Source organism: Flagellimonas lutaonensis (genome assembly GCF_000963865.1).
Classification (GTDB): Bacteria; Bacteroidota; Bacteroidia; order Flavobacteriales; family Flavobacteriaceae; genus Flagellimonas_A; species Flagellimonas_A lutaonensis.
The window spans coordinates 2,530,001-2,587,671 of the sequence record NZ_CP011071.1; the positions used below are offsets into that span (position 1 = coordinate 2,530,001).

54 protein-coding genes and 1 tRNA gene (2 of these 55 running past the window's edge) are annotated in these 57,671 nt (G+C 43.7%); 32 read left to right on the top strand and 23 right to left on the bottom strand.

The features are described from left to right. Positions 1 to 494: the end of a THUMP domain-containing class I SAM-dependent RNA methyltransferase gene (locus tag VC82_RS11845; protein ID WP_045802555.1), read on the top strand. 664 nt of this gene lie to the left of the window's left edge; 494 of the gene's 1,158 nt are visible here — the last part of the coding sequence; its start codon lies off the left edge, out of view; it ends in the stop codon at positions 492 to 494. Between the two features lie 142 nt (positions 495 to 636). Here the strand turns inward: VC82_RS11845 and VC82_RS11850 are convergent, their stop codons facing one another. The 3 genes from VC82_RS11850 to mnmA form a co-directional block, all read right to left on the bottom strand. Continuing rightward, a complete protein-coding gene (locus VC82_RS11850; protein WP_045802556.1) occupies positions 637 to 1,833 on the bottom strand; it encodes an IS256 family transposase in 1,197 nt (398 codons plus the stop codon). Positions 1,834 to 1,975: 142 nt separating this feature from the next. Next, positions 1,976 to 2,917: an NAD(P)H-dependent flavin oxidoreductase gene (locus tag VC82_RS11855; protein WP_045802557.1), complete on the bottom strand. Its 942-nt coding sequence runs from the start codon at positions 2,915 to 2,917 to the stop codon at positions 1,976 to 1,978. 4 nt (positions 2,918 to 2,921) lie between these two features. After that, positions 2,922 to 4,112, bottom strand: coding sequence for a tRNA 2-thiouridine(34) synthase MnmA (mnmA, locus tag VC82_RS11860; RefSeq protein WP_045802558.1), 1,191 nt, complete (start codon positions 4,110 to 4,112; stop codon positions 2,922 to 2,924). 249 nt (positions 4,113 to 4,361) lie between these two features. On the opposite strand from mnmA, the gene VC82_RS11865 reads away from it, so the two are divergent. Further along, entirely contained in the window at positions 4,362 to 5,750 is a 1,389-nt protein-coding gene (locus tag VC82_RS11865) for a fasciclin domain-containing protein (protein ID WP_045802559.1), read from the top strand. 284 nt (positions 5,751 to 6,034) lie between these two features. Here VC82_RS11865 and yidC read toward each other — a convergent pair whose 3' ends face one another. The 3 genes from yidC to VC82_RS11880 all read right to left on the bottom strand — a co-directional run bounded on the left by yidC (position 6,035) and on the right by VC82_RS11880 (position 9,890). Continuing rightward, a complete protein-coding gene (gene yidC, locus VC82_RS11870; RefSeq protein ID WP_045802560.1) occupies positions 6,035 to 7,897 on the bottom strand; it encodes a membrane protein insertase YidC in 1,863 nt (620 codons plus the stop codon). A 63-nt stretch (positions 7,898 to 7,960) separates the two neighbouring features. After that, positions 7,961 to 9,598, bottom strand: a complete 1,638-nt coding sequence (locus VC82_RS11875; RefSeq protein WP_045802561.1) for a CTP synthase — start codon at positions 9,596 to 9,598, stop codon at positions 7,961 to 7,963. A 55-nt stretch (positions 9,599 to 9,653) separates the two neighbouring features. Then, entirely contained in the window at positions 9,654 to 9,890 is a 237-nt protein-coding gene (locus tag VC82_RS11880; RefSeq protein WP_045802562.1) for a DUF3820 family protein, read from the bottom strand. 44 nt (positions 9,891 to 9,934) lie between these two features. Here VC82_RS11880 and VC82_RS11885 point away from each other — a divergent pair, with 44 nt between their 5' ends. The 3 genes from VC82_RS11885 (at position 9,935) to VC82_RS11895 (ending at position 12,255) form a co-directional block, all read left to right on the top strand. Next, entirely contained in the window at positions 9,935 to 10,798 is an 864-nt protein-coding gene (locus VC82_RS11885) for a hydroxypyruvate isomerase family protein (RefSeq protein WP_045802563.1), read from the top strand. Between the two features lie 24 nt (positions 10,799 to 10,822). Then, complete coding sequence (locus VC82_RS11890; RefSeq protein WP_045802564.1) at positions 10,823 to 11,626, top strand: helix-turn-helix domain-containing protein; 804 nt, start codon at positions 10,823 to 10,825, stop codon at positions 11,624 to 11,626. Positions 11,627 to 11,709: 83 nt separating this feature from the next. Further along, positions 11,710 to 12,255 carry a cupin domain-containing protein gene (locus VC82_RS11895; protein WP_045802565.1) on the top strand — a complete coding sequence of 182 codons (546 nt, stop codon included), beginning with the start codon at positions 11,710 to 11,712 and terminating at the stop codon, positions 12,253 to 12,255. Positions 12,256 to 12,361: 106 nt separating this feature from the next. Here VC82_RS11895 and VC82_RS11900 read toward each other — a convergent pair whose 3' ends face one another. The 5 genes from VC82_RS11900 to guaA all read right to left on the bottom strand — a co-directional run bounded on the left by VC82_RS11900 (position 12,362) and on the right by guaA (position 18,648). Beyond that, entirely contained in the window at positions 12,362 to 13,876 is a 1,515-nt protein-coding gene (locus tag VC82_RS11900) for an NADP-dependent isocitrate dehydrogenase (RefSeq protein WP_045802566.1), read from the bottom strand. Between the two features lie 164 nt (positions 13,877 to 14,040). Further along, positions 14,041 to 14,583: a DUF922 domain-containing protein gene (locus VC82_RS11905; RefSeq protein ID WP_045802567.1), complete on the bottom strand. Its 543-nt coding sequence runs from the start codon at positions 14,581 to 14,583 to the stop codon at positions 14,041 to 14,043. Next, complete coding sequence (locus tag VC82_RS11910) at positions 14,571 to 14,975, bottom strand: OsmC family protein (RefSeq protein ID WP_045802568.1); 405 nt, start codon at positions 14,973 to 14,975, stop codon at positions 14,571 to 14,573. Before VC82_RS11910 ends, VC82_RS11905 begins: the two co-directional genes overlap by 13 nt. Beyond that, the gene (locus tag VC82_RS11915) at positions 14,972 to 17,119 is read right to left on the bottom strand and encodes an amino acid ABC transporter substrate-binding protein (protein WP_157518073.1); all 2,148 of its coding nucleotides are present in this window, start codon (positions 17,117 to 17,119) and stop codon (positions 14,972 to 14,974) included. Before VC82_RS11915 ends, VC82_RS11910 begins: the two co-directional genes overlap by 4 nt. Then, complete coding sequence (gene guaA / locus VC82_RS11920) at positions 17,116 to 18,648, bottom strand: glutamine-hydrolyzing GMP synthase (RefSeq protein ID WP_045802570.1); 1,533 nt, start codon at positions 18,646 to 18,648, stop codon at positions 17,116 to 17,118. Before guaA ends, VC82_RS11915 begins: the two co-directional genes overlap by 4 nt. Positions 18,649 to 18,725: 77 nt before the next feature. Between guaA and VC82_RS11925 the strand changes: the two genes are divergently transcribed. The 5 genes from VC82_RS11925 (at position 18,726) to VC82_RS11950 (ending at position 25,047) form a co-directional block, all read left to right on the top strand. Further along, positions 18,726 to 19,451 carry an SIMPL domain-containing protein gene (locus VC82_RS11925; RefSeq protein WP_045802571.1) on the top strand — a complete coding sequence of 242 codons (726 nt, stop codon included), beginning with the start codon at positions 18,726 to 18,728 and terminating at the stop codon, positions 19,449 to 19,451. A gap of 53 nt (positions 19,452 to 19,504) precedes the next feature. Then, a complete protein-coding gene (gene pgmB / locus VC82_RS11930) occupies positions 19,505 to 20,167 on the top strand; it encodes a beta-phosphoglucomutase (protein ID WP_045802572.1) in 663 nt (220 codons plus the stop codon). A gap of 56 nt (positions 20,168 to 20,223) precedes the next feature. Then, positions 20,224 to 22,089, top strand: coding sequence for a tetratricopeptide repeat protein (locus VC82_RS11935; RefSeq protein ID WP_157518076.1), 1,866 nt, complete (start codon positions 20,224 to 20,226; stop codon positions 22,087 to 22,089). A 221-nt stretch (positions 22,090 to 22,310) separates the two neighbouring features. Next, complete coding sequence (locus tag VC82_RS11945) at positions 22,311 to 24,281, top strand: thiol-activated cytolysin family protein (RefSeq protein ID WP_084598223.1); 1,971 nt, start codon at positions 22,311 to 22,313, stop codon at positions 24,279 to 24,281. Between the two features lie 220 nt (positions 24,282 to 24,501). Continuing rightward, positions 24,502 to 25,047, top strand: a complete 546-nt coding sequence (locus tag VC82_RS11950; protein WP_045802576.1) for a pyridoxamine 5'-phosphate oxidase family protein — start codon at positions 24,502 to 24,504, stop codon at positions 25,045 to 25,047. A 21-nt stretch (positions 25,048 to 25,068) separates the two neighbouring features. Here the strand turns inward: VC82_RS11950 and bshC are convergent, their stop codons facing one another. Beyond that, the gene (bshC, locus tag VC82_RS11955; RefSeq protein WP_045802577.1) at positions 25,069 to 26,670 is read right to left on the bottom strand and encodes a bacillithiol biosynthesis cysteine-adding enzyme BshC; all 1,602 of its coding nucleotides are present in this window, start codon (positions 26,668 to 26,670) and stop codon (positions 25,069 to 25,071) included. Positions 26,671 to 26,822: 152 nt separating this feature from the next. Between bshC and VC82_RS11960 the strand changes: the two genes are divergently transcribed. The 4 genes from VC82_RS11960 to VC82_RS11975 all read left to right on the top strand — a co-directional run bounded on the left by VC82_RS11960 (position 26,823) and on the right by VC82_RS11975 (position 32,715). After that, positions 26,823 to 29,273: a M14 family metallopeptidase gene (locus VC82_RS11960; RefSeq protein WP_045803424.1), complete on the top strand. Its 2,451-nt coding sequence runs from the start codon at positions 26,823 to 26,825 to the stop codon at positions 29,271 to 29,273. A gap of 114 nt (positions 29,274 to 29,387) precedes the next feature. Continuing rightward, a complete protein-coding gene (locus VC82_RS11965) occupies positions 29,388 to 30,494 on the top strand; it encodes a helix-turn-helix domain-containing protein (protein WP_045802578.1) in 1,107 nt (368 codons plus the stop codon). A gap of 166 nt (positions 30,495 to 30,660) precedes the next feature. Then, the gene (locus VC82_RS11970) at positions 30,661 to 31,971 is read left to right on the top strand and encodes a carboxypeptidase-like regulatory domain-containing protein (RefSeq protein WP_045802579.1); all 1,311 of its coding nucleotides are present in this window, start codon (positions 30,661 to 30,663) and stop codon (positions 31,969 to 31,971) included. Between the two features lie 123 nt (positions 31,972 to 32,094). Beyond that, positions 32,095 to 32,715 (top strand): M23 family metallopeptidase, encoded by a 621-nt coding sequence (locus tag VC82_RS11975; RefSeq protein ID WP_157518079.1) that lies wholly within the window; start codon positions 32,095 to 32,097, stop codon positions 32,713 to 32,715. A gap of 4 nt (positions 32,716 to 32,719) precedes the next feature. Here the strand turns inward: VC82_RS11975 and rocD are convergent, their stop codons facing one another. Continuing rightward, positions 32,720 to 33,997 (bottom strand): ornithine--oxo-acid transaminase, encoded by a 1,278-nt coding sequence (gene rocD, locus VC82_RS11980; protein WP_045802580.1) that lies wholly within the window; start codon positions 33,995 to 33,997, stop codon positions 32,720 to 32,722. A 192-nt stretch (positions 33,998 to 34,189) separates the two neighbouring features. Here rocD and rlmD point away from each other — a divergent pair, with 192 nt between their 5' ends. From rlmD to VC82_RS11995, 3 genes are read left to right on the top strand one after another with little or no spacing between them, the layout of a single operon-like run. Continuing rightward, positions 34,190 to 35,599 carry a 23S rRNA (uracil(1939)-C(5))-methyltransferase RlmD gene (rlmD, locus tag VC82_RS11985; RefSeq protein ID WP_045802581.1) on the top strand — a complete coding sequence of 470 codons (1,410 nt, stop codon included), beginning with the start codon at positions 34,190 to 34,192 and terminating at the stop codon, positions 35,597 to 35,599. 4 nt (positions 35,600 to 35,603) lie between these two features. Next, positions 35,604 to 36,110 carry a DUF6452 family protein gene (locus tag VC82_RS11990; protein WP_045802582.1) on the top strand — a complete coding sequence of 169 codons (507 nt, stop codon included), beginning with the start codon at positions 35,604 to 35,606 and terminating at the stop codon, positions 36,108 to 36,110. Continuing rightward, on the top strand, positions 36,091 to 36,846 hold the full coding sequence (locus tag VC82_RS11995; RefSeq protein WP_045802583.1) for a DUF6048 family protein: 756 nt from the start codon (positions 36,091 to 36,093) through the stop codon (positions 36,844 to 36,846). The genes VC82_RS11990 and VC82_RS11995 overlap by 20 nt, the downstream gene beginning before the upstream one ends. On the opposite strand, the gene VC82_RS12000 is transcribed toward VC82_RS11995, so the two are convergent. Beyond that, entirely contained in the window at positions 36,838 to 37,905 is a 1,068-nt protein-coding gene (locus tag VC82_RS12000) for a tyrosine-type recombinase/integrase (protein ID WP_045802584.1), read from the bottom strand. The two genes, VC82_RS11995 and VC82_RS12000, sit on opposite strands and share 9 nt — an antisense overlap. A 179-nt stretch (positions 37,906 to 38,084) precedes the next feature. Here VC82_RS12000 and VC82_RS12005 point away from each other — a divergent pair, with 179 nt between their 5' ends. The 6 genes from VC82_RS12005 (at position 38,085) to VC82_RS15585 (ending at position 41,060) form a co-directional block, all read left to right on the top strand. Further along, entirely contained in the window at positions 38,085 to 38,423 is a 339-nt protein-coding gene (locus tag VC82_RS12005) for a hypothetical protein (protein ID WP_245615898.1), read from the top strand. A 9-nt stretch (positions 38,424 to 38,432) separates the two neighbouring features. Further along, positions 38,433 to 38,654 carry a hypothetical protein gene (locus tag VC82_RS15580; protein WP_157518082.1) on the top strand — a complete coding sequence of 74 codons (222 nt, stop codon included), beginning with the start codon at positions 38,433 to 38,435 and terminating at the stop codon, positions 38,652 to 38,654. Positions 38,655 to 38,805: 151 nt separating this feature from the next. Next, complete coding sequence (locus tag VC82_RS12010; protein WP_045802585.1) at positions 38,806 to 39,315, top strand: hypothetical protein; 510 nt, start codon at positions 38,806 to 38,808, stop codon at positions 39,313 to 39,315. Positions 39,316 to 39,471: 156 nt separating this feature from the next. After that, on the top strand, positions 39,472 to 40,017 hold the full coding sequence (locus VC82_RS12015; RefSeq protein WP_045803427.1) for a TPM domain-containing protein: 546 nt from the start codon (positions 39,472 to 39,474) through the stop codon (positions 40,015 to 40,017). A 178-nt stretch (positions 40,018 to 40,195) separates the two neighbouring features. Continuing rightward, a complete protein-coding gene (locus VC82_RS12020) occupies positions 40,196 to 40,492 on the top strand; it encodes a hypothetical protein (protein WP_045802586.1) in 297 nt (98 codons plus the stop codon). A gap of 4 nt (positions 40,493 to 40,496) precedes the next feature. Beyond that, positions 40,497 to 41,060, top strand: a complete 564-nt coding sequence (locus VC82_RS15585) for a hypothetical protein (protein WP_045802587.1) — start codon at positions 40,497 to 40,499, stop codon at positions 41,058 to 41,060. Positions 41,061 to 41,204: 144 nt separating this feature from the next. Here VC82_RS15585 and VC82_RS12030 read toward each other — a convergent pair whose 3' ends face one another. Together VC82_RS12030 and VC82_RS12035 are read right to left on the bottom strand one after the other, a co-directional pair. Continuing rightward, positions 41,205 to 41,621, bottom strand: coding sequence for a hypothetical protein (locus VC82_RS12030; protein WP_045802588.1), 417 nt, complete (start codon positions 41,619 to 41,621; stop codon positions 41,205 to 41,207). A 36-nt stretch (positions 41,622 to 41,657) separates the two neighbouring features. Continuing rightward, a tRNA-Ile gene (locus VC82_RS12035) sits at positions 41,658 to 41,729 on the bottom strand. A gap of 272 nt (positions 41,730 to 42,001) precedes the next feature. Between VC82_RS12035 and VC82_RS12040 the strand changes: the two genes are divergently transcribed. From VC82_RS12040 to VC82_RS12060, 5 genes are all read left to right on the top strand, one after another. After that, positions 42,002 to 42,616, top strand: a complete 615-nt coding sequence (locus VC82_RS12040) for a hypothetical protein (RefSeq protein ID WP_045802589.1) — start codon at positions 42,002 to 42,004, stop codon at positions 42,614 to 42,616. 125 nt (positions 42,617 to 42,741) lie between these two features. Then, a complete protein-coding gene (locus tag VC82_RS12045) occupies positions 42,742 to 43,764 on the top strand; it encodes a hypothetical protein (protein ID WP_157518085.1) in 1,023 nt (340 codons plus the stop codon). Between the two features lie 149 nt (positions 43,765 to 43,913). Further along, positions 43,914 to 44,408, top strand: coding sequence for a DMP19 family protein (locus VC82_RS15300; RefSeq protein WP_170218323.1), 495 nt, complete (start codon positions 43,914 to 43,916; stop codon positions 44,406 to 44,408). A gap of 159 nt (positions 44,409 to 44,567) precedes the next feature. Next, positions 44,568 to 45,311, top strand: coding sequence for a hypothetical protein (locus tag VC82_RS12055; RefSeq protein ID WP_045802591.1), 744 nt, complete (start codon positions 44,568 to 44,570; stop codon positions 45,309 to 45,311). A 73-nt stretch (positions 45,312 to 45,384) separates the two neighbouring features. Continuing rightward, positions 45,385 to 46,581 carry an IS256 family transposase gene (locus VC82_RS12060; RefSeq protein ID WP_045802154.1) on the top strand — a complete coding sequence of 399 codons (1,197 nt, stop codon included), beginning with the start codon at positions 45,385 to 45,387 and terminating at the stop codon, positions 46,579 to 46,581. 348 nt (positions 46,582 to 46,929) lie between these two features. Here the strand turns inward: VC82_RS12060 and VC82_RS12065 are convergent, their stop codons facing one another. The 7 genes from VC82_RS12065 to VC82_RS12095 form a co-directional block, all read right to left on the bottom strand. Next, positions 46,930 to 47,985, bottom strand: coding sequence for an IS110 family RNA-guided transposase (locus VC82_RS12065; RefSeq protein ID WP_045800694.1), 1,056 nt, complete (start codon positions 47,983 to 47,985; stop codon positions 46,930 to 46,932). 384 nt (positions 47,986 to 48,369) lie between these two features. Further along, complete coding sequence (gene istB, locus VC82_RS12070) at positions 48,370 to 49,107, bottom strand: IS21-like element helper ATPase IstB (protein ID WP_045802592.1); 738 nt, start codon at positions 49,105 to 49,107, stop codon at positions 48,370 to 48,372. Positions 49,108 to 49,131: 24 nt separating this feature from the next. Beyond that, on the bottom strand, positions 49,132 to 50,676 hold the full coding sequence (istA, locus tag VC82_RS12075) for an IS21 family transposase (protein WP_045800687.1): 1,545 nt from the start codon (positions 50,674 to 50,676) through the stop codon (positions 49,132 to 49,134). 114 nt (positions 50,677 to 50,790) lie between these two features. Then, entirely contained in the window at positions 50,791 to 51,768 is a 978-nt protein-coding gene (locus VC82_RS12080; protein WP_045802593.1) for a relaxase/mobilization nuclease domain-containing protein, read from the bottom strand. Next, the gene (locus VC82_RS12085) at positions 51,765 to 52,151 is read right to left on the bottom strand and encodes a plasmid mobilization protein (RefSeq protein WP_045802594.1); all 387 of its coding nucleotides are present in this window, start codon (positions 52,149 to 52,151) and stop codon (positions 51,765 to 51,767) included. The genes VC82_RS12080 and VC82_RS12085 overlap by 4 nt, the downstream gene beginning before the upstream one ends. Positions 52,152 to 52,816: 665 nt before the next feature. Further along, the gene (locus tag VC82_RS12090; RefSeq protein ID WP_045802595.1) at positions 52,817 to 53,077 is read right to left on the bottom strand and encodes a hypothetical protein; all 261 of its coding nucleotides are present in this window, start codon (positions 53,075 to 53,077) and stop codon (positions 52,817 to 52,819) included. A gap of 2 nt (positions 53,078 to 53,079) precedes the next feature. Beyond that, positions 53,080 to 53,349, bottom strand: coding sequence for a helix-turn-helix domain-containing protein (locus VC82_RS12095; protein ID WP_045802596.1), 270 nt, complete (start codon positions 53,347 to 53,349; stop codon positions 53,080 to 53,082). A 390-nt stretch (positions 53,350 to 53,739) separates the two neighbouring features. On the opposite strand from VC82_RS12095, the gene VC82_RS12100 reads away from it, so the two are divergent. The 4 genes from VC82_RS12100 to VC82_RS12115 all read left to right on the top strand — a co-directional run. Then, positions 53,740 to 54,438, top strand: a complete 699-nt coding sequence (locus VC82_RS12100; protein WP_313777698.1) for a type IV toxin-antitoxin system AbiEi family antitoxin domain-containing protein — start codon at positions 53,740 to 53,742, stop codon at positions 54,436 to 54,438. Beyond that, positions 54,435 to 55,223, top strand: a complete 789-nt coding sequence (locus VC82_RS12105) for a nucleotidyl transferase AbiEii/AbiGii toxin family protein (protein WP_045802598.1) — start codon at positions 54,435 to 54,437, stop codon at positions 55,221 to 55,223. The genes VC82_RS12100 and VC82_RS12105 overlap by 4 nt, the downstream gene beginning before the upstream one ends. A gap of 142 nt (positions 55,224 to 55,365) precedes the next feature. Then, entirely contained in the window at positions 55,366 to 56,622 is a 1,257-nt protein-coding gene (locus VC82_RS12110; RefSeq protein ID WP_045802599.1) for a DNA double-strand break repair nuclease NurA, read from the top strand. Positions 56,623 to 56,635: 13 nt separating this feature from the next. Then, positions 56,636 to 57,671, top strand: partial view of an ATP-binding protein gene (locus tag VC82_RS12115; protein ID WP_045802600.1) — the 5' portion only. The gene runs 749 nt beyond the window's last position; only the first 1,036 of its 1,785 coding nucleotides appear in the window; its start codon is at positions 56,636 to 56,638; its stop codon lies beyond the right edge, outside the window.

A 57,671-nucleotide genomic window follows, 5' to 3' on the forward strand; every position in this document is an offset into this window, starting at 1 on the left:
ACCGACAAGAATATTCCTTTCAACACTGGCTCGATTATGATGACTCCTTGTTCAACAAAATTGGCGATGCCAGTCTTGGTAAAACCCGCGAGTTTCACCACAAGATATTGGGTTATGACAAAGCCCCCTCTGCTGTGCGAAAGGCCCAAGAAAACATTGCAAATGCCAACCTAACGGAGTATATCACGGTAGAGCGGAAAGACTTTTTTACAACCGAAAAACCGGTAGCGGGCAAATTGCAGATGGTCTTTAACCCACCTTATGGCGAACGTCTTAACATAGAAATGGAGAAATTCTACCAAAAAATCGGTGATACCCTTAAACAGGGATATTCAGGTACCGATGCTTGGTTGATCACTTCCAATTTGGAAGCCCTGAAATACGTGGGCCTAAGACCTTCACGAAAGATAAAGGTCTTTAATGGCCCGCTTGAATCACGACTGGTGCGGTACGAGATGTATGAAGGAAGCAAAAAGATAAAGAAACAAAAGTAGGGTTAAGGCAAAAAGAAAATATTGCTTGACTTTAGGAAACTGGACTATGACTTTTCATAGGAGACGTTGTTGTAAAACGTTTTTATTTTTGACACTATCCCAATAAGTGTGTAAGTTTAAATTAGCAGGGGTTTGACTTTATTTAAAGTCTGACCCTTTTTTCATAGATCGTAAGGAACTGGTTCAGGATTATGCCCCAGTTCCTGATGGGCATAGACCATTTTTTGGTGGCCTCCCTTACGGCCAAATATACGGATTTCATCACGGCGTCGTCGGTCGGGAAGGACAGCTTGTTCTTGGTGTACTTGCGTATCTTCCCGTTCAGGTTCTCGATAAGGTTGGTGGTATAGATGATCTTGCGTATCTCCACAGGGAACTCGTAGAACACGGTCAGTTCGTCCCAGTTGTCCCTCCAGCTCCTTATGGCATAGGAGTACTTGCCCTCCCATTTCTGCGCGAAGTCCTCCAGGGCGGCCTTGGCGGCCTTCTCGTTGGGGGCGTTGTAGATGCCCTTCATGTCCGAGGTAAAGGCCTTTTTGTCCTTCCAGACCACGTAGCGGCATGCGTTGCGGATCTGGTGCACCACGCATATCTGGGTCTTGGATTCGGGGAAGACGTTCTTGGTGGTATCGGTAAAGCCGTTCAGGTTGTCGGTGGCCGTGATCAGGATGTCCTCGGTGCCACGGGCCTTCATGTCGGTAAGGACGGACATCCAGAAAGCGGCGGACTCGTTCTTGCCCAGCCACAGGCCGAGTACCTCCTTTTTCCCGTCCCTTCGCAAGCCTACGGCCACGTACACGGTCTTGTTGACGACCTTGGAGGATTCCCTGACCTTGAAGACGATGCCGTCCATCCATACGATCAGATAGACCGGTTCCAGGGGACGGTTCTGCCATGCCGTGATGTCGGCGGCCACCTTTTCGGTGATACGCGATATGGTGGAGGTGGAGACATCGAACCCGTAGGCCTCCCGTATCTGCTCCTCTATGTCACTGACCGACATGCCCTTGGCATAGAGCGATACAATTATATTTTCAAGCCCGTCGATCATGTTGCCCCGCTTGGGGACTATCATCGGGTTGAAACTGGCATCCCTATCCCTGGGAACGGCTATCTCGGATTCCCCGAAGGAAGTCCTTACCTTCTTCTTGGAATGCCCGTTGCGCTTGTTGGCATTGGACGAACGCTGGTGCCTTTGATAGTCCAGGTGGCCGTCGAGCTCGCCCTCGAGCATCTTCTCGATGCCGCGTTTTTGGAGTTCCTTCAGAAAACCGTTGGGCTCGTCCCCGGTCTTGAACTGTTTCAGAAAATCGTCGTTGAACAATTCTTCTTTCTTCATGATGTGCAAAATATTTAAAATTAGACAAAAAATTAGCGGGGGCATGCCCCCGCTAATTTTCTATTTACACACTTTATGAGATAGTCCTTATCCCATGAAAAGCCCTAGTCCTTCACAATTTTTAGGGTGCCAAGCCTTTACGCTACCAACTGCCTATTTCCTTTTTTGCGTTTTCGAATTCTGTCCACATTTCTTGCAGTAGCTGTACCGCAGGTTTTATATCGTGAATGAGTGCCGAAACTTGCCCTATCTCAAGCTCTCCTTCCTCCAAATCGCCCTCGAACATACCTTTTTTGGCCCTTGCCCTGCCCAGTAGTTTTTTTAGATCTTCAACCGATGCACAATCGGCATACGCTTGTTGAATGTCTTGGTAAAATTTATTCTTGATCAACCGTACCGGGGCCAATTCTTTCAACGTCAATTGGGTATCGCCCTCTTGGGCCCTGACCACCTCATTTTTGAAAGCAGGGTGCGAAGAGGCCTCTTCACTGGCCACAAAACGGCTGCCGACCTGTACCCCATCGGCACCCAAGACCATGGCGGCCAACATTTGGCGGCCTGTGGCAATGCCACCGGCAGCAATCAATGGAATATCGATTTTTTCTTTCACTGCAGGGATCAAGACCAATGTGGTCGTCTCGTCCCGCCCATTGTGCCCCCCTGCTTCAAAGCCTTCGGCCACCACGGCATCTACCCCTGCTTCTTGGGCTTTCAGTGCAAACTTGACGCTGCTGACCACATGTACCACTGTAATGCCCTTTTCCTTTAGATAGGACGTCCATGTCTTGGGATTGCCGGCAGAGGTGAACACAATCTTTACACCATTATCCACAATGATCTGCATCAGCTTGTCAATATCAGGATACAACATCGGAACGTTCACCCCAAAGGGCTTGTCTGTGGCCTTTTGGCATTTTTGGATATGTTCGAGCAAGACCTCTGGGTACATGCTGCCCGCGCCCAAAAGCCCCAATCCGCCGGCATTTGAGACGGCAGAGGCCAAACGCCAACCACTGGCCCAGACCATTCCGGCCTGGATGATGGGATATTCGATTCCGAATAGTTTGGTAATACTGTTTTGCATGCCCCTAAGATATGACTCCTGAGCCAATCAATTCATCCCCGATGTACCAGGCCACGAACTGCCCTTCGGTTATGGCCGATTGGGGCTCGTTAAAATCGACGTACAGCCCCCCATCCACTTTGTAGAGCGTAGCGTATTGCAAGGGTTGACGGTAACGTATACGGGCCCTTACCTTCATAGTGCCGTCGATTGACAACGACAGGTCGGGCCGTACCCAATGAAGTTCATCGTCCTCTACAAAAAGTGTGGATCGGTACAGTCCGGGGTGCGACTTGCCCTGCCCGGTATAGATAATATTTTGGTCCACATCCGTCTCGATTACGAACAGCGGCTCTTGGGTACCGCCCACATTAAGGCCCTTGCGTTGGCCAATGGTAAAATAATGGGCTCCTTGGTGCTCGCCAACCACCTTGCCATCATCGATGGAATAGGCGGGTTTTTGGGCCTTATGGGCCAGTTCTTCAGCCTTTTTGCCAAAATGGTGTCTGTCATCGGCATAGTGGGCCGAGTCAGCCGGCACCTCGATAATCACCCCCTTCTTGGGCTTCAGTTTTTGTTGCAAGAACTCGGGCAACCTGACCTTCCCAATAAAACAAAGCCCTTGCGAATCTTTTTTATCGGCAGTGATCAACTTGTTCTCGGCGGCCAATTGCCGTACTTCCGGTTTTGTCAACGCCCCTATGGGAAAAAGGGTTTTGGCCAATTGCTCTTGTGACAACTGGCACAAAAAATACGACTGATCCTTATTGGCATCCACGCCCGCCAACAGGTGGTATGTTTCAGAACCGTCACTATTTTGGGTAACGTCCTTACGGCAGTAGTGACCGGTGGCCACGTAATCTGCCCCAAGTTGCAGGGCAATTTTCATGAAGACATCGAACTTGATCTCACGGTTGCAGAGTACATCAGGATTGGGGGTGCGCCCCCTTTCGTACTCGTTGAACATATAATCTACGATGCGCTCTTTGTATTCGGCACTGAGATCGACGGTTTGAAAGGGTATGCCCAACTTCTCAGCCACGATCAGCGCATCGTTGCTGTCTTCGAGCCACGGGCACTCATCGGAAATGGTCACGGAATCATCGTGCCAATTCTTCATAAAAAGGCCAATGACATCATAGCCCTGCTGCTTAAGTAAATAAGCCGCAACGCTAGAATCCACTCCTCCTGAAAGTCCGACTACCACTTTTTTCATTCGATACGCTTAAAGACTACAAAATTACAAAATAGCAAGGCCATTTCAACAACGACCCGATGGCCAATTACATCCATTTTTTTCGTGATACGGCACATAAAGCTTCATTGAAGGATTAAATTTTGTCTAATCTTTTTTAAAAAACGTTAAACTTATTATAAATGCCGTTAAACAAAAGCAACGTATTCAATTTTGTTTAATCTTTATAAAAAATTATTAAACAATAACTTCTTAAAAAAACAACGCACTATGAAAAGAGTATTCAAATTTCCCCAACTTTTCTTGACATTGTTTTTGTTGGTTTTCGTCGCATGTAGCGATGATGACGACAACGATGGCGGAGAAATGATGCAAGAAGACCCTACCATTGTCGATTTGGCAGCGGATAACAATGATTTGGGCATTTTGGTCGAAGCCCTTACCAGAGCCAATTTGGTAACCACTTTACAAGGTGATGGGCCATTCACGGTTTTTGCCCCCACTGATGAAGCTTTCACAGCATTTTTGAGTGCCAACAACTTTGCATCACTCGACGATGTTCCGGTCGATGTATTGACAGACATTTTGTTAAACCATGTGGTTGAAGGCAACAACCTGTCCACAAGCCTTTCTACGGGCTATGTTTCAAGCCTATCTACTGCTGGTGCAGATGGTAGGGCCTTGAGTTTGTTCATCAATACTGAAGGAGGCGTTACCATTAACGGAGTCTCGACCGTGACCACGGCAGACGTAACCGCCTCGAATGGAGTAGTACATATTGTAGATGCCGTTATCGGTTTGCCCAACATTGTTGACCATGCCGTTGCAAATCCTGATTTCTCATCATTGGTCGGTGCCCTTACAGACGGTGGCAACACTACTTTTACCGACCTACTATCTAGTACAGATACCGATTTTACCGTTTTTGCCCCGGTGAATGCAGCTTTTACGGTTTTTGATAATCCGAACAACAACGATTTGGCGAATATTCTTTCGTACCATGTTGTACCGGGCACAGCGGCGTTCTCTGATGAATTGATGAGCATGTATATAAGTACGGCAGGCACCAATGCAGATGGTGATGCTTTGAGCATATATATTCGTCCTGATGCCAATGGTGTGGAAATTAACGGTTCAACTTCGGTAATTGCCACTGACGTTGTGGCCACCAACGGGGTTGTGCATGCCGTAAACCAAGTAATCGACTTGCCAACGGTCGTGACCTTTGCCGTATCAAATCCGACTTTTTCAACATTGGTACAGGCCTTGACTGACCTTACCCCCAATACCGATTTCGTGAGTGTGCTCTCTGCACAAGATGGCAATGGCGACGACCCCTTTACCATTTTCGCCCCTACCAACGATGCTTTCGATGCCTTGGGAGACCTACCCGATGAAGCCGGATTGGTACCGGTACTTCAACACCATGTAGTTGCCGGAGCCAACGTTCGCTCAGGCGATTTGACCGATGGTATCTCTGCAACCACCCTAGAAGGTGATGCCATTACCATTAACCTGCCGGGCACTGGCGACAACATCGCAGACATAACCGATGGTGCTGGCAATACGGGCATCGGCATCATTGCCGTTGATGTACAGGCCTATAATGGCGTCATCCACGTAGTGAATACGGTATTGTTGCCTGATACGAGCAACTAGTTTCCAACAAGTCTTGAAAAGACCCCTATGCCGTTTGGTTATGGGGGTTTTTTATCGGTAGTATTTACCACTCATCGATCACACATCAAAAGGGCTACCTTTACCATACAAAAAAGCGCGCTTGACAACTATTAATTTTTTGCGAAGGATTTATGGCGCATCTTTGGAGTCCCGAATCTTTCCAAACTATACCTATTTTTGGTAGAGGCTTCCCCGTTCAGGCGGGGAAGTTTCATTTTAAAGGGTTGCCTCGTTTTAAAAGTTCCCCCGCCGTCTCTTTTCGTTTAACGCTTTCCAGCTTTTTTCTGTTGCTCCGCCTGCTCCATCATCTCGCGCATTTTACGCTGGAACCTGTTCTCTTTCTTCGGCTTCTTTTTGTTCTCTTGGATCTGGGCATGGATCTTATCCTCCTCCAGAATATAGTTCTTGATGGCCAGCATGATGAAGATGGTAATAAGGTTCGATACAAAGTAGTACAGACTCAAACCACTTGCGTAGTTGTTGAAGAACACCAACATGATTACCGGCGATAGGTACATGATAAACTTCATGTTGGGCATACCGGGCTGTTGTTGCATCTGCATGCTCTGCCCCGTGGTCATCATCATATATATAAAAATTGCCACCGAGGCCAATATCGGGAACAAGCTGACATGGTCTCCGTAAAACGGAATCGTGAATGGCAGTGTAAAGATGGAATCGTAAGACGAAAGGTCTTCGGCCCATAAAAACGATTTCTGCCGCAATGAAAATGAGGTTGGGAAAAACATGAACAGCGCATAGAAGATAGGAAGCTGCAACAATGCCGGTACACAGCCACTCATGGGGCTCACCCCTGCCTTGTTGTAGAGCTTCATGGTCTCTTGCTGCTTTTTCATGGCATTGTCTTTGTACTTCTCGTTGATCTCAGCAATCTCGGGCTTCAACACCTTCATTTTGGCCTGCGAGAGGTATGATTTATAGGTTACGGGCGACAATGCCAAACGAACCACGATGGTCATGATGATAATAGCGATACCGTGCGGCAAGAAACCGCTCAAGAAATTGAAGAACGGTGTAAAGATGAACCTATTGATCCACCCAAAAATACCCCAACCAAAGGGAATCGATTCTACCAACTCCAACTCCTTGTAATCATCGAGCACTTTGGCGTCTGTGGGGCCATAGTACCAATACAAATTATGGGCAAGCTCGCCCCCTTTTGGCTGCAGGGGCGCCTTGGTCAGGTATTCTTTGGTGTACAGTTGGTCTTTGCTTTCTTCCTTTACCAAATTTTTGGATACCAGCTCTGCAGTCTTAAACGGTTCATCGGTCGCCATAATGGCACTAAAAAAGTGTTGCCGATATGAAATCCATTTAACATTTTCTTCTATTTCTTCGTCCAGTTCGCTACTCTCAGAGAGCTTACTGATCTTACCATCGTCATGGTTATAGGTCAACCGTGTGTAACGGTTCTCGTACTGTACACTTTTGCTACGTCGGCGGGCCTTCATTTGCCACTCTAGCACAACGGGCTTCGAAGTGTTGATAATGCCATTTAGGCCCTGTGACCTAATGGTGAAATCCACTAGGTAATCGTTGGGCTTCATTTCGTATCGATACTCCAAGAACTGGTTTTCAGATACCTTGGCCCGCATCGAAAGCACCTGATTGTCGCCATTCTTGGTCAGCGAGGGTTCAAAATAAAGATCTGTGGTATTCAGCACCCTATTATCGTTTGTCGAAAAAGAAAGGCTGAATTTGGCGTTGTCGTCTTTGACCAAATAAACGGGCAGCGAGTCATAGTTTACAAAATTTTTCATCTTGGCCTCGACGATTTGCCCACCCTTGTTCGAGACCACCATACGAACTACCTCGTTCTCTAGCACCGTGGTACCTTCTTTGGCCTCGGTAAACCCAAAAGCCCCCACTGCACTTTTGTAGCTGGCCACCGCTGTTGAGTCAGTCAGGTTCACCGGGGCAGGCTCGGCTTCGGTAGGCTTTGGCTCTTCTTCGGCCTGTGCCTGAGCCTCAACCTGCTCTTGTTGTGCCTTTTGGGCCTCAAGTTCTTCAGGGGTTGGCTTGGTCAGGTAGAACCAAAAGATGAGGATTCCGAAAATAAGTACAAATCCTATAATGGAATTCAGGTCTAGTTTCTTTTCTTCCATGAATTGTAATTATGCTTGTGGTTAGGTTCGTTCAGCCTGCAAATATATGCCCAAAAAGGCAGTTTATGCCAAACTGGCATTCGTTTGTTGCTGCTTCTGTTTAAGTACCGCCTTTACAAAGCCCACGAACAGTGGATGCGGGTTTGCCACGGTACTCTTGTACTCAGGGTGGTACTGAACCCCTATGAACCAAGGGTGTGCCGGCAGTTCCACAATTTCCACCAGCCCGGTTTCTGCGTTGATTCCCGAGGCGATCAGGCCTTCTGCCTCAAAAGCGGCCTTGTAATCGTTGTTGAACTCAAAACGGTGCCGATGGCGCTCTGCAATATGGGTTTCGCCCCCGTATACTTGGTGTACCAAGCTTCCGGGCTTTAGTTCACAGTCCCAAGCACCAAGGCGCATGGTGCCGCCCTTATGGGTGATGGATTTTTGTTCTTCCATAAGGTTGATGACCGGATGTGGGGTATTTTCGTCCATTTCGGTCGAATTGGCATCTTTTAGGCCCAACACGTTTCTGGCAAATTCAATGACGGCCATCTGCATACCGAGACAAATGCCCAAAAAGGGCAGATTGTTATCTCGGGCGTAGCGCACCGCCAGTACCTTGCCCTCAATACCGCGCTCACCAAACCCAGGGGCCACAAGAATGCCATTGAGCCCCATCATCTTTTTGTCAATGTTGTTCTCGTTGATATACTCTGAATGGATACTGCGCACCTTTACCGCTACCTCATTGGCAGCACCGGCATGGATAAACGATTCAAGAATGGATTTATAGGAATCTTGCAGTTCTACATATTTCCCTATGAGTCCGATGGTAACCGTATGCTTCGGATTTTTATGTCGCTGCAGAAACTCTTTCCACTGGGTCAGGTCAGGTTCTTCTTCGTCTGATAGTGCCAGTTTTTCCAAAGCCACCTTATCCAATCCTTCTTCCTGCATCATCAAGGGAACATCGTAAATGGTCGATGCATCGATCGACTGGATGACGGCCTCTCGCTTTACGTTGCAGAACAGGGCAAGTTTTTCTTTGATATCATCGGAAATCTCGTGCTCGGTACGACAGACCAAAATATCGGCCTTGATACCGCTTTCCATCAGTGTTTTGACCGAGTGCTGTGTAGGCTTTGTCTTCAATTCGCCCGCTGCAGATAGGTAGGGCACCAAGGTAAGGTGCACAACTATACCATTGTTGTCGCCAAGTTCCCAGAGCAACTGCCGTACCGCCTCTATGTAGGGCAACGACTCAATGTCGCCCACGGTACCGCCAATCTCTGTTATGACAATATCATAATCACCGCTATTGCCCAATATTTGTATGCGCTCTTTGATCTCGTTGGTGATGTGGGGCACCACCTGCACGGTTTTTCCCAAAAACTCACCGCGCCGTTCTTTTTCGATGACGCTTTGGTAAATACGACCCGTGGTCACATTGTTCGCCTGAGAGGTGCGCACATTCAGAAAACGCTCATAATGGCCCAGATCAAGATCTGTTTCGGCACCATCATCGGTCACATAGCACTCGCCATGTTCATAAGGGTTCAAAGTACCCGGGTCTACATTGATGTATGGGTCTAATTTTTGAATGGTGGTGCGGTATCCCCTGGCCTGTAAGAGCTTGGCCAATGAAGCTGCTATAATTCCTTTTCCTAATGAAGATGTTACTCCGCCCGTAACGAAAATGTACTTGATCTGTGACATGGTAAGAAGTGCTGTTACGGGGCGTAAAGATACAAATTGCTGATGGAAATAAGGGTTATTCCCATGGAAAATCTCGCTGCAATTTTCGTATCAAAGGTTCCAATCCGTTTGATTTGATATCAAGCATGGTCTGTAGGTGTTGTCCCAACTTACCGGCCGGGAAACCTTTTTGCCTGAACCACACCAAATAAGCTTCAGGCAGATCGACCAGATACCGGCCCTTGTACTTGCCAAACGGCATACGGTAATGGGCCAATTCCAACAATATTTGTTTATCGGGCTTAATTTCCATTTGTTTTTCGAAAATACTATCTTTTGAGTCGATAACGACCTATCATGAAAAGAAGAAATTTTGTTGCCACGGCCGTGGCAGGTACAGCGGGCATGATGGCCCACTCTGCAACCGCAAAAAAAAACGATTCCCAAAGAACGTTTTCACTCAAGAACAACATCAAGCACAGTGTCTGCCAATGGTGCTTTAACGATATTCCCTTGGAGGAATTTCTTAAAATTCTGAACCAACTGGGTGTCAAGGCCATTGACCTAATGGGTCCAAAAGACTGGCCATTGCTAAAAAAATACGACATTCATTGTTCAATGTGCAACGGTGCCGAAATAAGTCTTACAGAAGGGTGGAACGACCCAAAGTTCCACGAACAACTTATAAAAAACTACACAGAGATGATTCCCAAGGTGGCCGAAGCAGGCTACACCAACTTAATCTGTTTTAGTGGCAACCGCAGGGGCATGAACGATTATGTGGGGCTTCAGAACTGTGTGGATGGCCTTTCACAAATAATTCCGTTGGCCGAAAAGCATGGTGTGGTCATACAAATGGAACTTTTTAACCAAGTGAACCACCCCGATTATATGTGCGACAATAGCCTGTGGGGCGTTGAGCTTTGCAAGCACTTGGGCAGTGACAACTTTAAATTGTTATACGACATTTACCATATGCAGATACAAGAGGGCGATATCATTAGAAGCATACAAAACTACCACCCCTATTTTGGGCACTACCACACTGCAGGGGTGCCTGGGCGAAACGAAATTGACGAAACACAAGAGCTCTATTACCCAGCCATTATCAAGGCAATACATGAGACCGGCTTTGATGGTTATGTGGCACAAGAGTTCATTCCCACTTGGGATGACAAGATTGAAGCATTGAAAGACGCCCTGTTGCGATGCGATGTATAAATCAATGAATTTGTTGGAGTCAATATGAGTCATGAACCCGTCAATATTATTCGAATTACCAACGAGGTCACTGAAAAACCGATCGAAAACTTATTGTACGTTGTTTGGGTTCAAGAAGAAATAAAAGGAATTGAAATTGACGGAACTTTTCATGGGAATATGGCCAGTGCCATACTCTTCTTGAATGCAAAGCATTATTGGAAAATTCTAAAGGAAGACAACACCCCTTCTCCAGGTTATATTCTATCGATGAAGCCTGCGGTTCTGAACAATCCTATGCTCAGCAAACTGCAGATCAACGAACTTCAGCTTTTCAATTCGAAGGAAATACCAAAGATCAATTTGACGCCTGGTATTGCCAAACGTACCCAAGCGATTCTTGAAATGATCGACGAGCTGGTTGGATCTCACCTCAACCATAAAGAGGAAGCCATCATCTCACTGTTGAACACCTTTTTCGTTTATTGCGATGGCCAGTGCAACATTAAATCGGTGATTACCGAGCAAAACTCAAAAAATGCCATCGTTTACAGATTCAAAAAACTGGTAGACAAGCATTTGGCCGAATGTCATGAGGTTTCAGAATATGCCAAAATGCTCAATATATCACCGAAATACCTGACCGAATGTGTCAGAGAGGTGTTGAACTTTACGCCAAAGGGAATCATTGCCGAGCAACTATTGATGCGCTCTAGGTACAAGCTCAAGTTCACCGACCAAAGCATCAAAGAAATCAGTTATGACCTTGGGTTTTCTTCTCCCGATTATTTCACGTATTTCTTCAAGCATCAAACCGGCATGTCGCCTTCTACCCTCAGAAAAAGCTGATGGTTCTCATATTCTAGGGATATACTGCCATTTTCCATGACCCAACAATGGGTATATGAGTACCTTTTCAAAAACTTAGAAACATGGATAGAAAGTCATTCATTAAAAAATCCAGTATAGGACTGGGGTTGGCATTGGTGCCCAATTTGGCTACGACTCAAGGTAATCGGACCAAAAAAATGGTGCCCGCCGACATGAAACCTAAAATTGTTCGCGAAGCGGAGGGCAACGTTCTCAATGTAATCGGTGACATTCAAAAGCATAAATTGGTCGGTAGCGACACCAACGGACAAATTGCCGAATGGGTGAACGATGTGAAGCCCGGTGTGAGCATACCCCCGCATGTGCACACCAAAGAAGATGAAATATTCAGGGTGCTAAAAGGTCAAGTTGAAATTATGGTGGGCGATACCACCACTGTACTAAAACCGGGAGATACCGCTTTTGCCCCCAGAGACGTAGTACATTCTTGGAAAGTTGTCGGCACCGAAAATGCAAGTATGTGCACCACTGCCTTTCCGGCGGGAATAGAAGCTATGTTCGAAGAACTGGGCAAACTTCCCTCAGGTCCTCCAAATTTTGAAAAAGTTGCCGAAATCTGCGGGCGCTATGGTATAAACTTTGTGTAGCGATTTTTAACGTGATACACAGCCCATTGTTTGAGGCCAGTAAATTTTTCCTATAAAAAAAGATGCCGCCCAAAAGCGGCGTCTTTTCATCTCAATCCCATAGCAATTACTCTCCCTGACCTAAAGAAAAGCCTCTTGTACCATCGAACTCATAAAGGTTTTCGGTTTTTATGATATCAAAACCTACTTGGTACAATTTTGACTGTAGAGCCAATACATGCTCAAAACCAATGGCCTTGTATACGGGCTCTTTATGGTCTATCTCGGCATCCATGGCCACGAAACGGCAACGCCAATGATCCGTGCAGTAGGTCTCGTTGTGCCCTTTAGGATACACTTTTACACCCCGATTGGTTATCATCTTCAGTTTAATGTTGTACACCTCGATATCTGATAGCAAGTCACCAATTTCTTGGGCATCAGAACCGGGCCAGTCGATGAACACATCTACACCTACCAATTCTTTTTTCTGGCTTTTTCGTTCGTACTCCATTATTTGAACAGTACCCTTGCCCTTGGCCAATTCGCTTGGCTGCAGTGTCTCTGGCATTCTTCCGAGATTGGATATTACAGCATCCGCGAACGCTTGTGTGCCCACTTTTTGCTTGCTTACCCCTTCTTGGTAAATGTCGGCGGTATGGTACCCTTCTTCCAAGGTGACCAACCATGCATTTTTGATTTTGTCAGCGATATCGCTTTTTCCAACATGTGCCAACATCATAATGGCCGCGTTGATGAGTCCAGACGGGTTGGCAATGCCTTTTCCTGCAATATCAGGAGCGGAGCCGTGAATGGCCTCGAACATGGCCACATTTTTACCGATGTTGGCTGAACCGGCCATGCCGACCGAACCACCTATTTCAGCAGCGATGTCTGATATAATGTCGCCATACAGATTACTGGTGACCACAACATCGTAATTCTCAGGCTTAGCGGCCAAACGAGCAGAGCCGATGTCGATGATCTGCACCTCACTTTCAATTGTGGGATACTCAGCTGCCACTTCATCGAACACACGGTGAAAAAGGCCATCGGTCAACTTCATGATGTTGTCTTTAAGCATGCAGGTGACCTTTTTTCTGCCATACGCCTTGGCATATTCAAACGCGTAGCGAACAATACGCTCGCAACCGGGCCGGGTTATCAATTTTAAACATTGTACCACATCTTGCGTTTGCCGGTGCTCGATACCTGCATAGAGATCTTCTTCATTTTCTCGTATGATGACCACGTCCATTTCTGGAAAGTGTGTGTGCACGTAAGGGTGCAGCCCAGCCACAGGGCGAACGTTGGCGAAAAGGCCCAATGATTTTCTCAGGGTGACATTCAGGCTTTTGTAGCCTTTACCTTGTGGGGTAGTAATGGGCGCCTTAAGAATTATCTTATTTCTACTAATGGCTTCCCATGCAGATTGTTCTATACCAGCGGTATTGCCAGACAGGTAAACCTTTTCGCCCAACTCGATGAATTCAGGTTCAACACGGCTACCCGCAGCTTCGAGAATGCGCAATGTAGCGTCCATGATCTCCGGACCAATACCATCTCCCCTGGCCACTGCCACCTTTATCGCGATGTCAGAGTTTAGTTCTTGAACTTCTTTAATCAATGCCTTTTCACTCATTTTTTATTGTTTTTATGATATGTGCTTTTGCACTTAATCGTTTTCGGAGGCAAAAATGCTAAGAATGTTTTATAAATTATTATTTATTTATTTTAATAAACGAATAAATAATATTTATGGACAGGAATAAATTATGAGTGTGGCAAGAGGCTTATCATCATCGCTCAGCTGCCATTACTGCGTTCGAGCGCTTCTTTGATTCGGGCATTCCACCGCAGTTGAGCTTCACGGTTTCTTGAAAAATTGGTTTCCCAGTCGTAGCGGTCTTGCAGGGCTTCCAGTTCTTTAAGAGTTTCTTGGTAGATATCACGCACCTCTTGTTTTACATTCTCAGAAAAGGTGGTGTTGCGCAGCCGCCCCCTCATTTTACGTGCAAATAACTCTGAAATATCAAAGTGTAATTGCTCGTGTCCCAAAATAAAGGTATCGCAAACCGCTGGTTTGTACCACGATTCTTCGGGGTAGAAATAGGCGTTCACCTCAAAATCAAGCTCGACTTCGTGGTGCAAGAGATTGGCCGAATATTTGTAACTGATGCCACTGGCAGTTGTAGCGGCTGGCACGGCATCGGGGGGTACCTTCCCCCTAAAATCTGACCATTTCAATTTCTGGCCCTGTTGCCATGGTATGGTCTCGATTATTTCTTGGGAATAACCCAGGCTTCCCATTATTGTAAACCATACGAGTATGCAGGCTATTTTTCCCACCGAAACTTGATTACCTTTTCAATATCGGGATGCAAACTATAGTGTACGGGGCACGTATTGGCCGTACGCTCCAAAATCTTTCGGTTTTTCTCAGAAACATCGGCGGGCAGTTCTATCGAGACCTCAATCTTGGAAATTCTTCTTGGGTCTGAAGCCATGTGCTTGGTTACTTCTGCAGTGGCCCCTTTTATGTCTACGCCCAGATCGCGGGCCTTGATGCCCATCACGGTCAGCATACAACTGGCCAGCCCCGTGGCAACAGTATCGGTTGGCGAAAAAGCCTGGCCAAGCCCGTTGTTATCGATTGGCGCATCGGTATTGAACGTATCGCCAGAGCGCAGGTGCTCACAGGTGGTTCTCAGCTCGCCATGATATGTTACTTTAGAGGTCATTCTGGCTTAATTTCCTTGATGTACAAATCCTCATATCGCAAAAGATAGGTTCCTTGGTTATAAAAACCAGAAGACCGATCCTCGATATAGTTGAAGCGGTTGCCGCAATATTCCGTAAGGCCGGTAATCCTAGAGGTCTCGTACAGATTCTTCTTATGTGCCAATTTCAAGAGTAGGTCGAACGACAGGTCAAACCCGCGTATGGCATACCGGTCGGGCAAAAAACCTAATTTATTATAATAGGCCTTGGTAAAACCGTTGTTTCCGGTATCCTTATACGCGGAAGGGAAGGTAAAACTAAGGTTTGAGAGATGTGAGCTTGAGATAACATCATTCTCAAAGGCTGCATTATAATTGGTGGTAAACATCTTAACGACAATCTTGTCGCCCTCTTCGGTCCCTTGGTTCGAGGCGTTCAAAATGGAGGTGACCCCAGCGGCAAAATTCGGTTCTTTCGTCTCAACAAAGACCCAGTTCTCTTCGGTTTCTGAAAGCATTGCCTGAAAGTCAACCAAATGCAATGAACCGTCTTCGCTCATTTTTGCCACCCGTGCGGAGGGGAATACGGCCAAAATAGAATCTTTCGCTGCTTGGCCATATTGGTCGGCGATAATGATGATATTTTCATTTTTTCGTTTCTTGGCTACATAGTCAAGTATGCGTTTTCGCAACAATTCATCACTCGGTATCGAGAAAAAAACATTGTTCAGGCTCAGTTCATTCTTTGCGGCATAGGGCGCTACCACGGGCACCCCATACTGTGAGGCCTGCACCGCCACTTCTCCCAATAAGTCGGGCCCTACAGGACCTACGATGGCATCGACCTCGTGCAAAGGTTCTTGGTGTAATAGTTTTTTTACGGTTTGAAGGTTTAATTCTGTATCTAGAAATTCCACATCGACCGAAACCCCAAGTTTCTTGATCGAGTCAAGTGCCACCAATGCACCGGTATAAAGGCCCATCGCGTATTTTAAATCATTCCGGGACTTAATCTGGGCTTCGGTCTTTTCTCGATTCTCGAAATTGATTCGATCTAATCTAAAAGGCAGTAAATACAGCATTTTTAGCCGTAAGGTCACATCTATGCTGTCGATCAGGTTTACCTTATCCAGAACCAAAGAATTTTTAACTTCAAGCTCATCGGACTTGGTCTTTGGCAATTTCAGAACCATGCCTGCCTTCAAACCGTTTTCCAGTTCAGGGTTCAGGTCAAAAAGGGAGTCTCTAGAAATCTTGAGGTTTCGGGTAAGGCTGAAAACAGTCTGTTTGGGCTTTACTTCATAAAAAATGTAGTTGTCGGTATTGACCTGTTCATGTTTGGGTTTTCGTTTCGGAAGTCGCAATACCATGCCTTCTTTCAGGCCATTCTGCTCAACGATCTCTGGATTTAACTTTATGATGGAATCTGTTGAAATATCATATTCTTGACTGACCCTGAAAAGCCCGATCGATTTAGGAACGGTATACGATTCGAACAGTTCTACCTCTTGCTCCCCTAAGCTATCCCCTTTGGGTCGGGGCAGCTTGAGTTCTTGTCCAACGGCCAGATAACTTGTATTTTTTGGCAGATCAGGGTTTAGAACCTCAAGGCTATCGACCGTGATGCCGTATTTGTGTGCGATGCTCCAACGGGTTTCCTTAGGTTGCACCTTGTAAATCTCAAAATCGAGCTTGGCTTCCTCTTCTTGTGGCTCAGGATATTGCGGCACCTGCAGTACCATGCCCTTTTTCAACGGCTCTGAGTAGAGTTCTTTGTTATATTTCTTTAGCTGTTCTTCTGTGATCTGGTACCGTTGGGTTATGCTAAAGATGGTCTCTTTTCGGCGAACGCGATGGCGGGTAAAGCCGGTAGGCTCTATTTGCGCCGGCCCTTCTTGCTGTTCAACATTGGGGTCTGTGGGTCGCGGCGTGCCTTCCAACGGAATCACCAACAACATGTTTGCCTTTACATCTTGTGCACTTTTGACCTCTTTGTTGAGCCTTAAAATGGTATAGGGCGTTACGCGATATTGCTTCGCTATGCTTTGTAGGGTCTCCCCCTCTTTGACCTGGTGTGTGGTATAGCGTTGCTGGGCTGTGGCCTTGCAAGCGGCCATCAACACCACGATCAACAGCAAAAATGTTCTAAAAATCAATTTTTTCATTCCCATTCAATAGTCGCTGGCGGTTTTGAACTAATGTCATACACTACTCTATTAACGCCTTTGACCCTATTTATTATTTCATTGGACGTTTTTTGCAAGAATTCGTACGGTAAATTTACCCAATCTGCCGTCATTCCGTCGGTACTTTCCACCGCACGCAGTGCCACGCACTTTTCATAGGTGCGTTCATCGCCCATAACGCCTACACTCTGTACCGGCAAGAGCATGGCGCCTGCTTGCCAAACCTTATCGTAGAGGCCCCATTTTTTGAGTCCTTCGATGAAAATGGCGTCCACTTCTTGTAATATAGACACTTTTTCGGCGGTAATGTCACCCAAAATACGAATTCCCAATCCGGGACCGGGAAATGGATGCCGCCCTAAAATGGCTTCGGGCATGCCGATACTGCGCCCCACCCTGCGCACCTCATCTTTGAACAATAAATGCAGTGGTTCTACCACTTTCAATTTCATAAAATCGGGCAGTCCCCCGACATTGTGATGGCTCTTTATGGTCGCCGAGGGCCCTCCACTGGCCGATACCGATTCAATACGGTCGGGGTAAATGGTACCTTGCGCCAACCATTTTGCATTCTCTACCTGGTGTGCCTCATCATCGAACACCTCTATGAACACCCGGCCGATGATCTTGCGTTTTTTCTCGGGATCCGCCTCCCCCTTTAAGGCATCCAAAAAACGTGCCGAAGCATCAACACCCTTTACATTGAGGCCCATACCCTTGTACTGCTCGAGTACATCGTGGAATTCGTTCTTGCGCAACAGGCCATTGTTCACGAATATGCAGTGCAATTGGCTGCCAATGGCACGGTGCAACAGCATGGCGGCTACACTTGAATCGACACCGCCCGAAAGGCCCAATATGACCTTATCGCTTCCAATTTTTTGCTTCAGCTCGGCCACACTGGTCTCTACAAAGGCATCGGGGGTCCAATCTTGCTTCAATCCGGCGATCTTGACCAGAAAGTTTTCGAGTAGTTTCTTGCCCTCTGTGGTATGGTACACCTCAGGGTGAAACTGGATCCCGTAAGTGGTTTCCCCCTTCAATTTAAAGGCAGCGTTTTCAACATCTTCGGTACTCGCCAGGCGCACGGCCCCTTTGGGTAGTTCTTTGATGGTATCGCTATGGCTCATCCATACTTGGCTTCCTTCCGGGATACCGGAAAGAAAACCATCATCCGATTTGATGCCCGCCAAGTGGGCCCGGCCATACTCACGGGTGGCAGAAGGCGCCACATTGCCTCCATGAAAGTGAGCCAAATATTGTGCCCCATAGCAGATGCCCAGCAACGGTTTTTTTCCTTTTATCTGCGACAGGTCGGGATGCGGGGCATCCTCTGCCCTCACCGAAAAGGGTGAGCCAGAAAGAATTACCGCCTGAAAGGCAGACAGATCTTCCGGCAGTTTGTTATAGGGTTTTATCTCAGAATATATGTTCAGTTCGCGTACACGCCTTGCGATCAGCTGGGTGTACTGCGAACCAAAATCGAGGATCAGTACTTGGTTTTGCATGGGCAAAAATAGCAATTTGCTTGGGTTGCCGAAACATCTTTTTGGGTATATTTATCGTACATACAATAAACCACTTTATGAAGCACCTCACGGCCATTATTTTTAGTCTTGCCATTGTCATCGCGGCCTTTTTTCTGGGCAGTGCGTACGTTAAAAGGGCCAATCCGCCGCAAGTTATCTCGGTCACCGGGCTCGGCAATGAAAACTTTACTTCTGACCTGATTGTTTGGGAAGGAAGATTTTCATCATTCAGCCCCGTACTCACATCGGCCTTCGACCGTTTGAACGAACAAAAGGAAATTGTTCGTGAATACCTTATTTCAAAGGGTATCGACGAGAAGAACATTATCTTCAACTCGGTACAGACCATTGAACAACGGGACTACAGGTACGAAAACGGCAACTATGTGGGAAGTACCTTTAGAGGATACGAGCTATCGCAATCGGTACAAATCGAATCGACCGATGTTTCAAAGATAGAACAGGTGGCGCGTGAGATAACGGAGCTATTGAACAAAGGGGTGCAATTTAATTCTTCTCCTCCCAGGTATTACTACACCAAGTTGGCCGATTTAAAAATAGAAATGATCTCAAAAGCCACCGAAGATGCCCGTATTCGGGCAGAGAAAATAGCCGAAAATGCCGGTGGAAAACTGGGCGACCTTATTTCGGCACGAATGGGCGTATTTCAAATTACGGGGCAAAACTCTGGTGAAGACTATAGTTGGGGCGGTGCTTACAACACCTCATCAAAGAATAAGACGGCCTCTATAACCATGCGGTTGGAATATAAAGTGGAGTAGCTTTTTTCTGACCGAATTTTATCTTTTCTTTGCCAGCTCAAACCAATCGAACAATGATCAAGGGATTCATCTTTGATTTAGACGGCGTCATTACCGATAGCGCCGAACAACATTACCTGGCCTGGAAACGTCTTTCCGATGAAATGGGCTGGCAATTTGACCGTAAGATCAACGAACGGCTCAGGGGTATTTCTCGAATGGCCTCCTTAAAGATCATCACAGACCATAATAATATACAGGCCGATGAGGACACCATGCAGCAATGGGCGACCCAAAAAAACGACTATTATGTTGCTGCCTTGGATGATGTGGGCCCCGATGACTTTTTGCCCGGTGCCAAAGAACTGCTGACCCACATCAAGCGCGAAGGGTTCAAAGTGGCCTTGGGCAGCTCAAGTAAGAATGCCAATAAGGTGCTGCAGCAGCTAAAAGCCACGCATTTTTTCGATGCTGTGGCCGACGGACATAGCGTAAAAAACAGTAAACCGGCCCCCGACATTTTTTTACACGCCGCAAAAGCCTTGGAGGTCAAACCCAACCAATGCTTGGTTTTTGAAGATGCCAAAAGCGGCATCGATGCGGCAAAGGCAGGTGGTTTTTACACGGTGGGCATTGGCCCCAACGAACGCGTTGGGCACGCCGATGTACGATTTGATTCTATGAAAGAGGCCACCCTGTTTGAGGTCAAGTCACATTTTAAGGAACTGTTCAGCTAATCGTTTCTTTTTAAATGATCGGTTTTATGTATATTTTCAATACATAAAACCGAACCATGTCGAAACTTTGCCTGTCCTTTATCTGTCTGTTCCTATTTATTGGCATGCCGCTTCAAGGACAACAGAATTTAGATAGTTTACTAACTGCCTACAAACATCTTCCAGATAATGTCGAAAAAGTACAGATAGCCAATGCCATATTTGTTGCAACTAGAAAATTAAGGCCAGAGATTGCCCTTGAATACCTTCACAAGGGCTTACTACTTTCCAAAAAAATCAATTCTTTGGACAATGAGGCCACTGCCTATAAAAACCTTGGGCTATACCATAAAAAATACTATAATCCAGATTCTGTTCCATATTATTTTGAAAAGGCGCACAACCTTTTTAATAAATTAAACGACAGAAAACAACTATTCGCCACCCTTCACGAATGGACAAGGTTCGAAAATTTGGAAGGAAACTTTTCCAAGGCGATCGATCTTTCAGATAACTCTATTGCGCTGGCGAAACAAATGTCAAATGGAGAATTGTTAAGCGATGCCTTTATGAGGAGGGCGACTATCTATTTGGACAAGGCGGAGTACAAGAAGGCAATCGAAGAACTTTTGACATCATTAAGGATTTTGGACACGTTAAAACAAAAGAATCCTATAAGGGAGGCCATAGCAACCGTGGGCATTGGTCGCGCTGAAATACTGCTTGAAAACTACGAATCTTCTTTAAAGCCACTACAAACAGGATTGAAGATTTTTAAGGATAACAATCATGACAGATGGCAGGCAATTACCTATATGGAGCTTGGTTCAGCTTTTTATCATTTGAAGGAATACGACCAATCCCTAGAAAACTATAATAAGAGCTTGGAAATAAGTGAGAGAAACAATTGGTTGGATTTTGTTGCCGCCAATAAGGGGAATATAGGCGCTGTTTATATGGAGGGAAGAGACTATCAGAAAGCTTTGGAATATTTTTTAGAGGCTAACAAGATTTCTGCAAAAAGGGGATCTATCAACAATCAAATAATAGGTTTCAACGATATTGCATCTGCCTACTATTATTTAAAAGAATACCCGAAAGCACTAGGTTACTATACAAATGCCATCTCTTTGGCAGATTCTATAGGCTCAATTGATAATTTGGCAGATGCTTTAAAAGAAAGAGGTGACACCTATGAAAAATTGGGACTTGCAGCAAATGCGCTACACGATTTTAAAAGATTTCAAAGTCTTAGAGACTCAATCTTCAACGCAACAAAAGCCAAACAGATAGAAGAGCTCAAAACCAAATATGAAACCGAAAAAAAGGAGCAGCAGATTGCCCTACAAAAAAATGAGATAGCCCTGTTGGAACAAGAGGCCAGAATCAACAATTTGCAGCGAATGTTGTTGGCTGGTGGTTTGGGCCTGACCCTTTTGTTCTTTGGTGTCGGCTATTATGGCATTAGGCAAAAAATGAAGCGTGACAAACTCGAAAAAGAAAAGGTCGATGCCGAATTGGCCTTTAAAAAGAAACAGCTTACCACCCACGCCTTGCACTTGGCCAAAAAAAATGAATTACTGGAAAGCTTGAAACAAAAAGCAAAAGAGCTAAAAGAAAAGGAAACTTCCAAAAACGGATATCAGCAATTGATTAGAACCATCAACTTTAATCTTCAAGACGATAATAATTGGGAAAATTTCTCGAGATATTTCGAAGAAGTTCACAAAGACTTCAACAGCAATGTGAAAAAGAAATACCCTGAAGTGACCCCAAATGAGCTACGTCTTTTGGCACTTTTAAAGATGAACCTATCCTCAAAAGAGATTGCCAATATTCTCAATATTTCTCAGGAAGGCATTAAAAAAGCGCGTTACCGCCTTCGAAAAAAATTGGATATCACCACCGAAGACTCTCTGCAAGATTTGGTGTTGAGCCTTTAAAAATAAAGACCTCCAGAGTGTCCGCTCTTTGTCCTCGAACTATTTTTTGGGTGTCCACCTCTTGTCCACCCTCATTTTTTTATTCCTTAAAATCAACACTTTAGGTTTGTGCTGTCATTGATTTGGCAAAATCAGTTTTGTGGTCTTGCTCGGCTAAGGGCTGCAGACCGTTACCGGGCAGGTCGCACAAAACAAAAAGTTTAACCACAAAACAAGAAGTGATGAAAACAACCAGTAAATTATCAAAGAAGATTATAATCGTGACGCTATCGATGCTGGTACTTGCCTGCAGCAAAAATGGAGATTCCATGGAAGATGATGGCACCAACCCACCCCCGGTTGGCGAGACCTTGGCTGAAATAGTGGCCAGTGGCGATGCATTTGAAAATTTTCCGCCAAACACCACGGCAACAGAAATAGATGGTACAGAGGAAACCAAAATTGAGGATTACGACAGAAAAGAAAGTGCCGATGGGGATACCATTGAACAACGCTGGGTATGTACAGAAAAGGAAATCGATATTACCGGGGGCACACATAGTTTTCCCTTATACAACACCAATGCTTCGGTAATTTGGCCCGGCAATCTACTACAGGGTAAAACTCTCGATAATGCCACCCCTTCAGATATTGTAGTAAAAAGAGCCGGAGGAAAAATCACCTATAATCTGGTCACAGGAAATCCACAGGCCACAGTAGAAGTGGATGTAATCGATCAGGGTACGGTGCAGCAAGCCATGAACGATGTTATTGCCCAAAATGGTGACATCACTCCGGCCAACTTCACCTTGGACGTTGTGGCCATAAATTCCAAGGAGCAGCTTGCACTTGAAATGGGCTTAAAAGTCTCAACTTTGGCCTCTAAGGTCAGTGGTAGTTTTTCATTGAATACAAGTTCTGAGGTAAGTAGCGTTCTGGTGAAATTGACACAGGCATATTATACCATGAGTTATGTTAAGCCTACGAGCCTAGATGAAGTTTTTGACCCTGAGGTGACCCCCGAACAACTGGCAAGATTTATCCAACCTGATAACCCGGCCACCTTTATTTCATCGGTTACCTATGGAAGAATATTTTATATGCTTTATGAATCGACCGCATCTGCCGAAGACATGGAAGCAGCCCTCAAAGCGTCGTATAGCGCGGTTGCTGGAAAGGTGAGTGGCAACGTTAATATCGAATCATTGCGCGAGTACAACAACTTATCGGTAAAGGTGATTGCCTATGGCGGTGATACCGAAGGAACCTTAAATGCAGTCGGTGCCACGTTTGGTGGTGATGATGCCGTCGATAACCTTAAAGACATAGTCAATCGCTTGGCAGAGTCAAGTGATATTGCAGGAGGTCTGCCTTTGTCGTATGTGGTCAACAGTCTAGAAGACCCAAGTCAAGTGGTAAGCACCAATTTAGCAACCAGATATACCGTAAAGAGTTGTGAACTAAGGGGAGTTTTGCCTCCACAAACCTACAAATCACTAGTAGATCTCTATGCTGATGATGAAGATGGCGGTGGTATAGGTGCCATGGTTCAGGTCTCAAAAAGCAATATTTTGGTGTTCAATAAAATGGGCGACAAATACGCCTGGTATAACGGTGCTACTGGATCGGTAAAGGGTATTTTTGGGATTAAAGATGAAAATTCACCTTTAGGAGTAGTACCCTTTGACAGAATTGGTTCAGCCACCCAATTATCCGATACAAGAATTTACTTTTTTGACGACACTGGCTTAAGTGCGTTAAGGTTTAGCTACGACAAAGGGGATCCAGCGTTAGGAACTAGCGGTGATGCACCTACCATGCCCATTGGCACCTTTATAGATACAAAAGAGTCACCATTTGAAGTGATAACAGGATTTGGAGACAATGGAAATTTTCCGTTTGTGAATAGTGGCTTTGAAGCAGGTGTACGGGTAGGCTCAGTAACCATGGCCTTTTTCGGCAAACCTGGCGATGAATATGCACTCTACAACACCTCTAATGGCTCATGGCAAAGTCCGTTGGATTCAGAAACATGGTTTAACAACCAACCAAATGCAAGCGGAACATTGTTTGAAAGAGTGGGGGCAGCTGCATTCATAGAGTTTTCTGACAGCACTGGCAGGTGGTTAATGGTCAATGAAGAAGGCGATGAAGTCATGGAATACCAGAGCACACCAGTAAGAACTTTTGACGGCCCTTGGGTAATCAATTAAGTTGAATTTGAGTTAGTTTAAAAAGCGAAAGTCCGGGAACCACCCCGGACTTTCTGTTTGCAATAAAATCAAAACCAACCTAAACACATGAATTAACTAACTCAATTTAAAAAGGTCGTTAAAACCTTTTTCATAGCAATTTGTACTTATAACAACCCAAAAACAAAATACCCTACCTCATTTTTAATTTTTATTTTTAATATGTGAAAAACTAGGGGATATGGCCAACTCATTTTTCAGCGAACTGCGCACCGAACTCATGCACGGGGCCACCCAAAAAGGGCATCCGTTTCGGTATTTCACCTTGGGCACGGTGGGTCTTGACAAGGTGCCGCGGTTGCGCACCATTGTATTACGGGCGGTCGACGAAGAATTGACCTTGACATTTTATACCGATGCCCGCTCAAAAAAACTCATCCACCTTAAAGAGAACAATCGCGCAAGTGCCTTGTTTTACCATAATGAAAAACTGATGCAGCTACGGGTCGAGGGGACCGCCCATATGGAAACTGATGCAGAAAAAGTAAAAGCACTCTGGACAACGGTGACCCCAAACGCCAGAAAAGACTACACCACACAGGGGGCGCCCGGCAGTTCTTTAAAGACACCTGATTCTTTAGAGTACCTGAAAGACCAAAACCACTTTTGTGTGGTACATTTCAGGCCCGCAAAAATCGAATACCTGAGACTACAGCACCCCAACCATATTCGGGTACAGTTTTCAAAGAATGACCAAGGGTGGGAAAGTGAGTTTTTGGTGCCTTGATCATGGGTATGGCCTGCCAACTTACAGTTTGATTACCAGAAACTCCTGCTTTAAAGGGTCCAAAGCGTCGAACAAGTGATGTTTCAGCTGTTGCCCGTACTCTAAATATAGTTCAGAAAAGTTCAATTGCCGCTCTTGCAACGATTGGTTCGGAAAAAGTTGGTTCTGTAAATCGGTCAGCCGAACGACATGGTCTTTCAATTTTCTTTTCTGGGCCTTTAAAAGCCGTTTTTCAAGTTTGTCCAACCCCTTTTTCTGTTTGGCCTCTTGTGCCTTTACCGCCCCCAAAAACGATTTATCGGTCTGTTCGGCCAACCGGTATAGCTGTTCAAACTGCTCTTCCAACACTTTCTTTTGGGGTGAAAAATCAATGTCGATATTGGAAATCTGCCTAATTTTTTTGTTGATGAGCTGATTCTGCCTTAAAAACAGGTCTTGGATGCTTAGATTAAGCTTTTTTACCTTATCTGCTTGCTTCCGGCTTATGACAAGGGCCGAATTGCGCAGCAACAACATCGGAAAGACAACGCCCACCGCTTCAAAATAGCTTTTGAGTTCAAGCCAATAGGCCAACTCGCCTCCCCCACCGATATAACAGAGATTGGGCAACACCACTTCTTGATATAGGGGCCTTGCGATCACATTGGGCGAAAAGCGCTCTGGGTGGGCCTCCAACTCTTTCTCCAGTTCAGCAGCTGAAAATTCAAAATCGGTATCGTTTACAAAATAGCTTCCGTTCTTTTCAACAATGCGTTCACGCAGCCCGTCGGTCAAATAGAAATAATTGATTTCCCTTGGGTTGACCTGAATGGTATAGTCCGCTGACGTGCCTGTAAGTGCTTCTATTGTCTCGCCCACTTTTTGGTGCGGAAGCTTTTCAAAAACATCCTTTTTGACATAGGGTATCAGCAAGCGCTTTAAATCGGCATCATCGCCATCGACCGCTACAAGGCCTTCGTCACCAAAAAGGGCATTGGCCAAAAAACGTGTGGCCCCGGCCAGCGTGCTGTGCTGCAAATAGGCTTTTTCAAATAACAGCCTTAGTTCATTTGCATGGGGCGTACTGCCCAAAACAGCCGAAAAAACCTCAAACACTTCATGCAACCCCTCGTTTGGTAGTCGGCCAACTGCCCCTTTTGCATCGAAGTTCCATTGTATTTTTTTGCCGTTGAAGTTGAAGTAATTGATTTCATCAAAATCGTGGTCTTCAGTGGCCATCCAATAAATCGGCACAAAATTGTATTTCGGATATGACTCTTTGAGTCGCTTCGTCAAATTGATCGTTGAAACAATCTTGTACAAAAAATAAAGGGGCCCCGTAAACAAGTTCAACTGGTGGCCCGTGACCACGGTAAAAGTATTTTCGTGCTTTAACGAGTCGATGGCCGCCGCTGTGGCCTCTGACATGGAAACGGCACCATACTGTCGTTTTAGGCTTTGTACGAGTACCGTACGATTTTCTTGGGGAAAAGAGATCTGCTTTTCCGTTATCTGTGCGCCAAAGTTTTCGAGGTGGGGAAATCTGCCGTAGAACGGTTGCAATTCCTTTTTTTCATCCAAATAGTCGCATATCAGCGAAGAAAAATATCCGGTTTCACGAAAAGGCAGACAGTCAACTTCCATAGAAACGTTAAAAACGGCCCTAAAGATACATTACATCTTCGAGCGTAATCCTAAAAAATCGTTAATTGCCCAAATACAAAGCGGTGTACATCGAAAAACAAGGCGCAATAACCAATTTATTGCTAGATTTGATTTCAAACAAACCAAAATTTATGAACCGATTTTTATTCTCCCTCCTAATCATTTTTCCCTTTGTGGTAATAGGCCAACAGTTGAAGTCGCCCTCTGCTTTTTTGGGCTATGAACTGGGCACCCAATTTTCGCGCCATCACGAAGTGGTCGATTATTTTAAGCATGTGGCCCAAGCGGCCCCAAACAGGGTAAAATTGGTTCAATATGGTATGACCAACGAACGCAGGCCCTTGATCTTGGCCTACGTATCCTCGGCTGAAAACATTGCCAACCTAGAGAGCATTCGGCAAGAGCATTTGAAGTCTACCACGGGAGAGGGCAACCAAACCAAGGCCATCGTATGGTTGAGCTATAATGTACATGGCAACGAAAGTGTCAGCACTGAGGCATCGATGAAGACGATCTACGAACTGTTGACAAATAAAAGCGATTATCTAGAGAACACCGTGGTCATCATGGACCCCTGTATCAATCCTGATGGTCGCGACCGTTACAGCAACTGGTACAACCAATACAAGAACACCCCTCACCAGGTCGACCCCAATAGCAAAGAACACCACGAAGGCTGGTGGAGCGGACGTAGCAACCATTATATGTTCGATTTGAACCGTGATTGGGCATGGTTGACACAGGTCGAGAGCCAACAGCGGCTTAAGGTCTACAACCAATGGCTACCCCATGTACACGTAGATTTTCACGAGCAAGGGGTCGACAGTCCGTATTATTTTGCCCCGGCGGCAGAACCCTACCATGAAGTGATTACCAGTTTTCAACGCACGTTTCAAGAGACCATCGGCAAAAACCATGCAAAGTATTTTGATGCCAATGGCTGGTTTTACTTTACCAAAGAGGTCTTTGATCTGTTCTACCCAAGCTATGGCGACACCTACCCCATGTACAATGGGGCCATTGGCATGACCTATGAACAGGGCGGTAGTGGCAGGGCCGGTTTGGGCATCATAACCAGTATTGGCGATACGCTGACCTTGAAAGACCGAATTGCCCACCACTTTACCACAGGCCTTTCAACCATTGAGGTGGCCGTAAACAATGCCGACAAACTCAATGAAGAATTCAAAAAATTCTACAAAAATCGAAACTTCAAATACAAAAGCTATGTGCTGAACGGCAATGAAGACCACATTGCCGCTTTGGAAAACCTACTCGAAAAACACGGAATTTCGTACGGAAGGGCCAATACGGGCACTGTCAAAGGCTTTAGATATAAAACAGGCACTTCAGGAAGCCTAAAAACCTCAGACAACTCTTTGGTGGTATCGACCAATCAGCCCAAGGGCACCTTGGTAAAAGTACTTTTCGAGCCCGATGCGAAATTGAGCGATTCGCTTACGTATGACATCACAGCCTGGTCATTGCCCTACGCCTATGGCCTTGATGCCGTGGCATCGACCGCCATGGTGCCAGCTGCCGATGTGGGCAGTGTCAAGTCAGGGCCAGCGGTCGCAAAAGATGCCTATGCCTATATCACGGATTGGAACAGTTTGGAAGATGCCCGTTTCTTGGCCGATTTGCTCAAAAAGGGAATCCGGGTGAGAACATCGCACCATCCCTTTACCATCGAAGGAACATCATTTGAAAGGGGAAGTCTGATCATTACCAAGGGCGACAACCCTGAAGAAAAAAAGTGGTCGACGTTGCTTGAAATTCTTAAGAACTATCCCCATAAAACGATTACCGCCACCAATACGGGATTTGTAGATGCCGGCAAAGATTTTGGCTCGGGCTACGTTCAAATGATCAAACCGCCAAAAATTGCCGTATTGGCAGGGGAGCCCACCTCTACCCTACGGTTTGGTGAAGTCTGGCATTTCTTTGAGCAGCAGTTGCACTATCCGTTAACGGTTATTGATGCCGAGTATTTTGACCGGGTAGACCTAGATAAATACGATGTCTTGGTACTGCCAGATGGTTATGGCTACAGCAGTTTTCTGAATGAAAAGCGTTTGAAAAATGTGAAGTCGTGGGTGGCCAATGGTGGAAGATTGGTCGCCATGGGGGGCTCTATTCGCTCACTTGATGGTGAGAACGGCTTTGGCATCGAGAGACGAAAAGCAGAAAATGACACCACCGCCACCGACCCCGAGCCCCATGGCAACATACAGCGAGAACGTATGAAAGATGCCATTACTGGAGCCATCTTCAAGGTTAAGGTAGACAATACCCACCCCCTGGGCTATGGCTACGGCCCCGAATATTACACCCTAAAATTGGGCAATGCGGCTTACGACTACCTTAAAAATGGCACGGTGGCCTATCTGCAAAACAAAACGGCACCGGTTGCTGGCTTTGCCGGTAGTGAGGCCCAAAAGAAAATTGAAAGAACCCTGATCTTTGGAAGCGAATACCATGGTAACGGACAAGTAGTTTATATGGTCGACAATCCACTTTTTAGGGGGTTTTGGGAGAATGGCAAATTGTTTTTCGCCAATGCTCTTTTTATGGTCGATTGAACCTATGGCAATCCCCAGTGCGCTGCCCCAACAAACTAAATCGGGTGCATCTCCCTATAGAAAGAGACACACTACAACAGAGTAACGATATCTTTGAATAAGTAAGTTCACCACATGCCTTGGTACATCATTCTGTTCTATTTATTTGTATTTCTAGGCTCGGTACTAGGTCTTCTCTTTTTCTTTAAGAAGCAAGGGGACCGCCTTGCCAATATACTATTGGGCACCTTTGCCCTGCTCTTTTCTTACGAATTGCTGTACAATTGTTTTAAATGGTCTGGTTACTTAACGGATGAATCTTTTGCCCATCTTATTGCAACACAAGACCCTCTATGGGTTATCTACGGGTCATTGGTCTATATCTACGTTAGGCAAGTACTACGGGGAACTGGTTTTAAGAAGAACGACCTTTGGTTTTTGGTCCCGGTCATCATAATAGTAGTATTGGGGTTTCCTTTTTATGGCATGGGGGCCTCGGAAAAAGTTCAAGTAATACAAGAAGGCACCTATTATAAAAATGTGCACATGCCCAAGAACGGAATTTGGGCCATAATGCTTTTAATGTTCTTCTATGCTTGGTTGACCTATCATCGTTTTGGCCCAAGTAGAACCCCTGGATTCAGGGAAAATAGGTGGCTAAAATGGTTCATCGGATGCTACTTTGGTTATGTTCTGGCATTTTTCTTCTATGTTTTTATGGTTCGCTTTGAACTAATGGATTACCGTTACGATTACTTCGTTGACATTGTTATCGTATTTTTTATCGGGATGCTCTCGTTCTTCGGATTTGTACAGCCAGAGGTTTTCGAAGGAAAGGCGTTCAAAGAGGTTATTCCCTTTATTAAGTATCGTAAGACAGGAATGTCAGAAGCCCTATCAATAGAAATGAAGCACAAGCTTCTGGCCATCATGGACAAAGAAAAACCATATCTCGAAAATACGTTACGGCTTGACGATTTGGCCAAAAAGATGAACCTGTCGCGAAACCATACTTCGCAAATAATAAACCAGCACTTTAACCTATCTTTTTTCGACTTTGTGAACAGATATCGCATCGAAGAAGCCAAAAGATTATTGGCAGAAGCACAAGATGGTAAAACAACCATCACACAAATTGCCTATGACGTAGGTTTTAACAATCGGGCCTCGTTTTATAAAGCCTTCAAAAAGTTCGAGGGCCAAAGTCCAAGTCAATATCTAAAACCGCAGCACGCATCCTGATAAGAATTGCGTAAATGCCTACACCAAGAGGCAGTTTTTTTATTTTAATTCACCATCTTTCATCAGTTTGCACCATACCACAACAAAATCATAAATTTCGCAAATATGGGCATGCTGTTACTGAAAATCACTACCTTAGAATAGCCTTAATAGAAGATGGAAGGCCATGAAAAAGAAAATTATCATATCAATGCAAAAATGGGCGGGGCTCAACGCCATCCTGTTCATTATTGTTCTTGCCCCGCTGGCCATTTTGGCCCAAGAAAACCAAGAGGCTTTTCACACTTTCAGAGGTGAGGTGGTCGATAGCGATAACAACAGACCCTTGGTTTTTGCGACGCTTTCGGTAGAGGATACCAATATTAGTACGATTACCAACACCGAGGGCAGCTTTCAATTAAAGGTTCCCAAAGAGATTACTTCGGGCCATGTAATCGTGTCTTTTTTGGGCTATCAGACAAAAAGGGTGCCGCTAGACCAATTAAAGCGCAAAAACAATAAGATTGCCCTAGATGTTTCTGTAACCCAACTATCGGAAGTAGGTGTTGAAATACCCAAAAATGCCGCGGCCCTTGTAAGACAGACCTTGGCAAGAAAAGGTGAGAACTATTATAACGACCCGATGTTGATGACGGCATTTTACCGTGAGACCATCAAGAGGCGGCGGCGCAATGTATCGCTCTCTGAAGCGGTCGTAAACATTTATAAATCGCCCTATAATTCAGAACGAAGGGATGCCGTAGAGCTTTTTAAGGCCCGTAAGAGCACCGATTACAGTAGATTGGATACCATTGCCCTAAAACTACAGGGCGGCCCCTTTAACACGCTCTATGTCGATATCATGAAATACCCAGAGTATATTTTTGACAATGAGTCTTTTGAAAATTATAAGTTCAGTTTTGACCGCTCGACCCTTATCAACGACCGGTTGATCTATGTGATAGACTTTAAGCAGCACGAAACCATATTAGAGCCCCTTTATCAGGGCAAGCTCTTTATCGATATTGAAAACAAAACCCTTACCAGTGCCATTTATTCATTAAATATTACCGATAGGGAACGAGCCGCAAGGCTCTTTGTCAGAAGAAAGCCCCCCAAGGTCGATGTGTGGCCCACCGAGGTATCTTATCGTGTGGATTATAGGGAAAAAGATGGCAAATGGTACTACGGTTATAGCAATGCTGCACTTACGTTTAAGGTGGATTGGGAAGACAAGCTCTTTAACTCTGTCTACAGCATGACGGCCGAAATGGCCGTGACCGATTGGGAGCCCAACGTTTCTGGCGAATTGCCAAAGAACAGAAACCGTTTGAAAAAATCAATCATTTTGAGTGATGAGGCCATCGGATTTTCCGATCCTGATTTTTGGGGGGAGTACAATATTATAGAACCCGAAAAATCAATAGAGTCGGCCATCAAAAAAATACAACGCCAACTAAAGCGGGCTAGAAGAAACGGCGGAAATTCAATACCATAAACACCCATATTGTTTGGGGCCTTATAGAATATCCTACAATAAGAGACAGGTCTTAAAATCGGCGCTTTAACTTTACTCTACATTTTTAATCTGATCAAAGGAGTGGTGAAAAAAGTCATTTTCTTGCTAGTTTGTTTTGGTACCATATTTTCTTGTGAAAAAAATGAGGATTGGAAAGATGACCTCAATGGCACTGCTGAAGTTTTCGGTACCGATGGTGGCATCGGAAGCTGCGAAGATGCAGAATACGGCGATTGGAAAGAATCTGAGTACAATCTTCCCTATCCCGTGGACAAAGGGTATGTAGTTGGCCTCAGCCATTGCAGCGGCTCTTACCACAGTGCAGGGCTACCCGATCAGTTCGCGGTAGATTTCAATATGCCGATTGGCGAAAAAATAGTTGCCTCCCGTGGTGGTTCGGTCGTATATGTTGAAGAATCGGGTTTTGATGGCGGGTTTCCGAACAATGTGGTTGTCGTGCAGCACGTTGATGGCACCCATGCCATATATGCCCACCTGACCAACCAAGGAGCAGCCGTTAAAGTGGGCGACAGGGTAGCAAAAGGGGGCATCATCGGCTACAGTGGCAATACTGGCCTGGCCGGGTACCCCCATCTACATTTTGTGGTAACGGGCAACAAATTGGCCTATCCCTATAAATCACTGCCCGTAAACTTCAAGAATACCATTGCAAACGAACGGGGACCTGAATCGGGTGGGTTTTACGTGGCACTGCCCAACTGACGTATTACCGCTTGAATTCGAGAATGGTTTTTCGAATGATCGAAATACAATCCAACAGTTGTTCTTCGGTCATCACCAAAGGTGGTGCAAAACGTATAATGTTGCCATGGGTGGGTTTGGCCAAGAGACCGTTCTCTTTTAAGGCAACACAGATGTCCCATGCAGTTGAACTATCTTCCGTATCATTGATCACAATGGCGTTCAAGAGCCCCTTGCCCCTGACCAGTCGAATCAAATCGCTCTCTTCAATCAATTTTTTCATTTCACTACGGAACAGTTTTCCCAACCTGTCGGCATTTTCGGCAAGCTTTTCATCCCTTACCACCTCAAGTGCGGCCATGGCCACGGCACAGGCCAACGGATTGCCGCCAAAAGTAGACCCATGGTTGCCGGGCCTGATTACGTCCATAACATCATTGTTGGCCAACACTGCCGAAACGGGGAAAACCCCACCTGAAATGGCCTTGCCCAAAATCAAGATATCGGGTTTTACCTCAGGGGTGCCCGAGCAGTTCTTCTCAGGGCAACTGCAATTGCCGCATGAGGCCAACAAACGCCCGGTTCGCGCAATGCCCGTTTGAACCTCATCGGCCATAAAGAGCACGTTTTTAGATTTGCAGAGATCGTATGCCTCTTTAATGTAGTTTTCATCGGGCACGTAAACCCCTGCCTCGCCCTGTATGGGCTCTACCAAAAAGGCAGCCACGTTTTTATCTTTCAGGGCCTCGGCCAAGGCGTTCAGGTCGTTGTACCGAATAGAGACGATACCCGGGGTGAACGGCCCAAAATTTTCGGTGGCAATGGGATCGTTCGAAGCCGAAATAATGGTTATGGTACGCCCATGAAAATTGTTTTGGCAAACAATTATCTTTGCTTGGTTCGAGGGAATTCCCTTTTTTTCATAGCCCCATTTTCGGGCCAACTTGATGGCCGTTTCAACTGCCTCGGCCCCGGTGTTCATGGGCAATAGCTTATCAAAACCGAAGTATTCTGTGGCGAACTTTTCGTACCGGCCCAGCATGTCGTTGTAAAAGGCCCGTGAGGTCAGTGTCAATTTCTCGGCCTGGTTTTTAAGCGCACTGACAATCTTGGGGTGGCAGTGCCCCTGGTTTACGGCCGAATAGGCCGACAGAAAATCGTAGTACTTCTTTCCCTCTACATCCCACACATAAACGCCTTCTCCCCTACTGAGCACCACGGGAAGTGGGTGGTAATTTTGGGCTCCGTACTTTTCTTCCAATTCAATTGCTTGCTGTGATGTTAATCCTTGTAAAACAGCCATTTTAAAAATTTCAATCGTTGATAAAATAACTATTCCTTCTGTACCTTTTTCCTTTCGAGGTCCCGATAGCTATCGGGGCGAAAATTCAGCGTAGGAGAGAAATCATCCTTGTAGAACCCCAAAATTACTAAATATTGGCCAAAACCTAAACTTTTGCCCTTTTGAAGTACGCAAAAGAAAGTACATTTGCGCATGCGAAAAAAGCGTCGTCAAAAGCTGTTTGAAAATCTTGAGGTGATCGATGCCGGTGCCAAGGGCAAGGCCGTGGCAAAGGCACCCGACGGCCGGGTCATTTTCTTGTCGAATGCGGTGCCCGGCGATGTGGTCGATGTACTGACACTTAAAAAGCGAAAGGCCTATTTTGAGGGTGTGGCCACCAAATTGCACAAGCGCTCTGACAAGCGTACCGAGCCTGTTTGTGAACACTTTGGCACCTGCGGTGGCTGCAAATGGCAGCACATGGACTATCAACACCAGCTGTACTATAAGCAAAAAGAGGTCGAGAACAATTTGAGGCGCATTGGGGGCATTGACCTGCCCAAGGTATCGCCCATCATGGGGGCTGCCAAATCGTATTTTTATCGCAACAAAATTGAGTTTTCGTTTTCTGACAACCGTTGGCTTACCGATGCCGAAATTGCCTCGGGGGAAAAAATCGAGGACCGCAATGCACTGGGGTTCCATATTCCCGGGATGTGGGACAAGATACTCGACATAAAAAAATGCCATTTGCAGGAAGACCCCTCAAATACCATTCGACGCTCCATTAGACAGTTCGCCGTTGAGAACGGTCTTTCCTTTTTCAATGTGCGGCGGCAATCGGGCCTGCTCAGAACCTTGATGATACGAACGGCTTCCACCGGTGAAATCATGGTCTTGGTCCAGTTCTATGAAGACGACCAGGCCAAAAGAGCGCTACTGCTGAACCATTTAAAGGAAACCTTTACTGAAATAACCTCATTGCTGTATGTCATCAACCAAAAGGCAAACGACACCCTTTACGACCAAGAGGTACACTGCTTTGCCGGTCGAGACCATATTATGGAAGCCATGGAGGGGCTACGGTTCAAGATCAATGCCAAATCGTTCTACCAGACCAATTCTGAACAGGCATACGAGTTATATAAAGTTGCCCGCGCATATGCCGGCCTAACGGGAACAGAAACCGTTTACGACCTCTACACGGGCACGGGCACCATAGCCCAGTTCGTGGCCAAAAAGGCAAAGAAGGTCGTTGGTATTGAAGCAGTGCCCGAGGCCATCGAAGATGCCAAGCAGAATGCCGAACTCAACGGAATAGGGAACGCCGCCTTTTTTGTGGGCGATATGAAAACGGTGTTGAACCAAGGGTTTATAGAAGAACAGGGGGTGCCCGATGTGGTCATTACCGACCCCCCAAGAGATGGCATGCACAAAATGGTTGTTGAACAATTGTTAAATGTGTGTCCAGAAAAAATAGTTTATGTAAGTTGCAACAGTGCAACACAGGCCCGTGACCTGGCCCTGCTCAAAGAAAAATATAAAGTGGCCCGGGTTCAGCCGGTAGACATGTTTCCGCAGACCCACCATGTCGAGAACGTTGTACTATTAGAAAAGCTGTAATTTCATGAACAGATTGCAAATAGCACTCATTGTACTGATTTGCCTAACAGGCGCTGCTTCTTGTGAGAAAGACGATATCTGTGTTGATGGCGATACACCGCTGTTGGTGATCGGTTTTTTTGACAGTGATGATACCACCCAGACCAAGACCGTAACGGCATTGCGGATTCGGGCCATAGGCCAGGACGAAGATGTTACCACCTTTACAAATCTGTCTACCCTAGACTCTGTTGGCATACCCTTGCGCATAACGGAGACCAGCACGCAGTACCTATTTGTGAACGACTCAGACCAAGATGATGATGGCAATGAAACGGGCAATATTGATACGCTGACCTTCAATTACCAGGTCCGCGAAGAATTTGTGTCAAGGGCCTGTGGGTTTGTGGCCAATTTTGACGACCTATCCGTTGCCCTACAACCGGATTCTGACAACTGGATACAGCATATAGTCATTGTAGATACGACCATTGAAAAATCAACAGCCGTCCATGTCAAGATATTTCATTAGCCCTTTGTTCTTTTTCGCTACGTTTTGGGGGTTTACCCAGAACGAATCTTCAGATCGGCAACAGCGGGATACCGTACCGTACCATCTCGAATATGGGCTGCGCGTAGGCATAGACCTGAGCCGGCCGGTGCTCTCTTTTGCAAACAATGGTTATACGGGAATTGAATTTGTGGGCGATTACCGCTTTAGTGATAAGATTTGGTTGGCCGGCGAACTGGGCAACGAAAAACGTACCGATCAAGAAGACCTCTACAACTTTACCACCTCTGGCAGCTATCTAAAATTGGGGGTCGACTACAACACCTACCAAAACTGGTACGGCATGAACAACAGCATCACCATTGGCGGCCGTTACGCCGTGGCAAGTTTTAGCCAAACCCTGAACGAGTACCAAATCTATGATAGCAACCGCTATTTCTATGCTGATGATTTTGTCGTGGGAGGCACGCAACCTGAAGAGTTTTCGGGGCTGAACGCCACTTGGCTTGAAATGGTGTTGGGCATGAAAGCCGAACTGTTCGCCAACATCTATATTGGTATGAGCGTACGTCTGGGCCATTTGGTGACCAATAAAGAAGCAGACCGTTTTCCGAACCTTTGGATACCCGGTTTCAACAAGGTCACCGACGGCGCCAAATGGGGCGTGGGCTACAACTATTCCATTTCGTACTTTCTGCCATTGTACAAAAAGGCCAAGAAAAAGCGGGTGCCCGCCGAAGAAGAGGGGTCAGAGTAGATCCAAAGGGCTTGAAATTCTGGAAAGACTTCTTGGGGATACCTTGGTGTAGACCTGTGTGGTCTTGATGGAATTGTGGCCCAATAATTCTTGGATAAAACGCATATCGGCACCAGACTCAAGAAGGTGTGTGGCGTAACTATGGCGCAGCCCATGAATACCGATTCTTTTTTCGATACCTGCCTTTCTCATGGCCGTTTTAAAGATTTGTTGCACACTAGTCTTTGCGTACTGCCCGCCGTATTGCCCTTCGAGCAAATAGTCTTCAGGTTTGAATTGCAAGTAATAAGCCCTTAACAAGGGCAGAATACTGGTCGGCAAGGGTACATATCGGTCTTTTTTTCCTTTGGCGCCCCGAATGTGCACCATCATTCGGTCGCTATCGATGTCGCCAACCTTTAGGTTCACCACCTCAGAAACGCGCAGCCCCATGCCATAACATAGTTGCAAGGCCACCAGATGTTTAGGGTTGTCAATTACCGAAAACAGCCGTTTTACTTCGCGCTTGCTCAATGTCTTGGGAAGCACTTGGGGTTTTTTAGGTCTGGGGATATCAAAGAACATTTTAGGTCTATGGCGAACCTGTTCAAAGTAAAACTTAATGGCATTTATCTTACCGTTGAGCTTGCGTTCACCCATCTTTTCTTTTTCTGCACAGTACAAAAAATAATCTTTTAGCCGTTTCGGGGTCAATTTATCTACCGGATAAGACCCCAACAACCGTAGCAAATGATTGAACTCACTCAAATATTGACGAACAGTCGATGGGCTGTATTTTTTTAGATGCAGTTGCTCATGCATATCGCGAAAGGCCGCCCTATTGACAGGGTCTATTTTCAACAGTTTTGAAGACAGCTCAGATTTTGGTGCGAGATCAAGCGCTTTTCTGACCGCAGGAAGATCGGGTAGGTACCAAGCCTTCATTGTCTTGCTCCATTTTGCCGAGGGGAAACGGCGCCTTAATTCTTCCTGCAGTTTTTTATCATACGTAAATTTGACAACGATTACATTTTTGCCCCTATGTTGTTGAAAGTGATATTGATACTTACTTAAATTCAATTGGGTATTTTGTATATATTCTTGACAAATATATATTTTTTATATACAAAATACCCAATATTTATATTATTTGTAAGTTATTATTTGTAGGGTGTTCCGCACATTTTTTTTACATTTAATCGTATTAACCAAAACTGCACCTATTTAGGTGTTGTAACACATTTGACCAAACATCATAATTGAAATTATCACAAAGACATACAAAGAAAATTAAATGGACGACTCGAATGGCGTTTTCTAGTTTAGGAATTTTAATTATAGCACTTTTGATAAACGAATTTAGAGAACCTTTATTTGGAATAAAGAAAGGTTACGCACCACATAATTTCGGATTTAACTTTACGTTTTTTCTACCTTCAATGGCAATTGCTATTGGACTTGGATTTGCTGTAATCGGACGAACAATAAAACACTGGAAAACTTGGACTAACTTAAATAAAAAATTAGTGTTAATTGGATTATCAATTCCCTCAATTGGGATTTTGACTTTAGTAATAATAAAAATGTTTAGCCTCTAAAATAAAAATATGACTGAATTCATAATCATTTCTGTTTTAATAATACTTTTCGGAGGCTTTTTATATTGGGCTTATCTTCCTGACTATAGACGAAATCCGAAAGAATTTTGGCGAACTTTAATCGGAATGCCTATTGGAATGATACTTGGCGGAATTGGATTCAAAGATTTAAACGAACAAATTAAAAAATGGGCTGTAGCAGAAAAAAATGAAAAGAAAACTGAAAAATAAAAACGTGTTACAACAATGTATAACCGCAATTACGGCGGATTCGACTACGTCCGAATCCACTCGGAATTGCTAACGCCAGTTCTTAACCGAAAATCATTAACTTTAATCCCGTAACTGACGGTTATACGAGACCGTTGGCTACAATTGAAAAATGAAGAAATATATTCAAATATTTATACTCTTATTAACCTTATCTGCCTGTGATAAGAAAGGAACAGAAAAGAAAACACCAGAAAATATTAATAAAAGCTCTAAAAAGTCTGAGAAACAAACTAAACCTGAAAAAGAGGAAAGATGGACAGATAAACACGGAAATATTTTTATCCAAAAAGGAAAAGAAGTTTCTATAATTCCAGCTAAATATGAGAAAACTGGAAAATCTTATAAGATGTTTGTTTTCAATGAGACTTCAAACGACATTCTAGTTTCAGAAAGACTTAAAATACAACCAAACGAATTCAAAGTATTTAATATAGTAGACACAGATACACTTGAATTAAACAATGGAGTAAAATTTATGTTTGGTGAAACCTATGGACTTGAAATAGAGGACAAAAAATCTCAAGTTAGTGGATTGGGTGGAGAATTTTTAGAAAAATACAGCGTTCCTGACGAAGCGGAATGGGCATTTGTGATTGTTCCCGAAGGAGAAGGAGATTAAAAATAAAAACTGTAGCCAACAAGGTGTATAATTAATTGCGGCTGAATTTCCTCACCGGAAATTCAATCTTATTAATTATCTTTCCACAATAACGGAAAACGACTCGCGTCTTTTTCCCGCAAAAAATCATACACAAATACGTTGTACACAATACGAATGAAACTCATATTTCAAATAATATTACTTGCTTTTTTAACCATTTCTGGTTGTAAATCAAAACATGTTAACGAATCCGAATCGCGTTCTGAAGCACCAAAAGTTGTGTTTACGGAATTCGATTTAGGAGAAAGGGATTTGCCTAAACTGAAGCGAGAAGTAAATGACTATGAATTCATTTTTACACCTGAACAGTTAGAAAAATTGACTCTAATAATTCGCGATTTTGAGAAAGAAACCACTAATCAAATTGCTGTAGTTTCAATAGACTCAATCGGAAAATATACTGACTTTGACCAATTCGCAATTGACTTATCGAATTACAACGGAGTTGGACAAAAGGAAAAAGATAACGGACTGACAATTGTCTTCAGTAAAAACTTGAAAAAAATAAGAATTTCGACGGGTTATGGAACTGAAAAAATACTGACTGACGAAATCTGTAAGAATGTAATTGACCGAACTATTATACCTGAATTCAAAAACGGAGAATATTACAACGGAATTGAAAAAGGAATTACAGAATTAATAGCAAAATGGAAATAAAAGTACTGTGTACAACAATGTATAACCGCAATTACGGCGGATTCGAACGTAATCGAATCCACTGGGAATTGCTTAAGCTAGTAAATAACTAAAAACTTTTGGCTAAATTAGTCCGATAACTGACGGGTTATACGAAGCCGTTGCCAGTAATTTAAGCACAGCATCAAGAAAATAAAATATGAACTACGAAGAAGCGGTCGAACTAAAGAATAAAAACGAACATTTAATTGGACAAAAGTACAGAGGCGGAACAATTGAGGAATTAATTATACGTCCGACAAATCAAAAAGAGTTTGAAGCTTTCTCGAAGTCATATTTGAGAACAATGGACGCTGAATTATCGATTCAACCTTTTATAGGTAATGATTTGACCGTAGATGCTGTTTGTGATAGAGCAAAAATCAGAACTAATAATATTTTCTTTAGGACAGAAATAGGAAACTTATTGGACGAACAATTAGATGTAAAATTTTAAAATAATGACAGAAACAGAAGCAAGAAATCATTTATACGAACTTTGGCAGAATGGCGAAATCCCAAACAATTTTGACGAAGACCATTCCGATTACGGAAAAGCCGTGAAATTTACCATTAAGCACGGAGAATTTGACTTTGAGAAATTTTATGAAAGTATTGCTATTATAAGATTTGGAATTTGGCAAGTGGAATCGGATGCTTTAGTTGGTAAAGGTGGACGAGATTATATTATTGAATGTAGTCGATTTTGGGAAACAAGAGATTATAATGGACATTTAGTTTGGGATTGGTTAATCCACCTTTGCGAAAAAACTTGGATTACTAAAGAAAATGTGAACGATTTAAATACAGCTTTCTTCTTTTGTCAAGACTATTTCAAAGAGAATAAACCAGCAAATCTTCCATACGTGTCGACAGCTCAAACCCTAAACATCCAAAAACAGTTATTGGACATTAGTGAGGAAATGTCGAAAAGGGAAAAAGTTGATGAACGTGGAATAGTTGATATTGACACAGAAGATATGATGAAATACAGAGAACTATTGAATAATATCAAATATTTATAAAAACTACTGGCAACAATGGCTATAAGTAATTGCTTGTTCTCGCCTACTTTGGAAATTCCTGCGGAATTTCCAACTTGGTGTGTACTTGCAAAATTAACCGCTAACCCACACAACTTCTCATAGCCGAGACCGTTAGCCCACATTTTAAAAATACATTTCGCTTAAACTGTATTTCTTCTGTTTTCCTTGACCCGTCAATTCCGATTTTACAGTACCCGCCTTATTTGCAAGGGACAACTGGGTTCTTGCGACTTGACCAGCTTTATCTTTGTCCATGCCGTCGTACTCCATCAATTTTTCAGTCACCTCAAAAGATGTTGCGCTCCCACCAAGGGACTTTAATATAAAAAGGACTTTATCCTTGAACGTCCATTTTTGGTCATAATCGGAATTTGGGACATGGCCTTGTTTAACGGACTTTTTAACGGTTGGACTTTTGGAATCGGACTTAAAACCAAAAGTTTCCTCGTAGAATTTCTTCAGCTCCCTAACTTTTTCCAATCCCGAAAGCAGGTCATTCTCCTGTTTTACAAGGTTTTCGTAGAATAATTTGTTGTCCATGTTGACTGAATTTAGTAACTTTACTCTTTACAATAGTGGTGCCGGGTAGGGTTTGAACCTACATCTCTGATTTATCAGACCAGTGTTTTCACCAATTAAACTACCGGCTCTAGGAAATAAAATCGGTGCTTCTTGTTTGGCGACTAGGACACCGTTTTTTTATTTCAATAAATCAAAGATAATACAAACACACTTACAAGTCGTTAGTTTTTTAAAAAAAATTATTAACACATGTGTGGAAAAGTAAAAAACGTGGGCTAACACGGTGTATAATTAATTGCGGTCGGAATTTCCATTTGGAAATTCCTGCAATCAATTATCTTTAGGGTCAGGCGGACATTTTCCGTTGGAAAAGTCCGCAACTAATCATACACTAACCGTTGGCAACAATATTGAAAAAATTAATATTCATATTATTTCTTGGAATTTGTGCCTGTAAATCAGGATTTAACACATCTTCGTCTGGCTCGTCTTTAAAAGAGTGCGTTGGAAAGGAGCAAACTGAAATTCTAGAAAAAGCAGTGAAATTGTTTGAATCTAAACTGCAAAAAAGATATCCAGATATTTCAAATGAAGAGGCATATTTTGAATTTATATCAGATTGGGCAAATAAAGAATTACCTGTTGACTTTTTTCAAGATTCATTAGAATTAAAAATCAGGAATTTAAATTTATGGACTGAATCAAAACGTTCTGAAGAAGAAACAGAATTAGAAAAGAAAATATTCAATGTTAACTCGATGAATCCAATACGAGTAAAATTAAATTCTGATTTTTCAACTTGTCTTGCAAATAAAATCGACTGGAGAATTGGAACGAGCAGTTTTTTACGAATGAACTCAAAATATCGATTAAGCCCTAGGCTCGCTAAAAAACAACTTTTCAAGACAAGCGAATATGACCTGAAGAAATTTGAAAATAGATTAACTATCATTCTTGGTGTTTATTACCAAACAATGTTTAATATAAAAAATACTGTTGCCAACAATGTATAACCGCAATTACGGCAGATTCGACTACGTCCGAATCCACTCGGAATTGCTAACGTCTGTGCCAAACCGAAAAGTTTGCGTACTTTAACCCATAACTGACGGTTATACGATACCGTTAGGCAACATATATGAACAATTCTATCGGAATCATTTTATTATGTCTCTTTCTCTTCAGTTGTTCTGATAGAAAAAGTGATTTGTCCAAAAAAAATGATGCATCGGATTATGGACTCAATGGAAGAGTAAAGTCTGTAAAATCACAAATTTATAGTCTTATCATTGAAAAAGACACTTTTAGAATCGGGGAAAAAGAAAACGGACTAGGTACTGACCGAAATTCGCTTCTTGAGTTTGATGAACGAGGAAATTTGATTTCTTCCAAAGAATTTCTATCAAATGGGAAAATCAGTGAAGAAGTTACCCAGGAATTTGACAAAGAAAATAGGTTGGTCAATCGTAAAGAGGTTGACAATTACGGAAAAGGTTCTTTTCTAGATTACAAATACATTTATAACTCAGCGGATAGTCTCACACAAGTCATGATATCTGGAAATGATTTTAAACGAATCCACCAAATTGAGCGAGATGAAAATAATCAACCAATTAAACGTGAAGTAATTCAAAGCGACACTGTCTATTTGACCTACATAGCAGAATATGACAACAATAACAATATGATTTCCGAAAAAGAATTTCGGTATGATAGCATTCCTGTCAAACTAATCGAAAGAACTTTCAACGAACAAAACCTAAAAGAAAAAGAACAGATTGTTGAATACAAATCTTGGGACACCTTGCACTACTCAAACATCTATGTTTATAACAACAAAAAGAAATTAATCCATTGTCAATACAATATCGAGAATGACTCAGTGTACAACGAAGTGAAAAACTCATATCATGAAAATGGAAAACTAAAAGAATCCATCTGGACTCCAAAAGGCAGCCTTTACTATGTTGTGAGTGTAGAAAAATATAATGAAAATGGCGATCTAGTTGAGCGCTCAAGATTACCGAGTGATGGAGACCCAAAACAAACATGGAATTATAAATACAAATACGATACTCAAAACAACTGGATTGAAAGGATTAATTTCAAGCACGATCAACCTTTAAGAATTGTAAAAAGAACAATTGAGTACTTCGAATAAATACGTTGCCTAACAATGGCTATAATTCATTGCTAGATTCTGACTAACTTGAGACCTTAAAACATATGAAGCGGCTGGATTCCGCACGGAAAAGTCCTTCGGACGTTTTCCGCAACGAAATCATAGCCGAGACCGTTGTAACACATTTAATGAAAACTCAAGAAACACTGACAAATGAAGAATTGATTGACTATGTTTATTATGACATTGCAGGAAAATATCTGAATGAAAAAATCAACGATTGGAGTCAAACGAAATTGTGGTACAATACAGTTTTAGAATTATCAGAACCTGTTCGATACACATATGGAATTGGAGTTTTGAATATGCAAGTAATGAACGGAGGATTTGAACAGTATTATGATAATGATTATGGAATTTTTGCGGAGGAAACCTTAAATGGACTGAAAAAAATTGGAGCTGAATTGACTTTTGAGCTTTTAAAAAGTTCAGTCGAAATAATGAAAAAACATAAAGAACCGAAAATGGACTTGTTTGACTTCATAACCGAAAGTAAATATTGGGAAAATAAAGAAATTGAACAAGTTCTAGACCGAGTTACAGAGGAATATTGGAATTTAGAAGACAAAGAAAATTTGACTGAATTACTCGGGAATTATTTACGGAATTGTGAAATAAAATAAAAACGTGTTACAACAATGGCTATAAGTAATTGCTTGTTCTCGCCTACTTCTGAAAATCCTCGCGGATTTTCAGTTTGGTGTGTACTTGCAAAGTTAAGTGTTCAACCACGCAACTACTCATAGCCGAGACCGTTGTAGCACATTTGAAAAACCGAGAATATGGCATATAAAGAAGATGCAATAGCATTAATTAACGAATCGAAAAACATACTTGCCGAAATCAAAACGGCTTATGAAGAATCGTTACACGACCAAGAAATAAAGCCTAAACTTTTGATTAAGATTAAAAATTTTATGGAGAATTTAAGGTCTGCACTCGATTTTACTGCACATCATTTATATGACACATATGGAACTTCAACTTCAGGAAACCCAAAAATATATTTCCCTTACGCTTGGTCATCTTTGGACTTAAATGGATTTAGAGCAAAAAATTTAATTGAAAATAAAATTCCTGGATTAATTGCAAACCGACCAGATATTGCTTCTGATATTGAATCCTATCAACATTTTGCGACTGACGAAAATTCTTGGTTGCCAAAATTTATGGATTTGAACAACGAAAATAAACATCAAAGATTGACACCACAGACTCGGAAAGAAATTAAGCAACTGAATATAAAATCGGGAAATGGTGGAGCTTCAATTTCTTTAGGCGGAGGAGCATCAATTTCACTTGGACAAGGAGCTTTTATTCAAATGGGAGATACTATCATTCCAGGTGGACAAACATTTGATGCAAATAATCCACCTTCAACAATCGGAGGGACAAAGGAAGTTATTACTTGGGTTTCATTCGAGTTTAGTGATATTAATGAACCTGCATATCCACTTTTGGAAAAAGCAATGAATGGTTGTGAAAAGATTGTAACGGAACTGACCAATAAAAGGACTATCTCATAAAGTGTGTAAATAGAAAATTAGCGGGGGCATGCCCCCGCTAATTTTTTGTCTAATTTTAAATATTTTGCACATCATGAAGAAAGAAGAATTGTTCAACGACGATTTTCTGAAACAGTTCAAGACCGGGGACGAGCTCAACGGTTTTCTGAAGGAACTCCAAAAACGCGGCATCGAGAAGATGCTCGAGGGCGAGCTCGACGGCCACCTGGACTATCAAAGGCACCAGCGTTCGTCCAATGCCAACAAGCGCAACGGGCATTCCAAGAAGAAGGTAAGGACTTCCTTCGGGGAATCCGAGATAGCCGTTCCCAGGGATAGGGATGCCAGTTTCAACCCGATGATAGTCCCCAAGCGGGGCAACATAATCGACGGGCTTGAAAATATAATTGTATCGCTCTATGCCAAGGGCATGTCGGTCAGTGACATAGAGGAGCAGATACGGGAGGCCTACGGGTTCGATGTCTCCACCTCCACCATATCGCGTATCACCGAAAAGGTGGCCGCCGACATCACGGCATGGCAGAACCGTCCCCTGGAACCGGTCTATCTGATCGTATGGATGGACGGCATCGTCTTCAAGGTCAGGGAATCCTCCAAGGTCGTCAACAAGACCGTGTACGTGGCCGTAGGCTTGCGAAGGGACGGGAAAAAGGAGGTACTCGGCCTGTGGCTGGGCAAGAACGAGTCCGCCGCTTTCTGGATGTCCGTCCTTACCGACATGAAGGCCCGTGGCACCGAGGACATCCTGATCACGGCCACCGACAACCTGAACGGCTTTACCGATACCATCAAGAACGTCTTCCCCGAATCCAAGACCCAGATATGCGTGGTGCACCAGATCCGCAACGCATGCCGCTACGTGGTCTGGAAGGACAAAAAGGCCTTTACCTCGGACATGAAGGGCATCTACAACGCCCCCAACGAGAAGGCCGCCAAGGCCGCCCTGGAGGACTTCGCGCAGAAATGGGAGGGCAAGTACTCCTATGCCATAAGGAGCTGGAGGGACAACTGGGACGAACTGACCGTGTTCTACGAGTTCCCTGTGGAGATACGCAAGATCATCTATACCACCAACCTTATCGAGAACCTGAACGGGAAGATACGCAAGTACACCAAGAACAAGCTGTCCTTCCCGACCGACGACGCCGTGATGAAATCCGTATATTTGGCCGTAAGGGAGGCCACCAAAAAATGGTCTATGCCCATCAGGAACTGGGGCATAATCCTGAACCAGTTCCTTACGATCTATGAAAAAAGGGTCAGACTTTAAATAAAGTCAAACCCCTGCTAATTTAAACTTACACACTTATTGGGATAGTGTCCCAATAAATAAAAAAAACGTGCTACAACAATGGCTCCTATGAAAAGCCTTAGTCCAGTCTCCCAAAGATAATCAATATGTATTTTTTGTCTTAAACCACTTTTTTCTTTTAGTATAACTTGCTCGGCATCCTATATGTGATACACCCTATTGTTCGGGGTTCACGGGCATCTGTGTGATTCTAAGTCATTGAGCCCGGCCACTTGCTATAAATATGTGGTCCCCGCCCGGGGCGGGGCCACCCACGTTGTTCTGTGGTACGGGCCTGTCAATTTTCATGAGCTTTGTTATCGTTTATCATTCAACTACCCCGACCTCGTACGGGGTCTCCGTTTTTATCACCGCCAAGGTCCTTGAAAGCAGTTTGCGGGCCACTTTTATGATGATCTTCTTGGTGTCCTTGCCCATATGCTTTCGGTAATACCCTTGCATAACGGGGTCGGCACGTATCGCCTGCCAGGCCGCCTCCACGAAATAGCTCCGTATCAGACGGTGCGCCCGCATGGCCATGCCCATCGTTCTATGGGTGCCCCCGCTCTGGTGGACCCCCGGGGCCAGCCCCACGTAGCCCGCCAAATGCTTCACGCTCTTGAAACGCCGCAGGTCGCCCAGTTCGCACAGTATGCCACAGGCCACGATGCCACCGATGCCCGGTATGCTCCTGAGCAGCATATAGTCCTTCCCGTAATGCACCTTGCAGTACCTCCTTAGCTGTGTCGAGACGTCACGGAGCTCTTGGTCGATGAACCGGAAAGAGCGCATGCGGCTCTCAAGGGTTTTCTTGGCCGTCGGATACTCAAATTCCAGGGCATCCAGCCACCCACGAAAAGCATGGCTCCAGTGGTCGTTGTCGAACTCCTCGGGGACCTTGGTGCCAAAATACAACAACTGCATCTTGATATAGCTCTTTATCCTCCTGAAATCCTTGACCAGGTCGTTCCTGCGCCTGAAAAGACTGCGAAGCTCCTCGCGCTTTTTATCCGGGACCACGATACTCTCCAAACGGCCATCTTTGAGTTCCCTACTGATGAGCTGCGCATCGATCTTATCGGTCTTGGTATGCCTCTCCTTGCCCTTACGATGGATATCGGCAGGGTTCACCACCAAGGACTTCCACCCATAGGACTCAAAACAACGATGGGCGCGATAGCCGCAACAACCCGCCTCATAGGCCACACTTACCTCATGGTCCGGGAAATGCTTTCCTACGTAGGCACGTAATTGCCCGGGCTCTGGGGCCATGCTGAATGACCTGCCCGAAAACAGTTCCGTGGCGCAGTGTACCTTCCAGCTCCGTTTGTGTATGTCGATGCCAATGAATAACTTGGGGACGGCAGTAATTTGAGTTTCCATATCTTAAGTTTTTTTGTTCAACCTTTAAGGTACTCGACTTACTGCTTTTTCATGGATGCTATAAGTAATTGCTTGTTCTCGCCTACTTCTGAAAATCCTCGCGGATTTTCAGTTTGGTGTGTACTTGCTAAATTAACCGCTAAACCACGCAACTACTCATAGCCGAGACCGTTGGCTGTCATTGTAGAAAAACCGTCACCAAAAGAATAACCACATAAGAAATAGAAAAAATTTAATGCAAAAATATTCAGTAAACCAACATCTAATAGAAACGATTTTGGCTTGGGTAAATTTGGATAAGCCGGGTAAAGTGACCCACCTTCGCCGGATGAAAGTGACCAGTGTAAACGAACTGCTCAGATTTGATCTATCCGTGGGTTAAACTTAGTTTTTATTTTTCAATTTTCTTCTCATTGATTCTCCTTTTATATCTATTCTGTGTGCCGTGTGCACCAAACGGTCCAGGATGGCATCGGCCAGTGTTTTTTCACCTATAATGTCGTGCCATACTTCGACAGGTAGCTGTGATGCTATTATGGTGGATCTTTTGCCGTGCCTGTCCTCGATGATCTCCATCAGGGAGTGGCGGTTTATGTTGTCCAGGGGCTTCAGCCCAAAATCATCCAATATGAGCAAGTCCTGTCTTTCCAATCGGTTTATCTGTTTCAGGTAGGAACCGTCGGCCTTGGAGGTCTTTAGCAGGGTGAATAGTTTGGCGGTGTTGAAGTACATTGTTCTATACCCCATCGAGCAGGCCTGGTGGCCAATGGCGGAGGCCAGATAACTTTTGCCCACGCCCGTACTGCCCGTGACAAGTATGTTCTCCCTTTTTCGGATAAAGCCGCAGGAGCCGAGCCGCTGTACAAGATTTTTGTCCAGTTGGCGCGATGGACGGTAGTCCAAGGCCTCCATAACGGCCGTGTACCTGAACCTTGCGGACTTGGTCAATCGCTCTATCCTGCGGTTGCGGCGGTCGTCCCATTCGCTCTGGATGAGATAGGCGATGAGCTCGTCATTGGTGTAGGTGGTATCGGCACCTCCGGTTTCCATTGTTGCGGCGAAGGCCCTGTGCATTCCAAAGAACCTCATTTGTTTCATCAGTTCCATTGTTTTTTCGTTCATATGTTCTGTTTTTAAGTGTTGTTTTTATTCATAGTATTTTCCGCCCCTTATGTTCTTGTGCTCGGGCATTTCCAGATCCCCGTCGATACCTTCATCAATTTGGTCCCATCCCTTCTTTAAGATGCGCTCGACCATATTGTAATTGTACGCTCCATATTCCGAGGCACGTTTGCAGGCGTTCTCAAGACGTTCCCTTCCATACTTTTTGGCAAGGTGCAATATGCCAAGACAGGATTTATAGGATTGTTCCGGGTGCTGTTTCTTTTCCAATATGGCGATGATGTACCCTTTGCAGTGTTCGCCGATATTGCCTGCCCAACCAATGAACCTCTCACTGCTCCATTCGCTCACAAAGCGGTGGTGCGATGGCATATGGTCGGCCAGGGTGGTATAGCCATATTTCTTTTTGTTCCTTTTATGTACCGCGAACCTTTCGTGTTTATGGTAAATCTCGACGATGCTGTCGGTATAGACCAGCTTGACCTGTTTGCCGATATGGCGATAGGGAACACTGTAATAGTGCTTGTCCTTCCCAAAATAGATATGGCTGTTCTTGTGCACGGTACCTCGGGCATACCTTTTTATCTCATAGCGTTTTTCGGGCAAGGGCATCAGTTCTTGCCTCTCTATCTCAAGGAACAATGAACAACGGGAGTATTCCCTCCCCCTAAATGACATTCCATTGTGCTTCTCTAACAGCTCCCATATCGCTTTGTTGATATCTGTGATGTTATGGAAGGTCCGGTTCCGTAAAGGGGCGAACACCCTAGTGTAGATTATCTTCACGGCGTTCTCCACTATGGCCTTGTCCCTTGGCCTGTAGGTACGTGTGGGCAGTACGGCTGTTTCGTAATGTTCGGCAAAGTCCGCGAATACCTTGTTCAAACTAGGTTCGTAACGACTGCTCTTTGTCACGGCCGATTTGAGGTTATCGGGCACCAAGGCCTTTGGCACGCCGCCATAGAACCATAGGGCGTTCTCGGTACAACGTATAAAATCTTCCAGTTTTTGGCTTGCGCAGGCCTCCACATAGGTATACTGGCTGCTGCCCAGTATGCACACGAACACTTCCAGTTCCTGAAGTTCGCCGGTGTCCCTGTCGACGATATGGAGTTTCTTTCCCGTGAAGTCGATAAAGAGCTTGTCGCCGGCCTTATGCTCCATGTGCATCACGGGCGAGGTCTCCTTGCGCCATTCGGCGTACCAATACTTGAACTGTGAGAGCCTGAACCCATCGGGGTGCTTCGCATAATATTCCTCCCACAGCAATCGTCGCGTAACGCCCGTCTTGCGGAGTTCCTTGTCAAAGTGGGGAAAGTACTGCCTTAGGGTCAGCAGGCGTTGGCTCTTCGGCCTTTGCCCGTCCTTAAAAAGATTGTGGAGTTCCTCCAGGGTCATCTTCTCCACTTCGTACCCCGTGAAACGGTACCGCTTGAAGAATTCGATGTACTTTCTAATGGTAACGCGGGATATGCCCAATTGCTGGCTTATCCGTCGCTTGCTTACACCAGAGGTGTAGAGCTTATAAATCAGTTTTATTTTTCGCATATCTATCTGCTTGTTCGCCATGGTGCTTTTTTAGCAAAAAAAGCACTTCGCCATTTAGAGATAGATCTAATCTAAAGGTGGTACACTTTGGCCCGGCGCGGGGGGGTCAGTTTCGTCCGGCCAGCTATGGTCACTTTAACCCGGCGAGGGTGGTATACTATGTCCGGCGTTTCCAGTATATCCCGAAATAGTATCGCCTTTCGTGTCCAGTTTTATATCAATGTTCTGATAGTTTTTTAGAACTTCTTTCAGGTCTTGTGGATGGATGGTCTTGAAAAGATTGTAGGTCGTCTCTATCTGTTTCAGCAAGCGTTTACGGTGCATCGGCAAAAGCCTAGACTGGGAATGAATATTAAAGACCTTTTGCAGTTTCGGGCCGCTCAACTGTCGGTGTACCTCTGAACCGTTGATGAATCGTGTACGATAGCCCTGTTGGTTGTTTAAACCATAGGCCACTCCAATCCTACCGTATTTGCTATTGGTCTTTTTTATTTCAATGTGACAAGGTTTCACCAATCTTGCAAGTTCCTCAAAGCTTCGCACCTTATATTTTTGGAGGATGATGTTCAAAACGTCCTGTATATAGAAACTCGTTCCCTGAGTATTGTCCACATCGATCTTCAGCTCCGGTAATCGGTAAAGCGGAAGTTCTCTTTCCTGTTTGGTGCTTGGGGATGGCGATAGCCCGTATTTTTTTTCGAGGGCTTGGTGGGCCGCGATGTTCCGCCGATAGCTGTTGAAGATGTTGAGCAACTTTCCATCTTCCTTCACATTGGTGGTTACTATATGTACATGTTCGTGTTTGGTATCCGTATGCCTGACCACGACGTAGGGCTGTTCCCCGTAGCCCATGCTGTCCATGTATTCTTCCGATATTTTAAAAAAGGTCGCATCGTCGAGATGTTCCCCGTGGGGGAGGCTCAAACTGATATGAGCATAACGGTTCTTGGTGGCGTTGCGCTGTCCTTGAAAATGCAGTACGTTCACGAAAAACTTTGGCGTGATGCTTTGGGAAAATGTGTTTCCGTAACCGAGTATTCGCATTCCTTCTTTTCTGAGGACATAGTTCAACGTTCCCTGACAGGTCTCGCCATAAATGATGTTTCCTATCATCCCGTTTTTTCCTTACCTATAATTTCTACGAGTTTCAGCAGAAATCCGTTCGTTCTTTGTATTTCATCTTGCAGACCCAGATTCGGGTTTCTCAAATTCTTGTGGTGTGCCAGCTTGACAAGTTGATTGATGTTGTTGCCGATCTTATTGATTTGGTATGCCAGATTTGAGGTATCGGGAAGCCTGTCCTTTTCATCGGCCTTTTGGTTCAGTACCAACCTTCTTAACAAGGGGCTTATTGTTCCCCGTTTTGAAATATCCAGATTAAATGATTCGCATATTACCTTCAATTTTGCGTATTCCGAATCATTGAAACGGAGCATCACGTTATGGTACCGCTTCTTGTTTCCTAACCGTTTTCGGCCTCTTTTCCTTTGTTTCATTTTCGTTGCTTTTGAAAGCAAAACACTTCGCCAGAAGTAGACAATTCTAAGTTACTTAGAATCCAGCTCGCTATCTGCTTTGCAGATAAATATAGGATAAGAATGTTGAATATAACTAATTAATTATCAATTATTTATGATGTAAAACCATATCAATTCATATCGGGCCAAATGGGTACAGGTCTTGCTTTTAAATGGTCTCATTTGGGAATTGCGGAATGCGAAAAAAAGGTTTTGAAGTTAATCTGTTTTTGTGTTTAGGGGGAAAAAAGTTCAAGCGGCTTTTGGCCGCTTGTGCTTTTGCGCGGCTCCGAGGGTATCGGGAGACTGAACTGGTTTCCCGACTTCCGCAGGTGCTAGGAACATAAAAATCATTGGAGAAGTTTGGAAGGTACACTACAATGTCTAAAAAGGTTCATTTTCTGGGCAGAGCATATTTGCAATTTAAGCCTATTTCATTTTTGGTCTGCCTAATCAAATAGGATTAGGTGTATAGATTAGGAGCACAGTCCTTCCATATCATCATATGATGATATGTATATTTGATTATTGCTATATATGATTATATAAATCTATATAGCAATGAAGTTATATAGTTTAAGTTTTATGCCGAATGAACAATGGTGATTTTTAGGCGAGAATGAACGGCAATGTTTCTTTAAAGATTATAGCATTGGCCCCTTTCCCCTTCTCCTTTCGTTCGAGCTTTCCTCGGTATTTCGTTCAATTGATTTTCCTTGTTCTTGTTTCTTTAGGAGACCGTTTTCATCCAGATACTGTTTCATTCCAAGATGCATTGGACTGTCCAGCATTAATTTTTCCTCGTTCTCGAATATGAAGGTCTTCAATCCCAATTCCTCAGCTATACGATAACCAAGATTGAATTTTTTCTTGAACCCGTCATCAATTTTGTTTTCCTCTTCCATACTTAAAATGTTTCCCTGACGTGTTTCTCTATGTATTCGTTGATGGAATCCCTATCATACAGGATAATCTTCTTTTGGGGCTGGGAGAACCTGATTTTTCCCTCGTCCCTCAATTTCTGCAACGTGGTAGTCGACTTGATCTTTAGAATCGACATGGCTTCCTCTCCATCTATCCATTTATCTTTATTGTCTTTCCGGTTAGATTCAATGTGTTCTACCACCTTATCGAAAAGGGCATAAAAGGCTTCTTTTTGAACACAGATGACTTCCATGGCAGTTAATTTCTGGGAATAATTTTCGCCGTAAGATAAAGCTTTTTTAAACTTAACTTACGATATCTATTACTATCTGAGTCTTGCCAAACTTGAAAAAACATCATACTATATGATAGAAATTATGCCTTTGTGCTCTTATTTTTTAGGGTTTCAGGTTCAGATTGTGCTTATAAAACTTCTTGGTTAAGGAGGAATCATTAATTATGATAGCATCTTTATCAGATAATTTTTAGTAAAAATGCGATAAAGTTATCAAAAATCCATAACTTTCTCGGAAAATTACTAAAACTGAACCTATCAGACTACATTAAAGAACGTCTATCCCTTGAGGAATACTCATTTTCACGGGCCGAATTGATTCGCAGTAGCTCAAAGAATAAAACTGCCTTGACCAACGAACTGTCCTATGCCGTTGCTAAGGGTGATATTATTCCCCTGCGAAAAGGTTTTTATTTAATTATCCCACCCAGATATTCAAAACAGGCTAAGCTGCCCGTTGAATTATACTCCGATAAACTTTTCAAAAGTTTGGATAGACCGTATTACATAGCCCTCTATTCTGCGGCAAAATTTCATGGGGCTAGCCATCAACAAATCCAGCGTGATTATATAATTACCATAAAACCTACCCTTCTGGACATAGAAAAAGGTACAATCGATTTACGTTTTTTTACGACAACCACCTGGCCCGAAAAGAATATTATCGACAAAAAAGCTGATGCTGGAATTTTCAAGATATCAGATCCTGTTTTAACGGCCGTTGACCTCATACACTATCAGAATAAGTTAGGGGGGTTGAACAGAATGCTTTCCGTTTTGGAAGAACTCATTGAGAGTGTATCCTTCCAAAATCTATCGGACTTATTGTCGTGGTATCCCCACAAGAGTACTTTACAGCGTTTGGCCTATTTTATCGATGGTTCCGAAACCGATGAGCGTGATGAACTGGTTCAATTGCTAGTTGAGTATTTTGAATCTGTGAAATACTACCCCGTGTTGCTGAGTCCAACATCCAAGGAAAAAGCCGGGGCAGTGGATAACTTCTGGAAAGTAGATGTCAACGTTAAACTAGAGAGCGATATATGATACCTAGACCAGACATCGCAAAATGGCAAGACCATGCTCCATGGAAACAATTTTCACAAGTGGAGCAAGACTTGGTTATTAGTAGAAGCTTGGTGTCATTGTTCTCTGATGATTTCCTTCGAGAGAACTTGGCCTTTAGGGGCGGTACCGCATTGCATAAATTGTATTTGAATCCCGCGCCCAGATATTCCGAAGACATCGACCTTGTTCAGATAAAGCCCGGACCCATAAAACCAATTATGAAGCATATCGGCAAAGTAATCGATTTTTTCGAAGAAGACAGGCAGACTGCTATCCGTGGCCATGGTGCGAAGGCATTGTATCGATTTAACTCGGAATATGAAAACATTCGACTGCGGCTCAAGCTGGAAATTAATTGCAAGGAACATTTTAATGTGCTGCCATGGACAGAATTCCCATTTGAGGTGAAGAATGATTGGTTTACGGGAAATGCTATCATAAGAACGTATAATATCAACGAGTTGTTGAGTACTAAGCTTAGGGCATTGTATCAACGGAGTAAAGGGAGAGATTTGTTCGATTTGGATTATTCACGCTTACACATGAGTTTGGACATCGACTCCATAATTCAAGGCTTTCGAGAGTACATCTATTTCTCAACGGGAAGAATACCTAGTAAGAAAGAATTTTTGCAAAACATTGAAGCAAAAGAAAGCGACCCAAATTTTGCGGGTGATATGGAAGGATTGTTGAGAACAGGGATTAATTATAACCAAGAAGCTGCTTTTGAGTGGCTAAGAGAAACCTTTATTGAAAAAATTTAAATTTAAGATACTATCGGAATCAGCAAAGAAGGATTACGTAATGAGAAAAACTGGAAAAATTATGAATCCAAACTCTTTACTCAAATGCCATTAACAGAATGAGGATGCTATTTAAACTATTCAAAAAAACCAACAAACGACAATGAACAACCACATATCTGAAATAGTAACTTCATTTAAAGGTGTTCTAAAAAGTTTTGTAGAAGGGGTGGAATATAAAAAAAGTCCGCCTTTAGGCCCGCCAGAAGAGTTACCAGTGTTAACAGAGGAAGAACTTAAAACACTTCAAAGACCAGTTTTCGGAGAGGACTTAGGAGCCGCTCGTTCCTACAATAGGATTAAAATCGTAGAAGAACCTAGCCCAAAAAGTGTTAATCTCCCAACTATTGAAGATTTAAGCAATATCAATATTTGTGGAATTGATGGGAGTAATCAGAGGATTGAAAAATCTACTTTCTACTTCATATTAACAAGAGCTGCCATTGTTGAGTTCAGATATTCGATAAATAATCTGAAGCCATATTTTTATAATAAACTGATAGACAGTAATGCCGTTGTTTGGGTGGATGGGAATGTCTTCAATGAAGATGTAGTACTTCAAACTCAGAAGTTAAATAAGGAGGCTAGTATTTTAAGACAAATACAAAATAATCAGGAACGGCCTTTTCTACTTAAATATTCCCCCGATACAATTGACAAAAGCCCCAGTTCCCACGCTTTAGGTTGGGCAGTAAAGTTACAGCAGACGCTTGAAATGGCATGTTTAGAGCACCTTAAAAATATTGATGTAGAAACGGTATGTATTAAAGATGGCCCCTTATTTTCGACTAGTATGTCGCCACAAGAAACCTTGGATGGTCTTAATCCTATTTTCAGTTGGGGTAACAAAATCTTAGTTGCATGCTCTAAAAGAATAAAGGATTCAAGATTACTTGTGGAATTACTTCAACTAAATTCAGAGGTGAAAGATTTCTGGTTTCCAAATCAGAATATCACATCAAATACTTTAAAACAAGTATCAACTGACTCCATTTTATTGCCGCGAATTTTGGAACCAGGATGTCGAACTCCCTTAATGGAGGCTGTTCCTATATCTAGACAGGCAGTTGTAAATGACGAACCAAGATTAATGCCTTTAACATGTTATTATTTAAGCCGTCATAGACCGCATACATATATTAGAATTGAAATACCAAAATTTATGTGGTTAAATAATAAAGAAAAAGTAGAAAGAGCAATAAACATTGTTGCTTGGCAGCACGAACTAGGACATCGCGCGCCATTGGTTCAGTTGGCCTCAGATTTAAGGTGTCAACTGGGTTATGAGAAAAATATATTGGAAAAACAGACAGATTCATTTTTACATAAAAATAAACTGGATTTCCCTGAGGATTATTAATAACATATAGAAGATGAAGAACAAGAATACAGCTCGGCCATATGCAGACTTAAAAACTCCATTCATAGTTGATAAGAATGGAGCATTTGCAGAATATATAGTACAGGAACCCGAGGAAATGCCAGATATAGCATTAGGGGCAACCGTCATAATAAGAGACCTTAAAGGGAAAAAAGAATTTTGGATTGCTGGTCAAATAGTTGGATTAAGATCTATTTCTCCATTTAGTCCAGAAAGGGAAAATCTGCTGTATTTAGAACCAGAAGTAGAAGATCCCACTTCGGTATTAGATGAGGTGACAGGCCCTCATACACATCAACCAATGATAATAAGAGTTTCTTTAGAAAGGGAAATGTTTTTGGAAAAAAATTCAAATAATCGAAAATTCAATTCTTTTCCTGTTCAACGACCTCCTTCTGCAAGAAGTAGGCTGTATTTCCCCAACATTATCCCCAATGATGATGATTCTCCGTCCCTTCAAGAAATCTTGGACGTAAGAGCAGATGGAATATCTTTCGGTATGATTGGCTTTGGAAATACGCCGTATGAGAGCAGTGGTGAGTTTTTGAATTACAAATGGGATATTGACAAACTGGACAACAAACACATTTTTGTTGTCGGTGAGAGTGGGTCTGGAAAGACTGTATTTCTAAAAAACCTTGCCTATGAGCTAAGAAAACACAATAAAAACAACAGGGTTATATTAACAGATGTGCAAGGTGACATAATACAATTACTCCTACCAAACGTAGCGGAAATTCTAAAACCGTCAGGTTGGCAAACAAAAATCAAAGTTGAATCTGTAGAGGATACTATTCAAAAATTTAAAAAATTTCAACTCATTATACCCGCTAGGCCAGAAGGTACTTCGCCAAATTTGCAAGCTTTAAAAAAATTAGCCAAAAATAATGGAGTTGATGTTAAAGAAATTGGTTTGAGACTTCAAGACCTTTCAGCTCCATCCGATGTAGAATATCTATTCAGAACATCCTCAGAACAAGTTGCAATGTTGCTGGATGATGAAGCTGAATATCTAAAAAACCATCCAA

Excerpts from the sequence above, each read along its gene's own strand:
- VC82_RS11850 (WP_045802556.1), bottom strand. The coding sequence starts at position 1,833 with ATGAAGAAAGAAGAATTGTTCAACGACGATTTTCTGAAACAGTTCAAG.
- VC82_RS11855 (WP_045802557.1), bottom strand. The coding sequence starts at position 2,917 with ATGCAAAACAGTATTACCAAACTATTCGGAATCGAATATCCCATCATC.
- mnmA (WP_045802558.1), bottom strand. The coding sequence starts at position 4,112 with ATGAAAAAAGTGGTAGTCGGACTTTCAGGAGGAGTGGATTCTAGCGTT.
- VC82_RS11865 (WP_045802559.1), top strand. The coding sequence starts at position 4,362 with ATGAAAAGAGTATTCAAATTTCCCCAACTTTTCTTGACATTGTTTTTG.
- yidC (WP_045802560.1), bottom strand. The coding sequence starts at position 7,897 with ATGGAAGAAAAGAAACTAGACCTGAATTCCATTATAGGATTTGTACTT.
- VC82_RS11875 (WP_045802561.1), bottom strand. The coding sequence starts at position 9,598 with ATGTCACAGATCAAGTACATTTTCGTTACGGGCGGAGTAACATCTTCA.
- VC82_RS11880 (WP_045802562.1), bottom strand. The coding sequence starts at position 9,890 with ATGGAAATTAAGCCCGATAAACAAATATTGTTGGAATTGGCCCATTAC.
- VC82_RS11885 (WP_045802563.1), top strand. The coding sequence starts at position 9,935 with ATGAAAAGAAGAAATTTTGTTGCCACGGCCGTGGCAGGTACAGCGGGC.
- VC82_RS11890 (WP_045802564.1), top strand. The coding sequence starts at position 10,823 with ATGAGTCATGAACCCGTCAATATTATTCGAATTACCAACGAGGTCACT.
- VC82_RS11895 (WP_045802565.1), top strand. The coding sequence starts at position 11,710 with ATGGATAGAAAGTCATTCATTAAAAAATCCAGTATAGGACTGGGGTTG.
- VC82_RS11900 (WP_045802566.1), bottom strand. The coding sequence starts at position 13,876 with ATGAGTGAAAAGGCATTGATTAAAGAAGTTCAAGAACTAAACTCTGAC.
- VC82_RS11910 (WP_045802568.1), bottom strand. The coding sequence starts at position 14,975 with ATGACCTCTAAAGTAACATATCATGGCGAGCTGAGAACCACCTGTGAG.
- VC82_RS11915 (WP_157518073.1), bottom strand. The coding sequence starts at position 17,119 with ATGAAAAAATTGATTTTTAGAACATTTTTGCTGTTGATCGTGGTGTTG.
- guaA (WP_045802570.1), bottom strand. The coding sequence starts at position 18,648 with ATGCAAAACCAAGTACTGATCCTCGATTTTGGTTCGCAGTACACCCAG.
- VC82_RS11925 (WP_045802571.1), top strand. The coding sequence starts at position 18,726 with ATGAAGCACCTCACGGCCATTATTTTTAGTCTTGCCATTGTCATCGCG.
- pgmB (WP_045802572.1), top strand. The coding sequence starts at position 19,505 with ATGATCAAGGGATTCATCTTTGATTTAGACGGCGTCATTACCGATAGC.
- VC82_RS11935 (WP_157518076.1), top strand. The coding sequence starts at position 20,224 with ATGTCGAAACTTTGCCTGTCCTTTATCTGTCTGTTCCTATTTATTGGC.
- VC82_RS11945 (WP_084598223.1), top strand. The coding sequence starts at position 22,311 with ATGAAAACAACCAGTAAATTATCAAAGAAGATTATAATCGTGACGCTA.
- VC82_RS11950 (WP_045802576.1), top strand. The coding sequence starts at position 24,502 with ATGGCCAACTCATTTTTCAGCGAACTGCGCACCGAACTCATGCACGGG.
- bshC (WP_045802577.1), bottom strand. The coding sequence starts at position 26,670 with ATGGAAGTTGACTGTCTGCCTTTTCGTGAAACCGGATATTTTTCTTCG.
- VC82_RS11960 (WP_045803424.1), top strand. The coding sequence starts at position 26,823 with ATGAACCGATTTTTATTCTCCCTCCTAATCATTTTTCCCTTTGTGGTA.
- VC82_RS11965 (WP_045802578.1), top strand. The coding sequence starts at position 29,388 with ATGCCTTGGTACATCATTCTGTTCTATTTATTTGTATTTCTAGGCTCG.
- VC82_RS11970 (WP_045802579.1), top strand. The coding sequence starts at position 30,661 with ATGAAAAAGAAAATTATCATATCAATGCAAAAATGGGCGGGGCTCAAC.
- rocD (WP_045802580.1), bottom strand. The coding sequence starts at position 33,997 with ATGGCTGTTTTACAAGGATTAACATCACAGCAAGCAATTGAATTGGAA.
- rlmD (WP_045802581.1), top strand. The coding sequence starts at position 34,190 with ATGCGAAAAAAGCGTCGTCAAAAGCTGTTTGAAAATCTTGAGGTGATC.
- VC82_RS11990 (WP_045802582.1), top strand. The coding sequence starts at position 35,604 with ATGAACAGATTGCAAATAGCACTCATTGTACTGATTTGCCTAACAGGC.
- VC82_RS11995 (WP_045802583.1), top strand. The coding sequence starts at position 36,091 with ATGTCAAGATATTTCATTAGCCCTTTGTTCTTTTTCGCTACGTTTTGG.
- VC82_RS15580 (WP_157518082.1), top strand. The coding sequence starts at position 38,433 with ATGACTGAATTCATAATCATTTCTGTTTTAATAATACTTTTCGGAGGC.
- VC82_RS12010 (WP_045802585.1), top strand. The coding sequence starts at position 38,806 with ATGAAGAAATATATTCAAATATTTATACTCTTATTAACCTTATCTGCC.
- VC82_RS12015 (WP_045803427.1), top strand. The coding sequence starts at position 39,472 with ATGAAACTCATATTTCAAATAATATTACTTGCTTTTTTAACCATTTCT.
- VC82_RS12020 (WP_045802586.1), top strand. The coding sequence starts at position 40,196 with ATGAACTACGAAGAAGCGGTCGAACTAAAGAATAAAAACGAACATTTA.
- VC82_RS15585 (WP_045802587.1), top strand. The coding sequence starts at position 40,497 with ATGACAGAAACAGAAGCAAGAAATCATTTATACGAACTTTGGCAGAAT.
- VC82_RS12030 (WP_045802588.1), bottom strand. The coding sequence starts at position 41,621 with ATGGACAACAAATTATTCTACGAAAACCTTGTAAAACAGGAGAATGAC.
- VC82_RS12045 (WP_157518085.1), top strand. The coding sequence starts at position 42,742 with ATGAACAATTCTATCGGAATCATTTTATTATGTCTCTTTCTCTTCAGT.
- VC82_RS15300 (WP_170218323.1), top strand. The coding sequence starts at position 43,914 with ATGAAAACTCAAGAAACACTGACAAATGAAGAATTGATTGACTATGTT.
- VC82_RS12055 (WP_045802591.1), top strand. The coding sequence starts at position 44,568 with ATGGCATATAAAGAAGATGCAATAGCATTAATTAACGAATCGAAAAAC.
- VC82_RS12060 (WP_045802154.1), top strand. The coding sequence starts at position 45,385 with ATGAAGAAAGAAGAATTGTTCAACGACGATTTTCTGAAACAGTTCAAG.
- VC82_RS12065 (WP_045800694.1), bottom strand. The coding sequence starts at position 47,985 with ATGGAAACTCAAATTACTGCCGTCCCCAAGTTATTCATTGGCATCGAC.
- istB (WP_045802592.1), bottom strand. The coding sequence starts at position 49,107 with ATGAACGAAAAAACAATGGAACTGATGAAACAAATGAGGTTCTTTGGA.
- istA (WP_045800687.1), bottom strand. The coding sequence starts at position 50,676 with ATGGCGAACAAGCAGATAGATATGCGAAAAATAAAACTGATTTATAAG.
- VC82_RS12080 (WP_045802593.1), bottom strand. The coding sequence starts at position 51,768 with ATGATAGGAAACATCATTTATGGCGAGACCTGTCAGGGAACGTTGAAC.
- VC82_RS12085 (WP_045802594.1), bottom strand. The coding sequence starts at position 52,151 with ATGAAACAAAGGAAAAGAGGCCGAAAACGGTTAGGAAACAAGAAGCGG.
- VC82_RS12090 (WP_045802595.1), bottom strand. The coding sequence starts at position 53,077 with ATGGAAGAGGAAAACAAAATTGATGACGGGTTCAAGAAAAAATTCAAT.
- VC82_RS12095 (WP_045802596.1), bottom strand. The coding sequence starts at position 53,349 with ATGGAAGTCATCTGTGTTCAAAAAGAAGCCTTTTATGCCCTTTTCGAT.
- VC82_RS12105 (WP_045802598.1), top strand. The coding sequence starts at position 54,435 with ATGATACCTAGACCAGACATCGCAAAATGGCAAGACCATGCTCCATGG.
- VC82_RS12110 (WP_045802599.1), top strand. The coding sequence starts at position 55,366 with ATGAACAACCACATATCTGAAATAGTAACTTCATTTAAAGGTGTTCTA.